Origin of the sequence: Pantoea agglomerans NBRC 102470, from assembly GCF_001598475.1 — a bacterium.
In the GTDB taxonomy this organism is placed as follows: domain Bacteria; phylum Pseudomonadota; class Gammaproteobacteria; order Enterobacterales; family Enterobacteriaceae; genus Pantoea; species Pantoea agglomerans.
In genome coordinates this window covers 115,344-173,014 of the sequence record NZ_BCZA01000005.1, presented here as the reverse complement: position 1 = coordinate 173,014, position 57,671 = coordinate 115,344, and the positions used below count along the sequence as shown (strand labels likewise).

Annotated in this window: 52 protein-coding genes (2 of these 52 cut by a window edge); 41 read left to right on the top strand and 11 right to left on the bottom strand. The window is 55.1% G+C overall.

Features of this window, described 5'->3' with window-relative positions:
- The 15 genes from PAG01S_RS11295 to hisP all read left to right on the top strand — a co-directional run.
- Positions 1-658 carry the 3' portion of an AraC family transcriptional regulator gene (locus PAG01S_RS11295; protein ID WP_062758709.1) on the top strand. 122 nt of this gene lie to the left of the window's left edge, so the window shows 658 of its 780 coding nt (coding positions 123-780); its start codon lies off the left edge, out of view; the stop codon is at positions 656-658.
- A 55-nt stretch (positions 659-713) separates the two neighbouring features.
- Positions 714-1,847 (top strand): 4-phosphoerythronate dehydrogenase PdxB, encoded by a 1,134-nt coding sequence (gene pdxB, locus PAG01S_RS11290; RefSeq protein ID WP_062758863.1) that lies wholly within the window; start codon positions 714-716, stop codon positions 1,845-1,847.
- Between the two features lie 302 nt (positions 1,848-2,149).
- Positions 2,150-3,157 (top strand): aspartate-semialdehyde dehydrogenase, encoded by a 1,008-nt coding sequence (locus tag PAG01S_RS11285; protein WP_062758706.1) that lies wholly within the window; start codon positions 2,150-2,152, stop codon positions 3,155-3,157.
- Between the two features lie 2 nt (positions 3,158-3,159).
- A complete protein-coding gene (gene truA, locus PAG01S_RS11280; protein WP_008926481.1) occupies positions 3,160-3,963 on the top strand; it encodes a tRNA pseudouridine(38-40) synthase TruA in 804 nt (267 codons plus the stop codon).
- Between the two features lie 29 nt (positions 3,964-3,992).
- Positions 3,993-4,655, top strand: coding sequence for a DedA family protein (locus tag PAG01S_RS11275; protein WP_010257990.1), 663 nt, complete (start codon positions 3,993-3,995; stop codon positions 4,653-4,655).
- Positions 4,656-4,799: 144 nt separating this feature from the next.
- On the top strand, positions 4,800-5,714 hold the full coding sequence (gene accD / locus PAG01S_RS11270; protein ID WP_010257992.1) for an acetyl-CoA carboxylase, carboxyltransferase subunit beta: 915 nt from the start codon (positions 4,800-4,802) through the stop codon (positions 5,712-5,714).
- 94 nt (positions 5,715-5,808) lie between these two features.
- Positions 5,809-7,077: a bifunctional tetrahydrofolate synthase/dihydrofolate synthase gene (gene folC / locus PAG01S_RS11265; protein WP_062758703.1), complete on the top strand. Its 1,269-nt coding sequence runs from the start codon at positions 5,809-5,811 to the stop codon at positions 7,075-7,077.
- Complete coding sequence (dedD, locus tag PAG01S_RS11260) at positions 7,067-7,849, top strand: cell division protein DedD (protein ID WP_062758700.1); 783 nt, start codon at positions 7,067-7,069, stop codon at positions 7,847-7,849. The genes folC and dedD overlap by 11 nt, the downstream gene beginning before the upstream one ends.
- 265 nt (positions 7,850-8,114) lie before the next feature.
- Positions 8,115-8,600: a colicin V production protein gene (cvpA, locus tag PAG01S_RS11255; protein ID WP_003854265.1), complete on the top strand. Its 486-nt coding sequence runs from the start codon at positions 8,115-8,117 to the stop codon at positions 8,598-8,600.
- A 37-nt stretch (positions 8,601-8,637) separates the two neighbouring features.
- The gene (gene purF / locus PAG01S_RS11250) at positions 8,638-10,155 is read left to right on the top strand and encodes an amidophosphoribosyltransferase (protein ID WP_010258001.1); all 1,518 of its coding nucleotides are present in this window, start codon (positions 8,638-8,640) and stop codon (positions 10,153-10,155) included.
- A 112-nt stretch (positions 10,156-10,267) separates the two neighbouring features.
- On the top strand, positions 10,268-10,837 hold the full coding sequence (locus PAG01S_RS11245) for a UbiX family flavin prenyltransferase (protein WP_010258003.1): 570 nt from the start codon (positions 10,268-10,270) through the stop codon (positions 10,835-10,837).
- Between the two features lie 259 nt (positions 10,838-11,096).
- Positions 11,097-11,879 (top strand): lysine/arginine/ornithine ABC transporter substrate-binding protein ArgT, encoded by a 783-nt coding sequence (gene argT / locus PAG01S_RS11240; RefSeq protein ID WP_010258004.1) that lies wholly within the window; start codon positions 11,097-11,099, stop codon positions 11,877-11,879.
- A gap of 179 nt (positions 11,880-12,058) precedes the next feature.
- Positions 12,059-12,748 carry a histidine ABC transporter permease HisQ gene (locus tag PAG01S_RS11235; RefSeq protein WP_010258006.1) on the top strand — a complete coding sequence of 230 codons (690 nt, stop codon included), beginning with the start codon at positions 12,059-12,061 and terminating at the stop codon, positions 12,746-12,748.
- Positions 12,741-13,457, top strand: coding sequence for an ABC transporter permease (locus PAG01S_RS11230; RefSeq protein WP_010258010.1), 717 nt, complete (start codon positions 12,741-12,743; stop codon positions 13,455-13,457). Before PAG01S_RS11235 ends, PAG01S_RS11230 begins: the two co-directional genes overlap by 8 nt.
- 8 nt (positions 13,458-13,465) lie before the next feature.
- The gene (hisP, locus tag PAG01S_RS11225; RefSeq protein ID WP_010258014.1) at positions 13,466-14,239 is read left to right on the top strand and encodes a histidine ABC transporter ATP-binding protein HisP; all 774 of its coding nucleotides are present in this window, start codon (positions 13,466-13,468) and stop codon (positions 14,237-14,239) included.
- Between the two features lie 135 nt (positions 14,240-14,374).
- On the opposite strand, the gene PAG01S_RS11220 is transcribed toward hisP, so the two are convergent.
- On the bottom strand, positions 14,375-15,322 hold the full coding sequence (locus PAG01S_RS11220; RefSeq protein ID WP_060680642.1) for a sugar-binding transcriptional regulator: 948 nt from the start codon (positions 15,320-15,322) through the stop codon (positions 14,375-14,377).
- A 195-nt stretch (positions 15,323-15,517) separates the two neighbouring features.
- On the opposite strand from PAG01S_RS11220, the gene dalD reads away from it, so the two are divergent.
- The 3 genes from dalD to PAG01S_RS11205 are packed head-to-tail and all read left to right on the top strand — an operon-like array spanning position 15,518 to position 19,686.
- Positions 15,518-16,906 carry a D-arabinitol 4-dehydrogenase gene (dalD, locus tag PAG01S_RS11215; protein ID WP_010671449.1) on the top strand — a complete coding sequence of 463 codons (1,389 nt, stop codon included), beginning with the start codon at positions 15,518-15,520 and terminating at the stop codon, positions 16,904-16,906.
- A gap of 2 nt (positions 16,907-16,908) precedes the next feature.
- Positions 16,909-18,378, top strand: a complete 1,470-nt coding sequence (gene xylB, locus PAG01S_RS11210) for a xylulokinase (protein ID WP_033758495.1) — start codon at positions 16,909-16,911, stop codon at positions 18,376-18,378.
- Between the two features lie 27 nt (positions 18,379-18,405).
- A complete protein-coding gene (locus PAG01S_RS11205; RefSeq protein WP_062758697.1) occupies positions 18,406-19,686 on the top strand; it encodes an MFS transporter in 1,281 nt (426 codons plus the stop codon).
- 33 nt (positions 19,687-19,719) lie between these two features.
- On the opposite strand, the gene PAG01S_RS11200 is transcribed toward PAG01S_RS11205, so the two are convergent.
- Positions 19,720-20,616 (bottom strand): TIGR01777 family oxidoreductase, encoded by an 897-nt coding sequence (locus PAG01S_RS11200; RefSeq protein WP_061901250.1) that lies wholly within the window; start codon positions 20,614-20,616, stop codon positions 19,720-19,722.
- A gap of 182 nt (positions 20,617-20,798) precedes the next feature.
- Here PAG01S_RS11200 and yfcF point away from each other — a divergent pair, with 182 nt between their 5' ends.
- Positions 20,799-21,440 (top strand): glutathione transferase, encoded by a 642-nt coding sequence (gene yfcF, locus PAG01S_RS11195; RefSeq protein WP_010258032.1) that lies wholly within the window; start codon positions 20,799-20,801, stop codon positions 21,438-21,440.
- Positions 21,441-21,548: 108 nt separating this feature from the next.
- Complete coding sequence (gene yfcD / locus PAG01S_RS11190) at positions 21,549-22,073, top strand: NUDIX hydrolase YfcD (RefSeq protein ID WP_010258035.1); 525 nt, start codon at positions 21,549-21,551, stop codon at positions 22,071-22,073.
- Between the two features lie 109 nt (positions 22,074-22,182).
- Here the strand turns inward: yfcD and pta are convergent, their stop codons facing one another.
- Both pta and ackA read right to left on the bottom strand, forming a co-directional pair.
- A complete protein-coding gene (pta, locus tag PAG01S_RS11185) occupies positions 22,183-24,315 on the bottom strand; it encodes a phosphate acetyltransferase (protein ID WP_031292718.1) in 2,133 nt (710 codons plus the stop codon).
- A gap of 85 nt (positions 24,316-24,400) precedes the next feature.
- Positions 24,401-25,603: an acetate kinase gene (ackA, locus tag PAG01S_RS11180; RefSeq protein WP_010258040.1), complete on the bottom strand. Its 1,203-nt coding sequence runs from the start codon at positions 25,601-25,603 to the stop codon at positions 24,401-24,403.
- Between the two features lie 337 nt (positions 25,604-25,940).
- Here ackA and yfbV point away from each other — a divergent pair, with 337 nt between their 5' ends.
- The 3 genes from yfbV to PAG01S_RS11165 all read left to right on the top strand — a co-directional run bounded on the left by yfbV (position 25,941) and on the right by PAG01S_RS11165 (position 27,706).
- Positions 25,941-26,393 (top strand): terminus macrodomain insulation protein YfbV, encoded by a 453-nt coding sequence (gene yfbV, locus PAG01S_RS11175; RefSeq protein WP_010258042.1) that lies wholly within the window; start codon positions 25,941-25,943, stop codon positions 26,391-26,393.
- 145 nt (positions 26,394-26,538) lie between these two features.
- Complete coding sequence (locus PAG01S_RS11170; RefSeq protein ID WP_062758694.1) at positions 26,539-27,033, top strand: YfbU family protein; 495 nt, start codon at positions 26,539-26,541, stop codon at positions 27,031-27,033.
- 13 nt (positions 27,034-27,046) lie between these two features.
- Entirely contained in the window at positions 27,047-27,706 is a 660-nt protein-coding gene (locus PAG01S_RS11165; RefSeq protein ID WP_033767468.1) for a sugar phosphatase, read from the top strand.
- A gap of 29 nt (positions 27,707-27,735) precedes the next feature.
- Here the strand turns inward: PAG01S_RS11165 and yfbR are convergent, their stop codons facing one another.
- Complete coding sequence (yfbR, locus tag PAG01S_RS11160) at positions 27,736-28,335, bottom strand: 5'-deoxynucleotidase (protein WP_010258048.1); 600 nt, start codon at positions 28,333-28,335, stop codon at positions 27,736-27,738.
- Positions 28,336-28,410: 75 nt separating this feature from the next.
- Positions 28,411-29,628 (bottom strand): pyridoxal phosphate-dependent aminotransferase, encoded by a 1,218-nt coding sequence (locus tag PAG01S_RS11155; RefSeq protein ID WP_010258051.1) that lies wholly within the window; start codon positions 29,626-29,628, stop codon positions 28,411-28,413.
- A gap of 960 nt (positions 29,629-30,588) precedes the next feature.
- On the opposite strand from PAG01S_RS11155, the gene lrhA reads away from it, so the two are divergent.
- The 15 genes from lrhA (at position 30,589) to PAG01S_RS11080 (ending at position 47,895) form a co-directional block, all read left to right on the top strand.
- A complete protein-coding gene (gene lrhA, locus PAG01S_RS11150; protein WP_010258055.1) occupies positions 30,589-31,512 on the top strand; it encodes a transcriptional regulator LrhA in 924 nt (307 codons plus the stop codon).
- Between the two features lie 638 nt (positions 31,513-32,150).
- The gene (locus tag PAG01S_RS11145; RefSeq protein WP_010258058.1) at positions 32,151-32,594 is read left to right on the top strand and encodes an NADH-quinone oxidoreductase subunit A; all 444 of its coding nucleotides are present in this window, start codon (positions 32,151-32,153) and stop codon (positions 32,592-32,594) included.
- A gap of 15 nt (positions 32,595-32,609) precedes the next feature.
- The gene (locus tag PAG01S_RS11140; RefSeq protein ID WP_003854245.1) at positions 32,610-33,287 is read left to right on the top strand and encodes a NuoB/complex I 20 kDa subunit family protein; all 678 of its coding nucleotides are present in this window, start codon (positions 32,610-32,612) and stop codon (positions 33,285-33,287) included.
- Between the two features lie 113 nt (positions 33,288-33,400).
- A complete protein-coding gene (gene nuoC, locus PAG01S_RS11135) occupies positions 33,401-35,200 on the top strand; it encodes an NADH-quinone oxidoreductase subunit C/D (RefSeq protein WP_010258063.1) in 1,800 nt (599 codons plus the stop codon).
- A gap of 2 nt (positions 35,201-35,202) precedes the next feature.
- A complete protein-coding gene (gene nuoE, locus PAG01S_RS11130) occupies positions 35,203-35,718 on the top strand; it encodes an NADH-quinone oxidoreductase subunit NuoE (protein WP_010258066.1) in 516 nt (171 codons plus the stop codon).
- A gap of 2 nt (positions 35,719-35,720) precedes the next feature.
- On the top strand, positions 35,721-37,061 hold the full coding sequence (gene nuoF, locus PAG01S_RS11125; RefSeq protein WP_029519446.1) for an NADH-quinone oxidoreductase subunit NuoF: 1,341 nt from the start codon (positions 35,721-35,723) through the stop codon (positions 37,059-37,061).
- Between the two features lie 112 nt (positions 37,062-37,173).
- Positions 37,174-39,897, top strand: coding sequence for an NADH-quinone oxidoreductase subunit NuoG (gene nuoG / locus PAG01S_RS11120; RefSeq protein ID WP_022625073.1), 2,724 nt, complete (start codon positions 37,174-37,176; stop codon positions 39,895-39,897).
- Positions 39,894-40,871 carry an NADH-quinone oxidoreductase subunit NuoH gene (gene nuoH / locus PAG01S_RS11115; RefSeq protein WP_003854240.1) on the top strand — a complete coding sequence of 326 codons (978 nt, stop codon included), beginning with the start codon at positions 39,894-39,896 and terminating at the stop codon, positions 40,869-40,871. The genes nuoG and nuoH overlap by 4 nt, the downstream gene beginning before the upstream one ends.
- Positions 40,872-40,882: 11 nt before the next feature.
- Positions 40,883-41,425: an NADH-quinone oxidoreductase subunit NuoI gene (nuoI, locus tag PAG01S_RS11110; protein WP_003854239.1), complete on the top strand. Its 543-nt coding sequence runs from the start codon at positions 40,883-40,885 to the stop codon at positions 41,423-41,425.
- Positions 41,426-41,435: 10 nt separating this feature from the next.
- The gene (gene nuoJ, locus PAG01S_RS11105) at positions 41,436-41,987 is read left to right on the top strand and encodes an NADH-quinone oxidoreductase subunit J (RefSeq protein ID WP_010258075.1); all 552 of its coding nucleotides are present in this window, start codon (positions 41,436-41,438) and stop codon (positions 41,985-41,987) included.
- Entirely contained in the window at positions 41,984-42,286 is a 303-nt protein-coding gene (gene nuoK / locus PAG01S_RS11100) for an NADH-quinone oxidoreductase subunit NuoK (protein ID WP_003854236.1), read from the top strand. Before nuoJ ends, nuoK begins: the two co-directional genes overlap by 4 nt.
- A complete protein-coding gene (gene nuoL / locus PAG01S_RS11095) occupies positions 42,283-44,118 on the top strand; it encodes an NADH-quinone oxidoreductase subunit L (protein WP_010258078.1) in 1,836 nt (611 codons plus the stop codon). Before nuoK ends, nuoL begins: the two co-directional genes overlap by 4 nt.
- Positions 44,119-44,328: 210 nt before the next feature.
- Entirely contained in the window at positions 44,329-45,849 is a 1,521-nt protein-coding gene (nuoM, locus tag PAG01S_RS11090) for an NADH-quinone oxidoreductase subunit M (protein WP_010258081.1), read from the top strand.
- 6 nt (positions 45,850-45,855) lie between these two features.
- Positions 45,856-47,313: an NADH-quinone oxidoreductase subunit NuoN gene (nuoN, locus tag PAG01S_RS11085; RefSeq protein WP_010258083.1), complete on the top strand. Its 1,458-nt coding sequence runs from the start codon at positions 45,856-45,858 to the stop codon at positions 47,311-47,313.
- A gap of 123 nt (positions 47,314-47,436) precedes the next feature.
- Entirely contained in the window at positions 47,437-47,895 is a 459-nt protein-coding gene (locus PAG01S_RS11080; protein WP_010671456.1) for a GNAT family N-acetyltransferase, read from the top strand.
- 33 nt (positions 47,896-47,928) lie between these two features.
- Here the strand turns inward: PAG01S_RS11080 and PAG01S_RS11075 are convergent, their stop codons facing one another.
- Positions 47,929-49,587, bottom strand: coding sequence for a glucan biosynthesis protein D (locus PAG01S_RS11075; RefSeq protein ID WP_062758692.1), 1,659 nt, complete (start codon positions 49,585-49,587; stop codon positions 47,929-47,931).
- A 335-nt stretch (positions 49,588-49,922) separates the two neighbouring features.
- On the opposite strand from PAG01S_RS11075, the gene elaB reads away from it, so the two are divergent.
- Together elaB and PAG01S_RS11065 are read left to right on the top strand one after the other, a co-directional pair.
- Positions 49,923-50,234: a stress response protein ElaB gene (gene elaB, locus PAG01S_RS11070; protein WP_010258091.1), complete on the top strand. Its 312-nt coding sequence runs from the start codon at positions 49,923-49,925 to the stop codon at positions 50,232-50,234.
- A 239-nt stretch (positions 50,235-50,473) separates the two neighbouring features.
- Positions 50,474-51,670, top strand: coding sequence for a nicotinamide mononucleotide deamidase-related protein YfaY (locus tag PAG01S_RS11065; RefSeq protein WP_022625069.1), 1,197 nt, complete (start codon positions 50,474-50,476; stop codon positions 51,668-51,670).
- Positions 51,671-52,007: 337 nt separating this feature from the next.
- Here the strand turns inward: PAG01S_RS11065 and yfaE are convergent, their stop codons facing one another.
- The 4 genes from yfaE to ubiG form a co-directional block, all read right to left on the bottom strand.
- Positions 52,008-52,268: a class I ribonucleotide reductase maintenance protein YfaE gene (gene yfaE, locus PAG01S_RS11060; RefSeq protein WP_010258095.1), complete on the bottom strand. Its 261-nt coding sequence runs from the start codon at positions 52,266-52,268 to the stop codon at positions 52,008-52,010.
- Positions 52,269-52,270: 2 nt separating this feature from the next.
- Positions 52,271-53,401, bottom strand: coding sequence for a class Ia ribonucleoside-diphosphate reductase subunit beta (nrdB, locus tag PAG01S_RS11055; RefSeq protein ID WP_010258096.1), 1,131 nt, complete (start codon positions 53,399-53,401; stop codon positions 52,271-52,273).
- Positions 53,402-53,473: 72 nt separating this feature from the next.
- Positions 53,474-55,759: a class 1a ribonucleoside-diphosphate reductase subunit alpha gene (gene nrdA / locus PAG01S_RS11050; RefSeq protein WP_010258098.1), complete on the bottom strand. Its 2,286-nt coding sequence runs from the start codon at positions 55,757-55,759 to the stop codon at positions 53,474-53,476.
- A 526-nt stretch (positions 55,760-56,285) separates the two neighbouring features.
- Positions 56,286-57,011: a bifunctional 2-polyprenyl-6-hydroxyphenol methylase/3-demethylubiquinol 3-O-methyltransferase UbiG gene (gene ubiG / locus PAG01S_RS11045; protein WP_010671459.1), complete on the bottom strand. Its 726-nt coding sequence runs from the start codon at positions 57,009-57,011 to the stop codon at positions 56,286-56,288.
- Positions 57,012-57,188: 177 nt separating this feature from the next.
- Between ubiG and gyrA the strand changes: the two genes are divergently transcribed.
- Positions 57,189-57,671, top strand: partial view of a DNA topoisomerase (ATP-hydrolyzing) subunit A gene (gene gyrA / locus PAG01S_RS11040; protein WP_062758689.1) — the 5' end (the start) only. 2,190 nt of this gene lie beyond the right edge of the window; the window shows 483 of its 2,673 coding nt (coding positions 1-483); the start codon lies at positions 57,189-57,191; its stop codon lies off the right edge, out of view.

Below are 57,671 nucleotides of genomic sequence, written 5' to 3'. Positions count from 1 at the left end.
CATTATGGTGAAAAGCCACGTACTGGAGATGCAGGTCGAGGGTGAGCGATTGCTGACACCGGCAGATATTCCGGTCTGGATCCCACCGGGTCAGCTTCACAGTAGCTATAACCATCGTCAGGCACAGTTCCGTACTTTTAATCTGGCGGCTCCGTTATGCGCCGATCTGCCCCGGCGCGCCTGCCTGCTGCTGGTCGATCCCATTGCACATGCCATTATGGATGAGTTTGCTGAGCAGCAAATCGAGCAACCCGAAACGGATGCGCAGTGGCGGCTGTGCGAGGTGCTGCGCGATCGCCTGCAGCTGGCGCAGGTACAGGAGAGTTATCTGCCCACCTCTGACGATAAATTTCTGGCGCCGGTGTTACATGCGCTGGAAGCGCATCCGGGCGATAACACCACGCTGGCAGGCTGGGCGGCGCGGGTCTTTACCACCGAACGGACGCTGGCGCGGCGCTGCCAGCAGCAGCTTCATATGACCTTTGGCGAGTGGCGGCAGCGGCTGCGGTTTCTGCGCGCCATTGTGCTGCTGGAGCAGGGGGAAAGCGTGCAGAGCATCGCCCATGAGCTGGGGTACGGTTCAGCTTCGGCGCTGATTGTGATGTTCCAGCAACAGGCGGGAACCACGCCCGAACGCTACCGTGCGCGGTTAGGCTAACGCGTCGCTTTGTGCCAGAATAATTGCTTGATATGTAACTGACAGGAAAGCCGTGGTGAAAATTCTGGTCGATGAAAATATGCCTTATGCCCGTGAGCTATTCAGCCGTACCGGCGACGTGGTCGCGGTGCCGGGGCGTCCGCTGCCGGTGGCTGAACTGGCCGATGCCGATGGCCTGATGGTGCGCTCAGTCACCCAGGTTAATGAGGCCCTGCTGGCAGGAAAGCCGGTGAAATTTGTCGGAACCGCCACGGCGGGCACCGATCATATCGACGAGACCTGGCTGCAGCAGGCGGGCATTGCGTTCTCTGCCGCACCCGGCTGTAACGCCATTGCGGTGGTGGAGTATGTTTTTTCTGCGCTGCTGCTGCTGGCGGAACGCGATGGTTTCCAGCTGCGTGACCGCACTGTCGGCATCGTTGGCGTCGGTAACGTCGGTGGGCGACTGCAAAAGCGTCTTGAGGCCTGGGGCATCAAAACCCTGCTGTGCGATCCGCCGCGCGCCGATCGCGGTGACGAGGGGGATTTCCTGTCGCTGGAGGCTGTGACAGAGCAGGCTGATATTCTGACGTTCCATACGCCGCTGTTTAAAGAGGGCCCGTATAAAAGCTGGCATCTGGCGGATGCGGCGCTGCTGATGGCGCTAAAGCCTAATACTATTCTGATCAACGCCTGTCGCGGCCCGGTGGTGGACAACAGCGCGCTGCTGGAGGTGCTGAAAATGCGGCACGATCTTAGCGTCGTGCTGGATGTCTGGGAGCCGGAGCCGGATCTGTCGCTGGCGCTGCTGGATAAGGTCGATATCGCCACGCCGCACATCGCGGGCTACACGCTGGAAGGCAAAGCGCGCGGCACCACCCAGGTGTTTGAAGCCTGGTGCGACTTTATTGGTCAGCCGCAGCAGGTGCCGCTCAGTACCTTACTGCCGGTGCCGGAATTCAGTGAAATCACCCTGAATGGCCCGCTGGATCAGCCAACGCTGAAACGCCTGGCGCATCTGGTGTATGATGTGCGCCGCGATGATGCCCCCCTGCGTAAAGTGGCGGCGAAACCCGGCGAGTTTGATCGCCTGCGCAAGCAGTATCAGGAGCGCCGCGAGTGGTCATCGCTGCAGGTGAACTGCGATGACGCCACAACCGCTGAGCTGCTGAACCAGCTGGGCTTTAACGCAATCATCTCCCCGGAATAGCGGGCGCTGCAGGTCAGGCGCCCTGGCGCGGTTTCCGCACTGAATTAATCAGTGAACGGAAGGCGGGCGCTGCTGGCATGTCTGCATGACGGCGGGTTCTGGGGGGATATACCCAATGGATTTCGGGTTGCATTGAGGCGGCAAGAGAACGAATCCCGATGAGCTTACTCAGGTAAGTGATTCGGGTGAGTGAACGCAGCCAACAAAGATGCAACGTGAAAGACGACGGGGATAAATCTGAATCCCTGGGCGGTGAATATCACCGCCTTCTGTTTTTATGTCATTGTCTGGAGTAAACCAACATGTCTGACGGCTGGAATATTGCGCTACTTGGCGCGACAGGCGCAGTAGGGAACGCTGTACTGGAACTGCTGGCGGAACGCCAGTTCCCGGTTGGTGAATTATATTTGCTGGCCAGCGAAAACAGCGCGGGCGAAATCAAACGTTTCGAAGGCCGCTCGGTGCGGGTCGAAAATGCGGAGACGTTCGACTGGTCACAGGCGCAGCTGGCCTTTTTCGTGGCGGGACGTGACGCCTCGGCGCGCTTTGCCGAGGAAGCGGCCAATGCCGGTTGTCTGGTAATCGACAGCAGCGAGCTGTTTGCGCTGGAACCCGATGTGCCGCTGGTGGTGCCGGATGTGAATCCGCAGGTGCTGGCAGATTATCGCAATCGCAACATCATCAGCGTGGCGGATAACCTGGTAAGCCAGCTGCTGACCGCAATTAAACCGCTGGTGGATGCGGCCGGATTGAGTCGTTTACAGGTGACTAACCTGATCTCAGTCTCCAGCTACGGCAAATTGGCTGTCGATGCGCTGGCCGGGGAAAGTGCCCGCCTGCTGAACGGTCTTCCGGCCGATGAACACCATTTTGGTCGTCAGCTGGCGTTTAACCTGATGCCACAACAGGCCGACGCAGAAGGCAGCGTGGAGAGTGAGCGTCGCCTGATTGATCAGGTGCGTAAGGTATTGCAGGACGAAGGCTTACCGATTGCGGTCAGCAGCGTACAGGCTCCGGTGTTCTACGGTAATGCGCAGATTGTGCATATCGAAAACCTGCGCCCGCTCTCTGCTGAAGAAGCGCGTGCCGAACTGGCGCTGGCGTCAGATATTCGTCTGAGCGAAGAGGATGAAGTGCCGACGCCGGTCACGGATGCCTCAGGCAACGGCGAACTGAGCATCGGCGCTGTGCGCAACGACTACGGTATCCCGGAGCTGCTGCAGTTCTGGTCAGTAGCGGACAACATTCGTTTTGGCGGCGCGCTGATGGCGGTGAAAACCGCTGAGAAACTGGTTCAGGAGTATCTGTAACCATGTCCGATGGTCAGACGCAAAAACTGGCGCTCGGCATCGAGTATGACGGCAGCCGTTACTACGGCTGGCAGCGTCAGAATGAAGTCCGCAGCGTGCAGGAGAAGGTTGAGCGCGCGCTGTCGAAAGTCGCCGATCATCCGGTCAGTATTTTTTGTGCTGGCCGCACCGATGCTGGCGTACACGGGACGGGGCAGGTGGTCCATTTCGAGACCACCTCGCAGCGGCCTGATGGCGCCTGGACGCTGGGCGTCAACGCCAATCTGCCGCCGGATATTGCGGTGCGCTGGGTGAAAGCGGTGCCGGATGAATTTCATGCCCGCTTCAGCGCCACGGCCCGACGCTATCGCTACCTGATCTACAATCAGCGTCTGCGTCCGGCGGTGCTGGCGCAGGGCGTGACGCACTTTTACCATCCTCTGGATGCAGAGAAAATGCAGCGAGCCGGGCAATGTTTGTTAGGCGAGAATGATTTCACCTCATTCCGAGCCGTGCAGTGCCAGTCGCGTACACCGTGGCGCAACGTGATTCACCTCAACGTGACGCGTCAGGGCCCCTACGTGATTGTGGATATCAAAGCCAACGCCTTTGTGCATCACATGGTGCGCAATATCGTGGGCAGCCTGATGGAGATAGGCTGCGGCAATAAGCCGGAGTCATGGATGGCAACGCTGCTGGCGGCGAAGGATCGGACATTAGCCGCAGCCACAGCCCGGGCAGAGGGGTTGTATCTGGTGGCGGTGGATTACCCATCCCACTTTGCGTTACCACAGCCGTCGATGGGACCGTTGTTCCTCGCGGATTAATTCACTTTCAGGACTTAAAAGGGCGCGCCATGGAGTTTCTCCATTTTCTGGTTGATTTTATTCTGCACATTGATGTGCATCTTGCCGAACTGGTTGCACAGTACGGTATCTGGATTTACGCTATTTTGTTCCTGATTTTGTTCTGCGAAACCGGTCTGGTGGTGACGCCCTTCCTGCCGGGTGACTCGTTGCTGTTTGTGGCGGGCGCACTGGCGGCGTTGCCGGGTAACGATCTTAATGTGCATGTGATGGTGGCATTATTAGTGGTGGCCGCGGTTCTGGGCGACGCAGTGAACTACACCATTGGCCGCCTGTTTGGCGAACGGTTGTTCAGTAACCCGAACTCGAAGATTTTCCGTCGCAGCCATCTGGATAAAACCCATGCGTTTTATGCCCGTCATGGTGGAAAAACCATTATCCTGGCGCGCTTCGTGCCGATCGTGCGAACCTTTGCGCCGTTTGTTGCCGGTATGGGCCATATGTCCTATCGCCACTTCGCGCTGTTCAACGTAACGGGTGCGCTGCTCTGGGTGCTGCTGTTCTCCTATGCCGGCTACCTGTTTGGCGATCTGCCGGTGGTGCAGGAAAACCTGAAGCTGCTGATTGTGGGCATTATCCTGGTCTCGATTCTGCCAGGTGTGATTGAAGTCTGGCGTCATCGCCGTCAGGCTAAGCAGCAGAAGCAGCCGTAAGGCTGCGCTCAGGGGTAAGACCAGATTTTTATCCACAGTCTGAACAGGTTGTGGTTTAATGAGCGACATTTACCGTCTGCTGAAGCGGTTTTCAGCAGTATCAAGACGACTGGACCAGGTCAGTTTTAAACAGAAAGGTCATCAATGAGCTGGATTGAACGCATTCTTAATAAAAGCACCGGAACGCCTGTGCGCAAAGCCAGTATCCCGGAAGGGGTCTGGACCAAGTGTGACAGCTGTGGTCAGGTGCTCTACCGCGCCGAGCTGGAGCGTAATCTTGAGGTCTGCCCGAAGTGTGACCATCACATGCGGATGCACGCCCGTGAGCGCCTAGGCAGTGTCCTCGATCAGGGCACGATGGTTGAGCTGGGTAGTGAACTTGAACCTAAAGATCTGCTCAAGTTCCGTGACTCCAAAAAGTACAAAGATCGTCTGATCGCGGCCCAGAAAGACACCGGTGAGAAAGATGCGCTGGTGGTCATGAAAGGTCAGCTGCACGGCATGCCGGTTGTTGCGGCGGCCTTTGAATTTGCCTTTATGGGCGGTTCAATGGGCTCTGTGGTCGGTGCGCGTTTTGTACGTGCGGTTGAGCAGGCGTTAGAAGATAACTGCCCGCTGATCTGCTTCTCCGCCAGCGGCGGGGCGCGTATGCAGGAAGCGCTGCAGTCGCTGATGCAGATGGCGAAAACCAGTGCGGCACTGGCAAAAATGCGTGAGCGCGGTCTGCCTTATATTTCCGTGCTGACTGACCCGACTATGGGTGGTGTTTCGGCCAGTTTTGCCATGCTGGGCGACCTCAATATCGCGGAACCTAAAGCACTGATCGGCTTTGCCGGCCCACGCGTTATTGAGCAGACCGTGCGTGAAAAACTGCCGCCGGGCTTCCAGCGCAGTGAGTTCCTGATTGAAAAGGGCGCGATTGATATGATCATTCGCCGTCCGGAAATGCGCTACAAACTGGCAAGCCTGCTGGCAAAAATGATGAACCTGCCGGCACCGCTGCATGACGGTGAACAGTCCGCTCCGGCGACGACTGAATCGGAAAGCAACGAGGCCTGACAGGAGATAGAGAGGTGCGTCCAAAGCACCTCTTACCAATGCACCGTATACCGCAGCAGCAGCCTGCCAGGTATAAATAAGCAAAACGGGACATATGGACAATCTTCACCTTCCCCAAGCCACGTCGCCTTTGGCCACGTGGCTTTATTATCTTGAGCACCTGCATACTCAGGCCATTGAACTGGGTCTGGACCGTATTCGTCAGGTAGCGCTTCGTCTCGACCTGCTGAAACCCGCTCCTTTTGTCTTTACCGTGGCCGGTACCAATGGCAAAGGCACCACCTGTCGCACCCTGGAAACGCTGCTGATCGCCGCGGGCTACCGCGTTGGCGTGTACAGCTCACCGCATCTGGTGCGCTATACCGAGCGCGTTCGGGTTCAGGGAGAGGAGCTGAGTGAAGCGCAGCACTGCGCCAGTTTTGCGGAGATTGAAGCCGGACGTGCAGATATTTCGCTGACCTATTTTGAATTTGGCACGCTCTCTGCGTTGAATCTGTTCCGCCAGGCGCAGCTGGATGTCGTGATCCTCGAAGTCGGCCTAGGCGGACGGCTGGATGCGACAAACATTGTGGATGCCGATGTCGCGGTGGTCACCAGCATTGCACTCGATCACACCGACTGGCTTGGCCCGGATCGCGAAAGCATTGGGCGTGAAAAAGCCGGTGTGTTCCGGGCGGGGAAACCTGCGGTAGTGGGTGAACCGGATATGCCGCAGAGTATTGCCGTGGTCGCACAGGAAAAAGGTGCGCAGCTGTTGCAGCGCAACCGTGACTGGTCGTGGCATGCGCAGGCAGAAAGCTGGTCACTGCGTGATGCGACGGGTGAGCTGAACGATCTGCCGCTGCCGCAGGTGCCGCTGCCTAACGCGGCGACCGCGCTGGTGGCGCTGCGGGTCTCCGGGCTTGAGGTCAGTGAGGCGCAGATTCGCGCCAGCCTGCCGCTGGCGATGCTGCCAGGCCGTTTTCAGACCCTCAGCGAATCACCGCGCGTTATTCTGGATGTCGCCCATAACCCGCATGCGGCAGCGTATCTGGCGTCGCGGCTGGCGTCACTGCCGAAACGCGGCAAAGTGCACGCCGTGGTGGGCATGCTGCATGATAAAGATATCGCCGGAACGCTGGCGGCGCTGGCACCGGTGGTCGATGCCTGGTACTGCGCGCCCCTCGAGGGTCCGCGCGGCGCCAGTGCTGAGCAACTGCTGAACAACCTGTCGCAGGGCGAGGCTTTTAGTTCGGTTGAGCTCGCCTGGCAGCAGGCACGCCAGCGGGCAGCGCCGCAGGACATTGTGCTGGTCTGTGGTTCATTCCACACCGTTGCACAGGTCATGGAATCGATTGAAACGGAGAAAGGACGTGGCAAGTAAGTTTCAGAACCGTTTAGTCGGCACCGTTATTCTGGTCGCCGTTGGCGTGATTGTGCTGCCAGGGCTGCTGGATGGTCAGAAAAAGCATTACAAAGAGGAGTTCGCCGCCATTCCGCTGGTGCCGAAACCTGACGATCAGCAGGACAGCGAAATGGTGCCGCCGGTAACCCAGTCGCTGCCGGCACAGCCGCCGGAAGGCGCGGGCAATGCGGTCAGCAGCAGCAATGGCAACGGTAAAACCAACGCTACGGCAGAGCAGGGTCGGACTCAACCGGAAGACGAGAGCGATCCGGTAGTGGTCTCGCCGCCGCCGGTCCATCAGTCTGTGCCCGCACAGACGGTGACGAAGCCGAAGGTCGTTGAGCAGCAGAAACCGAAAGTAACAGAGCAGCCTAAGCAGAAGCCGGTCGAACAGCAGAAGCCAAAAGTCGTGGAGCAGCCTAAACCTAAACCGGTTGAACAGCCTAAAGTGGTCGAACAGCCGAAGCAGGAAGAGGCGCCAAAATCAGCAGAGACGACAGCGCCGGCAGGGCAGGCTTATGTGGTGCAGTTAGGTGCGCTGAAAAACGCCAGCAAAGTGAATGAGATTGTCGCGCAGCTGCGGCTGTCGGGCTATCGCGCCTTTACCGTTCCTTCAACGCCGGTACAGGGTCAGATCACCCGCATTTACGTTGGGCCTGATGCGTCGAAAGCCAAAATGCAGAGTGCGGTTGGCGAGCTGAAAAGTATCTCAGGACTGGGCGGTGTCGTGAAACCCTACAGCGCCCGCTAAAACGGGCGATTGGCGCTGCCGATAGCAGTAACAGGCAGCGTCTTTTACCCCTCAGACAGCGCGTTTAATGCGCGCTGCCGCGAAAAAAATTGACGATTTTCAACGGCCTGTCCGGCTGAGAATCACCCGGGCGATAGCGTTTTTTTTCATCGCCTTTTTTATGGATGCAGAAAAAGAAAACCGCTACGCAAACGTTTTCTTTTTCTGTTAGAATGCGCCCCGAACTGGATGCAGGGGTGCAATTGCACTGGCGCTGGAAGAGTTCATGATCTGGATTGATTACGTCATTATTGCGGTAGTTGGTTTTTCGGCTCTGGTCAGCCTGGTCCGTGGGTTTGTCCGTGAAGCCTTATCTCTTGTTACCTGGGGATGCGCGTTTTTTGTCGCCAGTCATTACTACGCCTACCTTGCAGTCTGGTTTACAGGGTTTGACGACGAACTGGTTCGTAACGGTATCGCCATCGGTGTGCTGTTTGTGGCGACCCTGATTGTGGGGGCCATTGTGAACTACGTTATCGGCACGCTGGTGGAAAAAACCGGCCTGTCGGGAACCGACCGGGTGTTGGGCGTCTGTTTCGGGGCATTGCGTGGTGTGCTGATCGTAGCCGCTTTGCTGTTCTTCCTCGATACATTCACTGGGTTTTCCAAAAGTCCGGACTGGCAACAGTCTCAACTCATTCCCGAGTTCAGTTATATAATCAGGTGGTTTTTTGATTACCTGAAAAGCACGTCGAGTTTTTTACCCCGGTGATGTGACCGGGAGTGCGGCTTAATGAGGAAATGACAACATGTGCGGTATTGTCGGTATCACCGGTTTCATGCCGGTCAACCAGTCGATCTATGACGCGTTAACGGTGCTCCAGCACCGCGGGCAGGATGCCGCAGGCATTTGTACTATCGATGCGCTGAAATGTTTTCGCCTGCGAAAGGCAAACGGCCTGGTCAGCGACGTTTTCGAAGCACGCCACATGCAGCGTCTGCAGGGCAATATGGGGATCGGTCACGCGCGTTATCCAACCGCGGGAAGCTCCAGTGCCTCTGAAGCGCAGCCATTCTATGTAAACTCCCCGTATGGCATCACCCTGGCGCACAACGGTAACCTGACCAACGCCCATGTGCTGCGTAAGCACCTGTTTGAAAAGGGCCGCCGTCACGTTAATACCACCTCAGATTCTGAAATCCTGCTGAACATCTTTGCGCAGGAGTTAGATCGTTTCCAAAACGATCCGCTGACAGCCGACAACATCTTTGCTGCGGTTGCTGCCGTGCATCAGCAGGTGCGCGGAGCCTATGCGGTAGTGTCGATGATTATCGGCCACGGCATGGTCGCCTTCCGTGATCCTAACGGTATCCGTCCGCTGGTGCTGGGCAAGCGCGTTATCGCTGATGGCCGCACCGAATATATGGTCGCCTCCGAGAGCGTGGCGCTGGATACGCTGGGCTTTGAGTTCATCCGTGACGTTGCACCGGGTGAAGCGGTTTATGTGACTGAGGCGGGCCAGCTGTCTACCCGCCAGTGCGCTGAAAATCCGAAAAGCAATCCTTGCCTGTTCGAGTATGTCTATTTTGCGCGTCCCGACTCCTTCCTCGACAAAATCTCGGTCTACAGCGCCCGTGTTCGTATGGGCACCAAGCTGGGTGAGAAAATTGCGCGCGAGTGGGAAGATCTCGATATCGACGTTGTGATTCCGATTCCTGAAACCTCCACCGATATCGCGCTGGAAATTGCACGTATTCTCGACAAACCCTATCGCCAGGGCTTCGTGAAGAACCGGTACGTTGGCCGTACTTTTATCATGCCGGGCCAGCAGTTACGCCGCAGCGCGGTGCGCCGCAAGCTCAACGCTAACCGCGCCGAATTCCGTGATAAAAATGTGCTGCTGGTGGATGACTCTATTGTTCGCGGTACCACCTCAGAGCAGATTATCGAGATGGCGCGTGAAGCGGGCGCAAAAAGGGTTTATCTGGCGTCAGCGGCGCCGGAAATTCGTTTCCCGAACGTCTACGGTATCGATATGCCCAGCGCCACGGAACTGATTGCGCATGGCCGTGAAGTGGAAGAGATTCGCCAGCTGATTAAAGCCGATGCGCTGATCTTCCAGGATCTGGACGATCTGATCGAAGCGGTTCGCGAAGAGAATCCGGACATTGCACAATTTGAGTGCTCGGTGTTCAACGGCATTTACGTGACGAAAGATGTCGATCAGCAATATCTGGAGTATCTCGAGTCGCTGCGTAATGATGATGCCAAAGCGCTTCAGCGGCAGAACGAAGTCGAAAACCTCGAGCTGCACAACGAAGGCTGATACCTTCAGCAGGCGGGCAGCATAAAACAGGGCGGGAGCAATCCCGCCCTGTTTGTTTTCAGAAACCCGCAGGCCGCGTATGATGGCCCATTGGCTGAAATAAGGTTGGAATATGAAACGACTCATCATTGGCATCTCTGGCGCAAGCGGGGTGATCTATGGCGTGCGCATGCTGCAGGTGTTGCAGCAGGTGGAAGAAGTAGAAACGCATCTGGTTATGAGTCAGGCGGCGCGTCAGACGCTGGGACTGGAGAGCGATTATTCGCTGCGTGACGTGCAGGCGCTGGCCGATGTGGTGCATGACGTGCGCGATATTGCAGCAAATATCTCATCTGGATCGTTTAAAACGCTGGGCATGGCGATTTTACCCTGCTCAATGAAAACGCTCTCTGGCATCGTCCACAGTTACAGTGACTCGTTGCTGACCCGTGCGGCTGACGTGGTGTTAAAAGAGCAGCGTAAGCTGGTGCTGTGCGTGCGCGAAACCCCGCTGCATGTTGGGCATCTGCGAATGATGACCACCGCCGCAGAGCTGGGTGCCATTATCATGCCACCCGTGCCGGCATTTTATCATCGGCCTGAAACGATCGATCAGCTGATCGATCAGACCGTTAACCGGGTTATCGACCAGTTTGATATCGAATTATCGGAAGATCTCTTCACGCGCTGGCAGGGTGCATAAAGTTCCGCTGGCGCACTTATTTAGTGCATAAGCGCGCCTCGGATCACTCTTCGTGCATTTGACGCACCAAAAGTTAACAACGTCGCTTTTTCTCTTTTACTTCACTGCTATATTCCCCTCACAAACACAGCGTTTTCGCCTGTCTGACATCACGCTAACAGCGTGGTTAACTTGCAGAACTGGCATGAAACATGCAAATTACTTTGCGCAAACACATCACGAACCACATAACAAAAAGCACTTCACTTGAGGGTAATCTATGAAAAAGCGTGTTCTGGCTCTTTCCCTGATGCTGGGCTTATCCAGTGCTGCCAGCGTTTTCGCGGCGGTTCCGGGTTCAATCCGTATCGGCACAGATCCAACTTACCCACCGTTTGAGTCGAAAAACGCGCAAGGCAAGTTAGTGGGCTTCGATATCGACCTCGCTAACGAAATCTGTAAACGTATTCATACCCAATGTACCTATGTTGAGAGCGACTTTGATGCGCTGATCCCTTCGCTGAAAGCGAAGAAAATTGATGCCATCATCTCCTCACTTTCCATCACAGCGAAACGTCAGGAAGAGATCGCCTTCTCGGAAAAACTCTACGCCGCTAACGCGCGTTTAGTCGCGCCGAAGGGATCGAAAATTGAGCCGACCATTGAGTCCCTGAAAGGCAAAAACATCGGTCTGCTGCAGGGCACCACCCAGGAAACTTACGCCAATCAGAACTGGCGGCCAAAAGGGGTGAACGTCACACCTTATGCAAACCAGGATCTGGTCTATCAGGATCTGAATGCCGGTCGTATTGATGCTGCCTTCCAGGATGAAGTGCAGGCCAGCGAAGGGTTCCTGAAGCAGCCGGTCGGTAAAAATTACGCCTTCGCCGGTCCGGCCGTGAAAGATGACAAGATTTTTGGCGTCGGTACCGGCATGGGACTGCGTAAAGATGACAGCGAACTGAAAGCCGCCATCGACAAAGCCTTTGCTGACATGCGTAAAGATGGCACCTACGACAAGATTGCGAAGAAATACTTCGATTTCAACGTGTACGGCGACTAACCATCCTGTCGCTTTACCCTCTGTGTCCGTTTTGCCGGGTCTGAGCCGGTTCTGCCAGGTGCAGAATCGGGTTCTTTTCCGCTAATGGCGGATGGCATCTGCAACAGAGAAGTAAAGCTAAACTGCCCGTCTCGCTTGCGGGCAGCGTTTCGTTTTCACCCCACGACAGGACCCTTTCGATGCTGTATGGCTATTCTGATGTAATTCTTCGGGGCACGCTGGTGACGCTGGAGCTGGCGCTCACTTCGGTCGTGCTGGCAGTGCTGCTGGGCCTGATTGGCGCAGGCGCGAAACTGTCGCGCAGCCGGCCACTGGCGATGATTTTTGAAGGCTACACCACGCTGATTCGTGGCGTGCCAGACCTTGTACTGATGCTGCTGATCTTCTACGGTCTGCAGATTGTCCTCAACCAGATAACCGATGCGCTGGGTATGGCGCAGTTTGATATCGACCCGATGGTCGCCGGTATCATCACGCTCGGCTTTATCTATGGTGCCTACTTCACCGAAACGTTCCGCGGCGCCTTTATGGCCGTGCCTCAGGGGCAGATTGAAGCAGCAACCGCGTTTGGCTTTACCGGCGCGCAGGTGTTCCGCCGCATTCTGTTTCCGGCCATGATGCGCTACGCGCTGCCAGGCATCGGCAACAACTGGCAGGTGATTCTGAAAGCCACCGCGCTGGTCTCGCTGCTGGGGCTGGAAGATGTGGTGAAGGCGACGCAGCTGGCAGGAAAAAGTACCTGGCAGCCGTTCTACTTCGCCATTGTGGCCGGTGTGATTTATCTGGTATTTACCACGCTGTCAAACGGTGTGCTGTGGTGGCTCAACCGGCGCTATACGGTAGGTGTAAAGAGGGCGAGTTATGATTGATATTATTCAGGAATACTGGAAATCGCTGCTCTGGACTGACGGTTATCGTTTTACCGGTGTAGCTATCACCCTGTGGCTGCTGATCCTCTCGGTCACCATTGGCGGATGTCTGGCAATCCTGCTGGCGATAGCGCGGGTTTCCCCTAACCGGTTTATCAGCTTTCCGGTCTGGCTCTTCACCTACGTCTTTCGCGGCACGCCGCTCTATGTGCAGCTGCTGGTGTTCTACTCCGGCATGTACACGCTGGAGATTGTGAAAGGCACTGAACTGCTGAATGCCTTTTTCCGCAGTGGTCTGAACTGTACCCTGCTCGCCTTTACCCTCAACACCTGCGCCTACACCACGGAAATTTTTGCCGGTGCGATTCGCTCGGTGCCACACGGTGAAATTGAGGCGGCACGGGCGTACGGCTTCTCTACTTTTAAACTCTATCGCTGCATTATCCTGCCATCGGCGCTGCGTACGGCACTGCCGGCCTACAGCAACGAAGTGATTCTGATGCTGCACTCCACGGCGCTGGCCTTCACCGCCACCGTGCCGGATCTGCTGAAAATCGCGCGGGATATTAACTCGGCGACCTATCAGCCGTTTACCGCCTTTGGTCTGGCGGCTGTGTTGTACCTGATTATCTCTTACGTGTTGATCAGCCTGTTCCGCCTGGCGGAACGTCGCTGGCTGGCCCACGTGAAACCCTCTTCATCGCATTGAGTAGAACTATGGCTGACAATAAATTAAGCGTCACCGAATTGCATAAGCGTTACGGTGAACATGAAGTGCTGAAAGGGGTCTCGTTAACTGCTAAAGCGGGCGATGTGATCAGTATCATTGGATCGTCCGGCTCAGGGAAAAGTACCTTTTTACGCTGCATCAACTTCCTCGAAAAACCGAGTGAAGGCAGCATCATGGTGAATAACCAACAAATCACCTTAGTCCGTGACAAAGATGGTCAGCTCAAAGTGGCTGACAAAGAGCAGCTGCGCGCGTTACGTACCAGCCTGACCATGGTGTTCCAGCATTTTAATCTGTGGAGTCACATGACCGTGCTGGAAAACGTGATGGAAGCCCCGATTCAGGTGCTGGGGCTGAGTAAAGCGGCGGCGCGTGAGCGTGCCATCAAATACCTCGATAAAGTCGGGATTGATGCGCGAGCGCAGGCAAAATATCCGGTTCACCTCTCCGGTGGTCAGCAGCAGCGTGTGTCGATTGCGCGCGCGCTGGCGATGGAGCCAGAGGTGTTGCTGTTTGACGAACCCACTTCGGCGCTTGATCCGGAGCTGGTCGGGGAAGTACTGCGCATCATGCAGAAGCTGGCTGAGGAGGGCAAAACCATGGTGGTCGTGACCCACGAGATGGAGTTTGCCCGTCACGTCTCCAGCCATGTCATTTTCCTGCATCAGGGTAAAATCGAAGAGCAGGGACCGCCTGCGGAACTGTTCGGCAGTCCGAAAAGCCCACGTTTACAGCAGTTCCTCAAGGGATCGCTGAAGTAACGGTTAGATGTTAGTTAAGGCGAGGGAATCAGGGCACCGGCGTAACGTGCCCTGCGCAGAATAAGTGCGAGCCGCGTTTGAGATTTTGCGTCATCTCTGCGTTCTGCCCTCGCACTCTGCATCCATGCTGAGATATCACTTTTGCAGTAGCTTCAGCGCCGTATCCTCATCGGTCACCAGTCCCGATACCCAGCCGCCCTGTAATGCGGCACGGATTGCTGGATACTTGCGCTCGCTACCCGCAAAGCCAATAATTTTACGCTGAGTCCGGCTTTCCAGTCGCACGCTGGTCAGTAGCTCATCCGTTTCGCCCCATACCCGCTCACCCTGCTGATTGAAAAAGTGACCGAGCATTTCGCCCACCACGCCGCGCCCATTTAGCGCCTCGACCTGCGCATCTGTGATGAATCCCTCGGCATTCAAAGGACAGCCCGGCATCACTTCGCCAATACCCACAAAAGCCACGTCCGCCTGTAATGCGCGATCAATGACGCGCTGGTAAACCTTATGCTGAACCCACATCGCTTTATCCTCTGGGGTGTCGGCGTATAAGGGGGCGGGGATAAAGAAATACTTACCTTGCATCTTTTCGGCCATCTTCAACGGTACGTCATAGCGAGTACCGGAATCATCCCGCGCGATGGCACCAATCATGGAAACGCAATGATGCTGCGGGCGATCAACCCAGGGTAGCGCATCGATCATTGAGCGCAGGGTTTTACCGGAACCAATACCGAACACCTGAGGCGTTTCCTCATTGATGAATTGTGTCATCACCGCCGAGCCTTCAACTGCCAGCATTTGTTGAATAGCCTCATCATTCAGACTGGCCGATGGCACAACGCGGCACAAATCCAGACCAAACTTCGCCTGTACCTCACGCGCCAGCTGCAGACAGTGTGTGACGGGATGATCAATTTTTACGTTCACCATGCCCATTTCACGTGCACTGGATACCAGCCGCTGCGCTACCTGTCGTGACAATCCCAATGCCTGCGCAATCTCCTGCTGTGTCACGCCTGCGACGTAATACATCCATGCGGCACGTGCGGCCAGCTCCTGCTTTTTTTCTTCTCTGCTCATCACGATGTTCCGTCGAATTTGAGGGGACATCTTAACGCCGTGCGGGTCGAAAAGCACTAACTGAGCAAAAGCCCGGGATGGGAGCAAAAATATTATTTGTGACTCAGCTCGCAGAAGGATCTTCGTAATAGGCACTATGCTACAGGTCATCGGGCAAATGCCCTTAGGTGTGGCAAATGTTTAAATGAGGCGATTATGAACAACCAATCAGTGTGGATGCACATCGGCGCGGGATCTTTTCATCGGGCACATCAGGCGTGGTATCTGCATAAACTGCGTGAGCAGGGTGATGAAAGCTGGAGCATCGCGCTCGGCAATATCCGTAATGACGCAGTGCCGCTGCTCAATCAGCTCGCGGCGCAGCAGGGAGAATATGTGCTGGAAACCGTGACGCCTGAAGGTAAGCGCGACTACGAAACCATCACTTCGCTGCGCAAAATTTTGCCCTGGGATAGTGATATCAGTGCGTTGATCGAGCAGGGGGCCAGTGCGGAAACGCGTGTGATTAGCTTTACCGTGACCGAAGCGGGTTACTACCTGACGCCCGCGTTTACCCTGGATCTCAATCAGGCAGATGTGAAGGCCGATCTGGGTGGCGATATCCGCACCCTCTACGGTGCACTCAGCCATATTCTGACACAGCGTGTTGCGCAAGGCGGTCCGCCGGTTACGCTGCTGAACTGCGACAATCTGCGGCACAATGGTGAGCGTTTCCGTGACGCCTTCCTGGCGTTTCTTACGGCCAAAGGCGATACCGCGCTGGCCGACTGGGTGCGCACGCAAACCCGTTCACCGAATACCATGGTTGATCGCATTACACCCCGTCCTACTCCGGAGGTGGCAGAACGCGTGCAGGCGGCGACCGGCAAACAGGATGGCGCAGCAGTAATGGCCGAATCTTTTATTCAGTGGGTCATTGAGGATGATTTTATTGCCGGGCGCCCGGCGCTGGAAAAGGTCGGTGTTGAACTGGTGGAATCGGTACTGCCGTGGGAAGAGGCGAAAATTCGCATCCTCAATGCGACACATGCTGCGATTGCCTGGGCGGGCACACTGATTGGTCTGAACTATATCGATGAGAGCACCAGCCATCCGGCGATTTATCAACTGGCTCACGACTATGTGACCCAGGATGTCATTCCTTCTCTGTCTCCCAGCCCGCTTGATTTAGCGGATTATCGTGACGTGGTGCTGGCCCGCTTCAGTAATCCTTACATTAAAGATACCAATCAGCGCGTCGGTGCCGATGGTTTATCCAAAATTCCCGGCATGGTTACGCCAACCCTGCAACAGTGCTACCAGCGCGGTGCGCAGCCCACCGCAACGGCGGTGATTCCGGCACTGTTCTTCCTGTTTATGCAGCGATGGGCCGATGACAATTTACCCTATTGCTATCAGGACGGTGCGCTACAGGTCGATACGCTACGTAAGCAGTTCGCCAGCGCCGATCCGCTCCATGCATACCTGAGTGATAGCGCGCTGTTTGCGGAACTGGCATCTGATAAGGCGTTTCATGAGTTAGTCACCCGCCGTGTTGCGAGTTTGCAGCAGTGGCTGAAACAGCCTGAACTGGCGGCGGTGTAATTATGTATCTCGGCATTGATATTGGTACCTCAGAGCTTAAAGCGCTGATCATTAATACGCACGGTGAGATTGTGGCGGCTCAGCACGCCACGCTGAGCGTGCAGCGTCCCCATCCCCACTGGGCTGAACAGGATCCTGAATGCTGGTGGCAAGCCTGCAGCGAGGTTCTGGCGGGATTACGTCATCAGTTTCCTCTGGCATGGGCCGCGATTCGCGCTATCGGATTATCGGGACAGATGCACGGGGCCGTGTTGCTGGATGCCGGGGGGAAGGTGCTGCGTCCGTGTATCCTCTGGAACGACACGCGCAGTGCACCGCAGTGTGAAAGGCTACGGAAGAGCAATCCCCGGATAATGGAAATTAGCGGCAATATGATTATGCCCGGCTTCACTTTGCCGAAACTGCACTGGGTCGCGGAAAATGAGCCAGAAATTTTCAGCCGCATCGATAAGGTCCTGCTGCCGAAAGATTACCTGCGCTGGCGTCTTACCGGGCGCTTTGTCAGTGAGCCTTCGGATGCTGCCGGAACGCTGTGGCTCGATGTCTCCCGGCGTGACTGGTCGGAAGAACTGCTGGCCATCACCGGACTGAAGCGTGCCCAAATGCCTGAACTGGTAGAAGGCAGTGCCATAAGTGGACGCCTGCAGCCGACGCTGGCGAGCGAGTGGGGTTTATCTACTGCGGTTACTGTCGCGGGAGGCGGCGGTGACAATGCCGCATCGGCAGTCGGTGTGGGGGCGGTGAATCCCGGTGATGCGTTTATCTCATTGGGTACCTCCGGTGTGATTTTTGTCGTAAACGACCGCTTACGGGCTGACCCTCAATGCGGGGTGCACGCCTTTTGCCATGCGTTACCGGGCCGCTGGCACCAGATGAGTGTGATGCTTAGCGCCGCCAGTTGTCTGCGCTGGTTGTGCAATCTGCTGTCGGTCAGTGAAAGCCAGCTGATGGAGGAGATGGTCCAGCTCAGTGATGAGCAAGTGCGTAGCGCCCCGGTTTTCCTGCCCTATCTGTCTGGTGAACGCACACCACATAACGATCCTGACGCATCCGGTTCTTTCTTCAATCTGCGCCATGAAACCCCGCGCGCCTTGCTGGGCTATGCGGTGGTTGAAGGCGTGGCATTTGGGCTGGCTGATGGGTTGAGTGTGCTCGGCGATGCCAGGCATCACATTCAGCAGTGCAGCCTGACCGGTGGTGGCGCACGTAGCACATTGTGGGCTCAATTGATTGCCGATGTGCTGCAACTGCCCATTGTTACCCATCCCGCCAGCGCATCTGGCGCGCTGGGTGCGGCACGTTTAGCGTGGCTGGCTGATGGCGGCCTTGAGCATGAGGTGTGTCTGAAGCCGGCTGTGCAGGCACGCTACCAACCGGACGAGACGCGCGGTGCCGTGCTGCAAAAGCGGCTATGTCTGTTCCGGGAACTCTACATCCAGCAACAACAGGTGCGCAGTTTGCTGCCTGCATAACGACTAACCAGACAGAAGGTAATTGTGATGCAATCGAACGAATACTGGTTTGGCTTACCGAAAAAGATGTTCTGGGGTTTCCTCGCTATCGCAATCTTTATGGCGGGTGATGGCTTTGAAATGGCGTTTCTGTCGCGCCATATCACCGATATGGGCTTTACGCCCGCGCAGTCTGCAGTCGTATTCACCTTCTATGGCTTAGCGGCAGCCCTGGCGGCCTGGGCATCTGGCGTGGTAGCCGAGTTGATCACACCGCAGCGCGCGATGATGATTGGCTTTGTGTTATGGATCGTGATGCATACGCTGTTTATGTCGCTGGGGCTTGGCCTGCGCAACTATCCGCTGATGGTGCTGTTCTACGGCATTCGCGGGCTGGCTTATCCGCTGTTTATCTACTCTTTCATGATGATGCTGGTGCAGGTCTTACCGCGCGAAAAACTGGCGGCGGCGACCGGCTGGTTCTGGGCGATGTATTCTGTCGGCATCGGGGTGATTGGCAGCTATCTGCCAAGTCTCACCATTCCGATGCTGGGGGAAACGGGGACGCTGTGGCTGGCTATTATCTGGGTGGCCAGTGGTGGGATCCTCGCATACTTCAGCCTGCGCAAGGTACCGGTGGATCGCTCTCGTGTGAATTTGCCGATGCGTGACAAGATGACAGAGATGGCGCGTGCCGTGACCATCCTGTTCACCAATCAGAATGTGTTTTATGCCTGCCTGATTCGCATCATCAACACGCTGTCGCTGTTTGGTTTCGCCATTATCATGCCACTGCTGTTTGTCGATCGTCTCGGCTTTACCATCTCTGAATGGCTACAAATCTGGGCGGTGTTCTTCTTTGTCACTATATTTACGAATATCTTCTGGGGCCTCACGGGAGAGAAGCTGGGCTGGATCCGTCAGGTGCGCTGGTTTGGTTGCCTGGGGATGGCCATCTCCAGTCTGACCTTTTATTATCTGCCGCTGTATGCGGGTCATAACTTCTGGGTCGCATTAATCCCTGCGGTAATGCTGGGCATTTTTGTCGCCGCGTTTGTACCGATGACCGCTGTATTTCCCACGCTGGAACCGCATCACAAAGGCGCTGCGGTCTCTATTTACAACCTCTCCGCAGGACTCAGTAACTTTGTGGCACCGGCTATCGCCTCAGTCATGCTGCCGTTCTTCGACATAGTCGGTGTGGTATGGGCCTATACCGGGCTATACGTGTTCGCTGGCGTGCTGACCTTTATAATTCGTGTGCCACAACCGGGGCATACGCGTGAAGAGAAGGTAGTGAAGTCGCGTGTAGCAGAGCAGCGTAACTAACGAAACATACGGCGGCCCAGGGCCGCCGTATGTTTATCCTGCGACATCCTGCAACGCTTCCTGCAAATCGTACCAGCGGAAGCCAAAGCCTGAGGCCTCCAGCCGCTTTGGCAGCACATGCTGTCCTCCCAGCACCAGTACCGACGATTCGCCCATCATCAGTTTAATGGCGCTGGCAGGCGTGCGCATAAAGGCCGGACGATGCATAACCTGGCCCAGGGTAGCGGCAAACTGCTCGTTACGCACCGCGTAGGGAGCGACCATATTGAACGGACCCCGCAGATCGTCATGCTCCAGCAGCCAGATAATGGCGTTTAGCATGTCATCAATGTGAATCCACGGCATGTACTGTTTACCACTGCCAATCGGCCCGCCGATGCCGAGTTTAAAGGGCAGCTTCATTTTGCTGAGTGCGCCGCCCTCAGACGCCAGCACCACGCCGGTTCGCAGCAGGCAGACGCGGGTGCGTTCGCTTTCAGCCGCGAGCGCCAGCTGCTCCCAGCGGGCGCAGAGCTGATGAGTAAACTCATCCTGACCCTGATCCTCTTCAGTCAGCACCAGATCGCCGGTGTTGCCATAAAAGCCGGTTGCCGAACCTGAGATCAACACGGACGGTGGCGTGGCGCTGGCGTTGATCAGTGAGACAATCTGCTCGGTTATCTGCCAGCGGCTTTCACACAGCTGCTGTTTATGCGGCTCCGTCCAGCGTTTGTCGGCAATAGGTTCTCCCGCCAGATTAATGACCGCATCGATCGTATCCAGGTTCGACTGTTGCGCCAGCCCTGACCAGAGCGCGACCTCTTCGCCCAGTTTTTCACGCGCGCTGACCACGTCACGCGTCACCACACTGATCTGATGCCCCAGCTGTTGCAGGCGCGGAATCAGGTGACGGCCAATCAGTCCCGTGCCACCGGTAATAAGAATGTGCATGTTGCGGCTCCCTTGATGTTTTTGTTATTTGCACCTTTCAGCATAGAAGAGTCGAGCCACTCTATCGTGAGTCGCGTCGCGCTTTCTTATTCCGGAGGCAGAGATCGGATCAGCTCAGCGTTGCCTTCCCAAATAAAAATCGGTAAACATGATGCAACCCTGACAGCCAATTGAGGTAACCGATGAATTATCCGTCCATCACCCTGTGGTCAGATTCATCATTTTTCAGTCCTTACGCCATGTCGGCCTATGTTGCTCTTACCGAAAAAGGGATCCCTTTCCAGCTGAAGCGCGTCGATTTGTCGCAGAATCAGCAATACGCCGCGGCTTACCGCGAGCTGTCGCTGACCTGCCGGGTCCCGACCCTGCAGATTGATGCGTTCCTGTTAAGCGAATCCTCGGCGATTACCGAATATCTTGAAGAGCGCTTTCCGGCGCCCGAATTTGAGCGCCTCTATCCCCGCGACCGCGAGAAGCGTGCCCGCGCCAGAGAGATCCAGGCCTGGCTGCGCAGTGACTTCCTGTGGATACGTCAGGAGCGTCCCACAGAAGTGCTGTTTGCCGGTGAGCGCTTTGCGCCGCTGACCGCATCAGCGCAGCAGGCGGTGGATAAACTGGTTATGGCCGTCGATCGCCTGCTGCCGGACGGACAACAGAACCTGTTTGGCGAGTGGTCAATTGCGGATACCGATCTGGCGGTGATGCTTAACCGACTGGTATTGCATGGCGATCCTTTGCCCGCGCGTCTGCGGGATTATGCTGAGTTTCAGTGGCAGCGAGCCTCAGTACAGCTGTGGTTAGCAGAAAGTGGTAAAAATCGGTAACAGCCAGGGCTTGCTCAGGCTGCCGGAAGTGATTACCTTACGCCACATAAAAATAAAGACGTGGCAAACTGCGTACCCAAGTGTACGCCAAACAGGAAAGGGTTACGGATGGTGGATCAAACTGCGGGTGACGGCATCGAGTGGGTCGATATCGTAAACGAAGAGAATGAAGTTGTTGCTCAGGCAACACGTGCGCAGATGCGCGCTGAGTGCCTGCGTCACCGCGCTACCTATATTGTGGTTCATGACGGTATGGGCAAGATTCTGGTGCAGCGTCGCACTGAGATAAAAGATTTTATGCCGGGCAAACTGGACGCAACCGCAGGCGGCGTGGTGCAGAGCGGTGAAGATATGCTGGAGTCTGCGCGACGTGAAGCGGAAGAGGAGTTAGGGATTGCCGCGGTGCCGTTTGCTGAGCATGGCAAATTCTACTTCGAAGATCAGCACTGTCGCGTCTGGGGCGGACTGTTCAGTTGTGTGTCACACGGGCCATTCGCCATGCAGGAATCGGAAGTCGATGAGATTATCTGGATGACGCCCGATGAGATCACCGCACGTTGTGATGAGTTCACTGACGATTCGCTTAAAGCGCTCTCTCTGTGGATGAGCCGCAACGGCGATAACCGGGCCTGAAAACGGGCGCTTTAACGCGTCTCAGCGATCCGCATTAAAGCCTCCGGCTCTGTTACCGGCGAAAAAAAGGCATGCCCTGGGGCATGCCTTTTGCGTTCTTACCTGACGCTTAGCCTTGTTCAGCCTGCTGAGACTGAATAGCGGTTAAGGCGATGGTATAGACGATGTCATCAACCAGCGCACCGCGCGACAGGTCGTTAACCGGCTTACGCATACCCTGCAGCATCGGCCCGATTGAGATCAGATCGGCTGAACGCTGTACCGCTTTATACGTGGTGTTACCGGTGTTCAGATCCGGGAAGATAAAGACGGTGGCGCGACCGGCAACCTGTGAATCTGGCGCTTTCGACTTCGCCACATCTTCCATAATCGCGGCGTCATACTGCAGCGGACCATCAATGACCAGATCAGGACGTTTTTCCTGCGCGATACGCGTTGCTTCACGCACTTTTTCAACGTCGCTGCCTGCACCTGACGTGCCGGTAGAGTAGGAGATCATCGCAACACGTGGATCGATACCAAAGGCTTTAGCAGAGTCGGCTGACTGAATAGCGATTTCAGCCAGTTGCTCAGCGGTGGGATCCGGGTTAATCGCGCAGTCACCGTAAACCAGCACCTGCTCCGGCAGCAGCATAAAGAACACCGATGAAACCAGTGAGCTGTTAGGCGCAGTTTTGATCAGCTGCAGAGGCGGACGAATGGTGTTGGCGGTGGTGTGAACCGCACCTGAAACCAGGCCATCTACTTCGCCGCTCTCCAGCATCATGGTGCCCAGCACCACGTTATCTTCCAGTTGTTCCTGGGCGACCACTTCGGTCATCCCTTTGCTCTTACGCAGCTCAACCAGACGCGGCACGTAGTTTTCACGCACCTGTTCCGGATCAACAATCTCAACCCCTTTGCCCAGTTCGACACCCTGAGCCGCAGCAACACGCTGAATCTCATCCGGGTTGCCTAACAGTACGCAGGTGGCGATACCGCGTTCAGCACAGATAGCGGCCGCTTTAACCGTACGCGGCTCGTCACCCTCTGGCAGCACGACGCGTTTGCCCGCTTTACGCGCCAGCTCAGTCAGCTGATAGCGGAAGGCCGGTGGCGACAGGCGACGGCTGCGCTCTGACGTGGCGGTCAGTGACTCAATCCAGTCAGCATTAATGTAGCTGGCAACATATTCCTGCACTTTCTCGATGCGCTGCGTATCGTCAGCGGGCACTTCAAGATTAAAGCTCTGCAGGCTCAGAGAGGTCTGCCAGGTATTGGTTTTCACCATGAACACCGGCAGGCCGGTCTGGAAGGCACGGTCACAGAGGCGCGCGATGCGATCGTCAATCTCGTAGTTACCGGTCAGCAGGATAGCGCCAATCTCAATGCCGTTCATGGCGGCCAGACAGGCGGCGACCAATACATCCGGGCGGTCTGCGGAAGTCACCAGCAGTGAGCCTGGACGGAAATGCTCCAGCATGTGCGGGATACTACGGGCGCAGAAGGTGACCGATTTAACCCGGCGGGTCTGAATCTCACCTTCGTTGATGATGCGCGCATCCAGGTGGCGGCACATATCGATTGCGCGGGTGGCGATCAGATCAAAGCTCCACGGCACGCAGCCCAGCACCGGCAGCGGGCTGTCTGAGAACAGCTGCTTAGGATCGATATTGGCGATGCTGGCTTTTGACGAGTCATCAAAAATTTCTGACAGGTCAGGGCGGGTACGCCCCTGATCATCGACCGGCGCGTTGAGTTTATTGATGATCACGCCAGTGATATTTTTATTCTTCTGACCGCCGAAGCTGCTCTGCGTCAGTTCAATGCGCTCTTTCAGCTGTGCCGGAGAGTCATTGCCCAGCGCCATCACGAAGACGATTTCCGCATTCAGGGTTTTCGCGATTTCATAGTTCAGCGCGTTGGCGAACTGATGCTTACGGGTAGGGACCAGACCTTCAACCAGCACCACTTCCGCATTCTGCGTGTTGGCATGGTAACGGGAGATGATCTCTTCCATCAGCACATCCTGCTGGTTCGATCCCAGCAGTGATTCAACACGTGACATCTGCAGCGGTTCAGCGGCAGGAATCGAAGAGTTCTTACGGATAATAGTGGTGGTTTGATCCGGCGTATCGCCGCCGGTACGCGGCTGAGCAATCGGCTTAAAGACGCTAAGTCGAACGCCTTTGCGTTCCATGGCGCGGATAACGCCGAGGCTGACGCTGGTCAGGCCGACGCTGGTGCCGGTCGGAATGAGCATAATTGTACGTGACACGTTTGAACCTCTCAGTAATGGCAGGGTGTCAAAAACAACTCCGTCAGCCTGAGCTGACGGAGAGAAGTGTTTACGCAGTCAGACGCGCGGCGTCCTGGGCGATGACCAGCTCTTCGTTGGTCGGGATCACCAGCGCCGGGCGGGTGCCTTCTTTATTGATGTAACCAGACTTGCCGAAACGGGCCGCCAGGTTGCGATCGTGATCGACGTCAAAGCCCAGCAGCGCCAGTTTTTTCAGTGAGAGTTCACGAACCATCGCGGCGTTTTCACCGATGCCGCCAGTAAATACCACGGCGTCCAGGCGACCATCCATCAGCGCAGTGTAGCTGCCGATATATTTCGCCAGGCGATGACAGAAGACATCCATTGCGCGCTTCGCATCTTCTTTGGTGGTGTAGTTATCTTCCACGTAGCGGCAGTCGCTGGTGACTTCAGTCAGACCTAACAGGCCAGACTCTTTGGTCAGCAGTTTATTGATGGCATCGACGCTCATACCCAGCGTATCGTGCAGGAAGAAGATAATTGCCGGGTCGATGTCGCCACTGCGGGTACCCATCACCAGGCCTTCCAGTGGGGTCAGGCCCATTGAGGTGTCCACACACTCGCCGTTGCGAATGGCAGAGACAGAACCGCCGTTACCGAGGTGGCAGGTAATAATATTCAGTGACTCAAGCGGCTTGTTGAGCATTTTGGCCGCTTCGTGGGTCACATAGAAGTGGCTGGTGCCATGCGCGCCATAGCGACGAACGCCATGTTCTTTATACAATTTGTACGGCAGCGCATAGAGATAAGACTCTTCCGGCATTGTCTGATGGAAAGCGGTGTCAAATACCGCGACATTCTTATCTGACAGGTGAGGGAAGTTTTTCATCGCTTCATCAATACCGATCAGATGAGCCGGATTGTGCAGCGGTGCAAAAGAAGAGGCGTCTTTGATGCCCTGTACCACTTCTTCAGTGATGATGACTGACTGAGTCAGCTTCTCGCCGCCATGAACGATACGATGGCCGATTGCAGCAATTTGTGCCGAAAGCTCAGGTTTTTGTGCCAGAATGGTTTTAACGATAAAGTTCAGCGCTTCACTATGCGCTGCGCCAGCACCCAGAGGCGCTTCCTGTTTTTCGCCTTCCAGCTTCCATTTGATGCGGGCTTCAGGAAGGTGGAAACATTCCGCCAGGCCAGACAGGAATTCTTCACCGCTGGCAGGGTTGAGGATGGCAAACTTAAGGGAAGAGCTGCCACAGTTCAGAACCAGAACTAACTTACTCGACATGGAAGTACCTATTTTTTGAGAGTGGCTAAATAAAACGCAATCAGACTAACAGCGTAGCCCATGAAAGCTGGTAGATTAATGACAAACATCATGCGGTAGACAGAATTCTGCATTTCCGCAAAAAATTTCGGCAATCTTACGCGAAAATTTGAAGATTGCCTCGTCTGAACCTGGCTCAGGTCTCTTCCCAAAAGCGCAATCCGCTTCCGGAAAGGGGGTAAAACGGCGTCAGAATAGCTGGAGTCACCTTTAAAGACAAAAATAATTGAAGGATGTCACGTAAAGTTGTGTAGTTATAACTATTTTTTAATTTTTACAGCATTAGTTGAGGTGAGCCATGGCGAATGAATCTGGCAGTACCAATTGGTTTCGGATGTTTCAGCGCGGCCAACACTATATGAAGACCTGGCCGGCTGATAAGCGCCTGGCACCCATGTTCCCGGAAAACCGTGTTTCATCGGCAACGCGTTTTGCTATTCGCTTTATGCCCCCTTTGGCGATTTTTACGCTGACCTGGCAGATCGCGATGGGCGGTCAGTTAGGCCCGGCCGTGGCGACCGCGCTGTTTGCCTGTACCCTGCCGATGCAGGGATTATGGTGGCTGGGAAAGCGTTCTGTGACGCCGCTGCCGCCGACGCTGCTTAACTGGTTTCATGAAGTTCGTGCCCGGCTGGAAGAAGCGGGGCAGGCGACAGCGCCAGTAGAAGGCAAGCCGACCTATCAGGCGCTGGCCGATCTGCTAAAGCGGGCGTTCAAACAACTCGACCGCACTTTCCTCGACGATCTCTGACCTATCCCGGGCTGGCGGTAAAATATTTACCGCTAACCTGCGGCCAAATCAAAGAATGGTGATACGGCGATTTCCGTGTCGCTAACGCTGTGCAATGATTTCTCCATTGTCGATTAACTGAGCGGTCTCTGACCGGGAGTAAATGATGGAAATGACCCATGCGCAGCGTTTGATTCTCACTAATCAGTACAAAATGATGGCCATGCTTGAGCCGGAAAATGCGGAACGTTTTCGTCGTTACCAGACCATCATCGAACGCGGTTATGCGCTGCAGATGCGGGAGCTGGACAAAGAGTTTGGCGAACTCAGCGAAGCGATCTGCCGGACGGTAATCGACATTATGGAAATGCATCACGCTCTCCACGTCTCCTGGTCGAACCTTAAAGAGAAAGGTGAGCTTGAAGAGCGGCGTCTGGCCTTTCTGGGCTTCGATGCGGCAACGGAAGCGCGCCTGCTGGGTTATGTCCGTTTTATGGTCAATACAGAAGGGCGTTATACCCACTTCGATTCCGGCACCCATGGTTTTAATGCGCAGACCCCGATGTGGGAAAAGTATCAACGGATGTTAGCTTTGTGGCAGACTTGTCCGCGCCAGTACCATTTAAGTGCAAAAGAAATTGCGCAAGTGATTAATGCCTGATGAGGAGTAGCGCGTGACCTACAGAGGTTTTCTATTTGATTTAGACGGCACGCTGGTGGATTCACTGCCAGCGGTTGAACGAGCCTGGAGCCAGTGGGGTGCCCGTCATGGCATCGAGGCTGATGAGATCCTGGATTTCATTCATGGCAAACAGGCGATCACCTCTCTGCGTCATTTCATGGCAGGCCAGTCGGAAGAGGCTATTCAGGCGGAGTTTGTTGCGCTGGAGCAGGCTGAAGCGGCGGACACCGACGGTGTGCAGGCGCTGCCAGGGGCCAACGCGTTGCTGAACCGGCTGAACGAACTGCAGATTCCCTGGGCGATTGTCACTTCCGGTTCAGTGCCGGTCGCACATGCACGTCATAAAGCCGCAGGCTTACCGAAGCCTGCCGTGTTTATTACCGCTGAACAGGTGGCTAAGGGCAAACCGGAGCCCGATCCCTACCTGCTTGGCGCGGAGAAGCTGGGATTAGCGGCGACATCGTGCGTGGTTGCAGAAGATGCACCTGCCGGAATCTTATCCGGCCTGAATGCTGGCTGTGCGGTGATTGCCATCAATGCGCCGGCGGAGACACCCCGGCTGGATGAGGTAGCGCTTCAGCTCGACTCACTGGCGTCACTGGTGATAACCCGCGAGTCTGACGGCAGCTTTACCTTCCGTCAGCAGGCTTAAGGGCTGGCCCGGCGGCCAGACCGCCGGGCTTAGAGTGGCGTATCCTGCGAGATTTCATCCAGTGACAGGCTGAAGCTCGGAATAAACACCTCAACGAAGTAATCCATCTCCGGTGAACGCCGAAGTGCCAGGGTCTTTTCCAGCCGCGCTTTGGCCAGTAAAAATTCGTTGTTCCCGGCAGACAACTCCTCAAGACATTTTACATATGCACAGAGCGCATCCGCCTGTTTCACAACCGCCTGCTCCTCTTCGCTGTGCAGATGCTCATCGATCAGCGGGCGATAGATCGCCTGAAACTCTTCAGGCAGCATCTCAATCAGCTTCTGCTGAGCAATCTTCTCGATTTTCTTATATTCGTGGGCGATCTGCGCGTTGTAATATTTTACCGGAGTCGGTAAATCGCCGGTGAGTACTTCGCTGGCATCGTGGTAAAGCGCCAGCATGGCAATGTGATCGGCATTAAGCGACCCGTTGAATTTAAGGTTTTTGATCACGGCCAGGGCATGCGCCACCATAGCGACCTGCAGACTGTGTTCGGAGACATTTTCGGTGCGCACATTGCGCATCAGCGGCCAGCGATTGATCAGCTTAAGACGGGAGAGATGAGCAAAGAAGTGGCTTTGTGTCATGAGCGTTCCTGTTGGCTGGCGGGGGAGAGACAGGCTCTGGCTCTCCCCAAATAGCGTCAGTATACGCGGGCCCGATTATTGACGATAGCCTTGCAGGAAGCGGCCAAATTTATTGATCGCCATCTCAAGATCATCCACACGAGGCAGCGTAACAATGCGCAGGTGATCGGGCCAAGGCCAGTTAAAGGCACTGCCCTGAACCAGCAGCACCTTCTCCTGTAACAGAAAATCCAGCACCATCTTCTGATCGTCGAAAATGTTGAATTTTTTGGCATCGATTTTCGGGAACATATAAAGCGCGCCCTGCGGCTTCACACAGCTGACGCCTGGGATATCATTAATCAACTCCCAGGCGCGCTGCCGCTGCTCGTAGAGACGACCACCCGGCATGATAAATTCGCTAATGCTCTGGTAGCCGCCCAGCGCCGTCTGAATCGCATGCTGCGCCGGTACGTTGGCACACAGGCGCATCGAGGCGAGCATCTCCAGTCCTTCTATATAGCCTTTAGCATGTTTCTTTGGCCCGTTCAGTACCATCCAGCCCTGACGGAAACCGGCAACGCGATAGGTTTTAGAAAGGCCATTAAAGGTAACAGTCAGCAGATCGGGTGCCAGCGCTGCGATGCAGTGATGCTGTGCATCGTCATAGAGGATCTTGTCGTAGATCTCATCGGCGAAAATAATCAGGTTATGCTGACGCGCAATTTCAACCACCTCTAACAGCAGCTCTTTGCTGTAGACCGCGCCAGTGGGGTTATTCGGGTTGATAATCACGATGCCGCGGGTACGAGGCGTTATCTTGCTGCGGATATCATCGAGGTCAGGGAACCAGCCTGCTGATTCGTCACAGAGATAGTGCACTGCTTTACCGCTGGAGAGGGAAACCGCAGCCGTCCATAACGGATAGTCGGGGGCCGGCACCAGCATTTCGTCGCCGCTGTTCAGTAACGCCTGCATCGCCTGCACGATGAGTTCTGAAACACCGTTGCCAATGTAGATATCTTCTACGGTGACATCGCGCATGTCGCGCGCCTGGTAGTGCTGCATGATCGCTTTACGGGCGGAATAGAGACCCTTGGAGTCACAATAGCCCTGAGAGCTGGGAAGGTTACGAATAACATCGACCAGTATCTCATCCGGTGCTTCAAAACCAAACGGCGCCGGATTGCCAATGTTCAGCTTCAGTACTTTGTTACCTTCTTCTTCGAGGCGCTTAGCCTCTTTCAGTACCGGGCCACGGATGTCATAGCAGACGTTATCGAGTTTTCCGGATTTATCAATTTGAAAAGTCATTGTTACCGCCTTAATGGGCAGAATCCTTTTGGCTGCCACAGAAATCCAACCAGCACAATGTACTCTCCTGACAGTCACAAAAGAAGGGTGCCGCCCCGTTTTGGCGGGTTCAACAACTTTTTGCCCGGTGCGCAGCGTAAAAAATATTTGTTGTCGCGTAAACTGGTTAATAAAACCATAAATTGGCATTAATGCAGGATTTTAACTTGTCCAAAGCGCTGCTGAACCGACATATGGCTTTAGCATCATGAACGCTATCTGGAAGTTATTGAAATGGAACTTTTCTTTGCACCTGAAATATACACTTAGAGAAATAGTTAAAGGATATTTTATAAATGTTCAAATTATGGACGATTTTAGAGCGTGCCTGAAGATTACGCCTTAACGCTGCTTAAGAGTGGCGTGTTTAAGGCCTTGTGTTCGCCGGAAAAGTGCCAAAAGCAGAGCTTCATATGGCACCTTTATTGCAGGATTGTGAGCCGTACTTAACACTTCCTCACTAAATTTCAGAACGCTGAAGGCTTAAAAAGTGATCAATAATGTGGCATAAGGGTCTGGAAATGCCTTTAGCACAAAATTTACAGCGCTTTTCACAAAATCATTTCCATTTTGAAGTCAAAAATGATTAAGTATAATTTATTATTTAGTGCACTTTGCCGCTTCGCTTTGATAGCCCGTAAAGTGCGCTTTCTATCCCACACGATTCTTTCTGATGGGAATAAGACAACTACGCAGCTTCCTGCATTTGCGCACCCAGCGCCATCGGTTCAGAAGTTGTATCTGTCTTGAATAGCACTATGACCCTTCAGAGGAGTCAACAGTGCAGGATCCACATAAACTTTTTTTGTGTCAGTCTTCACACAGGACTGTCATTGAGCACCATTACTGCTTATCACTTTGATAAGCTTGTGATAACACCAGGGTAGTAGTTCGTAAAAATCTTATAAGTGAAGAAAAAACATGACTAATGCAAATCGTCCGATACTGAATCTCGACCTCGATCTGCTGAGAACCTTCGTTGCCGTTGCGGATTTGAATACCTTTGCAGCAGCCGCTGCAGCGGTCTGCAGAACCCAGTCAGCAGTCAGTCAGCAGATGCAACGTCTGGAACAATTGGTAGGTAAAGAGCTGTTTGCCAGACATGGACGTAATAAGCTTCTGACGGAGCACGGTATCCAGCTTTTAGGCTATGCGAGAAAAATTCTTCGTTTTAACGACGAAGCCTGCACATCTCTGATGTACAGCAACATTCAGGGCGTGCTGACTATTGGCGCCTCTGATGACACCTCTGACACTATTCTGCCGTTCCTGCTAAACCGGGTGACCTCGGTTTATCCGAAACTGGCAATCGATGTGCGGGTTAAACGTAATCCGTTTATGATGGAAATGCTCAATCAGGGTGAAGTGGACCTGGTTGTGACCACTTCCAGCCCGGGCAATTTTACCTATCAGGTACTGCGTACTTCACCTACCTTGTGGTACTGCGCAGCGGATTATATCTTCCAGCGTGGCGAAGCCATTCCACTGGTATTGCTGGATGAGCCAAGTCCTTATCGTGATATGGCTATCGATCATCTCAACGAAGCGGGCATCCCGTGGCGTATCTCTTATGTCGCTTCCACACTGGCTGCAGTACGCGCAGCGGTGAAAGCGGGACTGGGCGTGACGGCACGTCCGGTCGAGATGATGAGCCCGGAACTGCGTGTTATGGGTGCAGCTGAAGGACTGCCGGTACTGCCGGATACGCAATATCTGCTGTGCCGTAATCCTGACAGCGATAATGAACTGGCGCTGGCTATCTTCAATGCCATGCAGTCCACCAATGATCCTTATAACCTGAGCAATAATCCCGACGGTTCACTGTTGCTGGATGACGAAGAGTAATTTCGCTAACGTGTTGTACTCAATACCTGCGTGATTGCCTTAATAAACGCTTATAAATAAGCCTCTCCTTCCCTGAAAAGAACGAGAGGCTTTTTTGTGCCTGACCCTCGTCCGATATTCCTTACTGCTCATCTGCCTCTCCTGACCCGACTAAAAAAGTTTCACCACCTGCTTAATTGAAACATCCAGACCAAAAAACCGAACGCTTTGTTCCGAATCACCGTTTCAGGTGGGGAAAATTAACGCATAAAGGGCAAAAGTGTGTTCTGGATCAAAAAAATAGCCCTGGAAAGGGGAGGGAAAATTCAGTGATACCTGTCAAAATATGTTTGTTAAATGCACGATCCATGCATGTGAATACCCGCTACACTAAAATTAACCCTACAGACTGAAGCGATTTAGCTGGAAAGCGGGGCATCATTTGTTAATAATATGATGCAGGTGTGAAATAATGTTTGGATACTTTTGTCAAAGTTGACAAAAGGTTATAGAAAGGAGTAAAAAACCCCATAAAATAGCTGCTTATTACGTAATAACAGCGACATTTGAAAGGTTTTTATCCTTCCCTTGAATCGATGTGGTCAGTTTGCTGCGGGAAACGCGTGCAGGATGCCAGCGCCACTTTTGATGAGTAAGCAATGAGTATGTCAACTACCACCGAAATCATCGCTCAGCACTGGGCGTTTATCGTATTTATCGTTATTGCCTTTGGCCTGTGTGCTTTCATGCTGACCGGAGGATGGCTGCTTGGCGGCAGAGCGCGCGCCCGCTACAAAGATACGCCATTCGAATCGGGCATTGAATCCGTTGGTGATACCCATATCCGCCTGTCGGCGAAATTTTATCTGGTTGCGATGTTTTTCGTCATCTTCGACGTCGAAGCCCTCTTTTTATACGCATGGGCGACTTCAATCCGTGAAAGCGGTTGGATCGGCTTTGTGGAAGCCGCAATTTTCATTTTGGTGCTCCTGGCGGGTCTGGTCTATCTGGTACGCATTGGCGCACTGGACTGGGCTCCAGCTCGCCGTCGCGTGGTGGTCAAAACCACTACGGTCAGCCACACCAATCCTCATAAGCAGTAAAAGAGAGGCAATAAGATGGACTATACGCTCACCCGCATAGACCCGAACGGTGGTGAGAACGACCGTTATCCTCTGCAAAAGCAGGAAATCGTCAGCGATCCGCTGGAGCAGCACGTTCATCGCAGCGTTTATATGGGCAAACTCGAAAATGCCCTGCATGACATGGTGAACTGGGGGCGTAAAAACTCCCTCTGGCCTTATAACTTTGGCCTGTCCTGTTGTTACGTTGAGATGACAACATCGTTCACCGCGGTCCACGACGTGGCACGTTTTGGCGCCGAAGTTATGCGCGCTTCGCCACGTCAGGCCGATTTCATGGTCATTGCCGGTACGCCGTTCACCAAAATGGCCCCGGTTATTCAGCGTTTGTACGATCAGATGCTGGAACCCAAATGGGTGATTTCCATGGGTGCCTGCGCCAACTCTGGCGGCATGTATGACATCTATTCCGTGGTGCAGGGTGTCGATAAATTCCTGCCGGTCGATGTTTATATTCCTGGCTGTCCGCCACGTCCTGAAGCGTATATGCAGGCACTGCTGCTGTTGCAGGAGTCGATCGGCAAAGAGCGCCGTCCGCTCTCATGGGTGGTTGGCGATCAGGGCGTTTATCGCGCCAACATGCCATCTGAGCGTGAAAGAAAACGCGGCGAGCGCATTGCAGTCACAAACCTGCGCAGCCCGGACGAAGTTTAAAACCGTATGGATGGAAAACAGCGCCTGCAGCAGAACATCACAATTTAATGCATGGCCCCATCCTGACGCCTTCATTTGAGTGCCTGAGACCAGGCCGGAATGGTGAGTAACGTATGACAGATTTGACCACGCAAGATCTCGCTCAGCCTTCATGGCAAACCCGTGATCACCTTGATGACCCGGTGATCGGCGAGTTGCGTAACCGTTTTGGGCCGGATGCCTTCACTGTTCAGCCAACCCGTACCGGTATTCCGGTGGTGTGGGTGAAGCGTGAACAGATACTGGAAATTATCGAGTTCCTGCGTAAATTACCCAAGCCTTACGTCATGCTGTATGACCTGCATGGCGTGGATGAGCGTTTACGTACCCACCGTGCAGGCCTGCCTGCGGCGGATTTTTCCGTTTTCTACCACCTGCTGTCGATTGAACGCAACCGCGACATCATGCTCAAGGTGGCACTCTCTGAAAACGATATGCATCTGCCGACCATCACCCGCCTTTTCCCGAATGCCAACTGGTATGAGCGTGAAACCTGGGAGATGTTTGGTATCACCTTTGATGGTCACCCGCATCTGACGCGCATCATGATGCCGTCGACCTGGGAAGGCCATCCGCTGCGTAAAGATTACCCGGCGCGCGCCACCGAATTCGATCCGTTTACGCTGACCAAGCAGAAAGAAGATCTGGAGATGGAAGCGCTGACCTTTAAGCCTGAAGACTGGGGCATGAAGCGCAGCACCACCAACGAAGACTTCATGTTCCTGAACCTCGGGCCTAACCACCCGTCGGCGCACGGGGCATTCCGCATCATTCTGCAGCTGGATGGTGAAGAGATTGTCGACTGCGTGCCTGACATCGGCTATCACCACCGTGGTGCCGAAAAGATGGGCGAGCGTCAGTCGTGGCACAGCTACATTCCTTACACTGACCGCATCGAGTACCTCGGCGGCTGCGTAAACGAAATGCCGTACGTACTGGCGGTGGAGAAACTGGCCGGTATCGTGGTGCCCGATCGCGTTAATGTGATCCGCGTGATGCTCTCTGAGCTGTTCCGCATCAACAGCCACCTGCTTTATATCTCCACCTTTATTCAGGACGTCGGGGCCATGACGCCGGTGTTCTTTGCCTTTACCGACCGTCAGAAAATCTATGACGTGGTTGAGGCGATTACCGGTTTCCGTATGCACCCGGCGTGGTTCCGCATCGGTGGTGTCGCGCATGACCTGCCGCGAGGCTGGGAACGTCTGCTGCGTGACTTCCTCGACTGGATGCCAAAACGTCTTAAAGAGTATGACAAAGCGGCACTGCGCAACAGCGTACTGATTGGCCGTTCCAAAGGCGTTGCCGCTTACAACATGGAAGAGGCGCTGGCGTGGGGCACTACCGGTGCTGGTCTGCGTGCTACCGGTCTCGACTTTGACGTACGTAAATGGCGTCCCTACTCCGGCTACGAAAACTTCGATTTTGAAATCCCGGTCGGCGACGGCATCAGCGATGCTTACAGCCGCGTCATGCTGAAAATGGAAGAGATGTGGCAGTCGCTGCGCATTCTTGAGCAATGTCTCAACAACATGCCAGAGGGTCCGTTTAAAGCGGATCATCCGCTGACCACGCCGCCACCGAAAGAGCGCACGTTGCAGCATATTGAAACGCTGATCACGCACTTCCTGCAGGTTTCGTGGGGGCCTGTGATGCCAGCCAATGAGTCGTTCCAGATGATTGAAGCGACGAAAGGGATCAACAGCTACTACCTGACCAGCGATGGCAGCACCATGAGCTACCGCACCCGCGTGCGTACGCCGAGCTTCCCGCATCTGCAGCAGATTCCTTCAGTAATCCGTGGCAGCCTGGTATCCGACCTGATCGTATATCTGGGTAGTATCGATTTTGTTATGTCAGACGTGGACCGCTAATTATGCACGATCAACACATTGCCATTAAAACGATCGACCCTAACGAGGTCTTCGTGCTGAGCGCGGAAGAGCATCACGCCATTGAGCACGAAAAACACCACTACGAAGATGCGCGTGCAGCCTCGATTGAAGCGCTGAAGATCGTGCAGAAACAGCGCGGATGGGTGCCGGACGGCGCCATCAATGCGATTGCCGAGGTACTGGGTATCCCGGCGAGTGATGTTGAAGGTGTGGCGACATTTTACAGCCAGATCTTCCGTCAGCCGGTTGGCCGTCATGTGATCCGTTACTGTGACAGCGTGGTCTGTCATATCACCGGTTATCAGGGCATCCAGTCAGCACTGGAACAGCAACTGAATATCAAACCGGGTCAGACCACTGCCGATGGCCGCTTTACACTGCTGCCAACCTGCTGTCTGGGTAACTGCGATAAGGGGCCAACGATGATGGTGGATGAAGACACGCATGTGCATCTGACGCCGGAAGGCATCCCTGGTTTGCTGGAGCAGTATCAATGACAATTAAACAGATCATTCGCACTGCAGAAACCCATCCGCTGACCTGGCGGATGCGTGACGACAAGCAACCTGTCTGGCTTGACGAATATCGCAGTAAAAACGGCTATGCCGGTGCGGAAAAAGCGCTGAAAAGCATGTCGCAGGATGAAATCGTTGCGGCAGTAAAAGATTCAGGCCTGAAAGGGCGCGGCGGTGCGGGCTTCTCCACCGGGCTGAAGTGGAGCCTGATGCCGAAAGATGAGTCGATGAATATCCGTTACCTGCTGTGTAACGCCGATGAGATGGAGCCGGGCACCTATAAAGACCGCCTGCTGATGGAGCAGATGCCTCACCAGCTGGTGGAAGGCATGCTGATCAGCGCCTTTGCGCTGAAGGCTTACCGTGGCTATATCTTCTTACGTGGCGAATACATTGAAGCCGCGGTGCATCTGCGTCGTGCGATTGCTGAAGCGACGGAAGCGGGCTATATCGGTAAAAATATTCTCGGTACCGGCTTCGACTTTGAGTTGATCGTCCACACCGGCGCAGGTCGTTATATCTGCGGCGAAGAGACGGCACTGATTAACTCACTGGAAGGCCGTCGTGCAAATCCGCGTTCGAAACCGCCATTCCCGGCGAGTGCGGGCGCGTGGGGCAAACCGACCTGCGTGAACAACGTGGAAACCCTCTCCAACGTTCCGGCGATTCTGGCCAACGGCGTGGAGTGGTACAAAAACATCTCTAAAAGCGAAGATGCCGGTACCAAAATGATGGGCTTCTCCGGACGGGTTAAAAATCCCGGCGTCTGGGAGCTGCCATTTGGTATCACCGCACGTGAAATCCTTGAAGATTATGCGGGCGGTATGCGTGACGGACTGAAGTTCAAAGCCTGGCAGCCCGGCGGGGCAGGGACTGACTTCCTGACCGACCAGCACCTGGATCTGCCCATGGAGTTTGCCAGCATCGGCAAAGCGGGCAGTCGTCTGGGTACGGCGCTGGCGATGGCGGTCGATCACGAGATCAACATGGTCTCGCTGGTGCGTAACCTGGAAGAGTTCTTTGCCCGTGAGTCGTGCGGCTGGTGTACACCGTGTCGCGATGGCCTGCCGTGGAGCGTAAAAATTCTGCGTGCGCTGGAGCAGAAGCAGGGTCAGCCAGGCGATATCGAAACCTTACTGCAACTCTGCCGTCAGCTTGGCCCGGGTAAAACCTTCTGTGCGCATGCGCCGGGTGCGGTTGAGCCCCTGCAGAGTGCGATTAAATATTTCCGTGAAGAGTTTGAAGCCGGCATGGCACCGCAGGTGTTTGGCAATACCCGCGCCATTGGCGGGATCCAGCCAAACCTGCTGAAAGCGCGCTGGTAATTCGCCGAAGAACACGGAACAGGCCTGGTGCCGCCGCCCCGACAATGTCGTGCGTCGGGGCAAGAATATGATTAACGCTCGTCTCTGACGAGCCTTACGGAAGCATGTCACTATGGCTACAATTCATGTAGACGGTAAAGAGTATGATGTGAACGGAGCGGACAACCTGCTACAGGCATGTCTCTCTCTGGGCCTTGATATTCCTTACTTTTGCTGGCATCCGGCGCTGGGAAGCGTTGGGGCCTGCCGCCAGTGTGCGGTAAAGCAATTCCAGAATGCCGAAGATACCCGCGGCCGTCTTGTCATGTCCTGCATGACGCCGGCCTCTGACGGCACATTCATCTCCATCGATGATGGCGAAGCGAAAGAGTTCCGCGAAAGCGTGGTGGAGTGGCTGATGACCAACCACCCGCACGACTGTCCGGTGTGTGAAGAGGGCGGTAACTGTCACCTGCAGGATATGACAGTAATGACCGGCCACAGCTTCCGCCGCTATCGCTTCACCAAACGTACCCACCGTAATCAGGATCTCGGCCCGTTCATCTCCCATGAGATGAACCGCTGTATCGCCTGTTACCGCTGCGTGCGTTACTACAAAGATTATGCCGATGGCAAGGATCTGGGTGTCTACGGCGCACACGACAACGTCTACTTCGGTCGTCCGGAAGATGGCACGCTGGAGAGCGAATTCTCTGGTAACCTGGTTGAAATCTGCCCGACCGGCGTCTTCACCGATAAAACGCACTCCGAACGCTATAACCGTAAATGGGATATGCAGTTTGCGCCGAGCATCTGCCAGCAGTGCAGTGTGGGCTGTAACACCAGCCCGGGTGAGCGTTATGGTGAGTTACGCCGTATCGAAAACCGTTATAACGGCACCGTAAACCACTATTTCCTGTGTGACCGTGGCCGCTTTGGCTATGGCTACGTGAACCGTAAAGATCGCCCACGCCAGCCGATGCTGCTGCGCGGCAACGACTGGGTGACGCTGAACGCAGAGCAGGCGGTCAATGCCGGTGCAGATTTGCTGCGTCAGGCGAAAAAAGTGATCGGTATCGGCTCGCCGCGCGCCAGCATTGAAAGTAACTTCGCGCTGCGTGAACTGGTCGGTGCAGAGAACTTCTCTACCGGCATGCCAGCGGGCGAGCAGGCCCGGCTTGAACTGATGCTGAAAATTCTGCGTGAGGGCGGTATCTATACGCCATCGCTGCGTGAAATTGAAAGCTACGATGCGGTGCTGGTGCTGGGCGAAGATCTGACCCAGGTTGGCGCACGCGTGGCGCTGTCAGTGCGTCAGGCCGTGAAAGGCAAAGCGCGCGACATGGCTGCCGCTCAGAAAGTAGCAGACTGGCAGATCGCCGCGATCCTGAACATCGGTCAGAATGCGAAACATCCGCTGTTTATCACTAACGTCGATGAAACCCGTCTGGATGATATCGCGGCATGGAGCTATCGCGCACCGGTTGAAGATCAGGCGCGTCTCGGTTTCGCTATCGCCAGTGCGCTGGATGAAACCGCTCCGGCGGTGACCGATTTCGACAGCAAACTGAACGGCAAAATGGATGTCATCGTGCAGGCGCTGGCCGGAGCGAAAAAACCGTTAATTATTTCCGGGACCCATTCCGGCAGCAGCGCGATGATCGAAGCGGCTGCCAACGTGGCCAAAGCGCTCAAAGCGCGCGGTGCCGACGTCGGGATTACGCTGCTGGCGGGACACGCCAACAGCGTGGGTCTTGGCCTGATGGGCGGCAATCCTCTGGAAAGCGCGCTGGAGCAGCTGAGCAACGGTGAAGCCGATGCGCTGGTGGTACTGGAAAATGACCTCTATCGCCATGCACCGAAAGCGCTGGTGGATGCGGCGCTGGCCCAGACCACTAACGTGATTGTGGTTGATCATCAGCGCACCGCGACGCTGGAGAAAGCGGGTCTGGTGTTATCAACCGCCAGCTTCGCCGAAAGTGATGGCACCTCGATTAACCATGAAGGCCGCGCACAGCGTTTCTTCCAGGTTTACGATCCTTCTTACTATGACAACAACGTAGTGATGCTGGAGAGCTGGCGCTGGCTGCATTCGCTGCACAGCACGCTGGAAAGCCGTCACGTTGACTGGACGCAGCTGGACCACGTGATCGATGCGGTGGTGAGTCATCTGCCACAGCTGGCCGGAATCAAGGATGCGGCACCGGATGCCAGCTTCCGTATTCGTGGACAGAAACTGTCGCGTTCACCGCACCGTGCCAGTGGCCGTACCGCGGCGCGCGCCAATATCAGCGTGCACGAACCGCGTCAGCCGCAGGATCAGGACACGATGTTCGCCTTCTCAATGGAAGGGAACAACCAGCCAGGCGCACCGCGTTCGCAGATTCCGTTTGCCTGGGCACCGGGCTGGAACTCACCGCAGGCGTGGAACAAGTTCCAGGTTGAAGTGGGCGGCAAACTGCGTAATGGCGATCCGGGTGTACGGCTGTTTGAAGCCAGCGCAGCCAGTCTGCCCTGGTTCAGCAACGTTCCGGCGGCATTCGTCAGTGAAGCGCAGTGGCGCGTGGCCCCTCTCTACCAGCTGTTTGGTAGTGAAGAGATGTCACAACGTTCACCGGTCTTCCAGCAGCGTATGGCACCGCCTGCACTGGTGATTAACCCGGAAGATGCAGCGAAGCTGGGCGTCAACAATGGCGCGGCGGTTGAGTTCATCTGTGCCGGTGAGACAGTGCGTCTGCCGGTCCGTTTCTCGGCGTCACTGCAGGCGGGACAGATTGGTCTGCCGCTGGGCATGCCGGGCGTTCCGCCATTCCTGGCGAACGGTAAAATCGACACTCTGCAGGAGGCGGCGCAATGAGCTGGTTAACACCGGACGTTATCGACATTCTGCTGGCCATTGTTAAAGCCATCGTGATTCTGCTGGTGGTTGTGGCCTGCGGCGCGTTCATGAGCTTCGCCGAGCGTCGGCTGCTCGGCCTGTTCCAGAACCGTTACGGACCAAACCGCGTAGGCTGGGGCGGCTCGCTCCAGCTGGTAGCGGACATGATCAAAATGTTCTTTAAAGAGGACTGGGTCCCGCCGTTTACCGACCGCTTTATCTTTACCCTTGCGCCGGTTATCGCCTTTGTTTCACTGCTGCTGGCCTTTGCTATCGTGCCGGTTTCGCCAACCTGGATGGTGACAGACCTGAATATCGGTCTGCTGTTCTTCCTGATGATGGCGGGCCTTGCGGTCTACGCGGTGCTGTTTGCCGGCTGGTCGAGTAATAACAAATACTCGCTGCTGGGTGCGATGCGCGCCTCGGCGCAGACCCTGAGCTACGAAGTGTTCCTGGGTCTGTCGCTGATGGGTGTGGTGGCGCAGGCGGGCTCGTTCAATATGAACGATATCGTCAATAGCCAGACGCACCTGTGGAACATCATTCCGCAGTTCTTCGGTTTCGTGACCTTCTGTATTGCTGGCGTAGCGGTGTGTCACCGTCATCCGTTTGACCAGCCAGAAGCGGAGCAGGAACTGGCGGACGGTTATCACATCGAATATGCCGGTATGAAGTTCGGCCTGTTCTTTGTCGGCGAATATGTGGCGATCACCACCGTTTCAGCGCTGATTGTGACGCTGTTCTTTGGTGGCTGGCATGGCCCATTCCTGCCGCCGTTCATCTGGTTCGCCCTGAAAACGGCGTTCTTTATGATGATGTTCATCCTGATTCGTGCTGCGCTTCCGCGCCCACGCTACGACCAGGTGCTGTCATTCGGCTGGAAAGTGTGTCTGCCGTTGACGCTGTTGAACCTGCTGGCGACTGCCGCAGTGATTCTCTACACAGCGCCGTAAGGGGTTAACAAATGACTTTGAAAGATATTGTCGTAGGCTTTGGCACGACAGTTCGCAGTATCTGGCTGATCGGGCTGCACGCCTTCGCCAAACGTGAAACTCAGATGTATCCGGAAGAGCCGGTTTATCTGCCACCACGCTATCGTGGCCGTATCGTGTTAACCCGCGATCCGGATGGTCAGGAGCGTTGCGTCGCCTGTAACCTGTGTGCGGTTGCCTGCCCGGTTGGCTGTATCTCGCTGCAGAAAGCTGAAACCAAAGATGGCCGCTGGTACCCGGAGTTCTTCCGTATCAACTTCTCACGCTGCATCTTCTGCGGCATGTGTGAGGAAGCCTGTCCGACCACTGCGATTCAGCTGACCCCCGATTTCGAACTGGGTGAGTTTAAGCGTCAGGATCTGGTGTATGAGAAGGACGATCTGCTGATTTCGGGGCCGGGTAAATATCCGGAGTACAACTTCTACCGCATGGCAGGTATGGCGATTGACGGTAAAGATAAGGGCGAAGCAGAAAACGAAGCGAAGCCTATCGACGTCAAAGGCTTATTACCTTAAGGAGCAAGGCATGGAATTTGCGTTTTATCTTTGCGGGCTGGTGGCGGTGCTGACGACGTTGCGCGTCATTACTCACACTAATCCGGTACATGCGTTGCTGTACCTGATCGTTTCGCTGTTATCGATCGCGGGCGTCTTCTTCTCTATGGGAGCCTATTTTGCCGGTGCGCTGGAGATCATCGTCTACGCCGGTGCCATTATGGTGCTGTTCGTCTTCGTGGTCATGATGCTGAACTTAGGCAAGCAGACCGAGAAGCAGGAGCGTGAGTGGCTCAGCCCGTCACTGTGGATTGGTCCGGGTATCGTCTCGTTGCTGCTGCTGGTCGTAATGGTCTACGCCATTCTGACCGCCAACGATCAGGGCATCGATGGCACCATCATCGACGCCAAAGCGGTCGGCATCAGCCTGTTTGGTCCTTACGTACTGGCGGTTGAACTGGCCTCAATGCTGCTGCTGGCGGGTCTGGTCGTGGCGTTCCATATCGGTCGCGAAGAGCGTCAGGGCGAAGTCCTGAGTAACCGTAATGCTGACGCCGCTCAGGTGAAAAAGGAGAACGCATGATCCCGTTACAACATGGATTGATTCTTGCTGCCGTGCTGTTTGTCCTTGGACTGACGTCGCTGGTAATACGCCGCAATCTGCTGTTTATGCTGATCGGCCTTGAAATCATGATCAACGCCGCCGCCTTAGCCCTGGTGGTTGCCGGGAGCTATTGGGGTCAGGCCGATGGACAGGTGATGTATATCCTGGCGATCAGCCTGGCGGCAGCGGAAGCCAGTATTGGTCTGGCACTGCTGCTTCAGCTCTATCGTCGTCGTCAGACGCTGAACATTGATACTGTGAGCGAGATGCGCGGATGAATCTTCTCTATTTAACTGTCTTGTTTCCGCTGATCGGCTTTCTGCTGTTAGCATTTTCGCGCGGTCGCTGGTCAGAGAACCTGTCGGCCACGATTGGTATGGGATCGGTGGGTCTGGCGGCCCTGACCACGGCGATGGTCGGTTTTGACTTCTTCGCCAACGGCCAGCAAGCCTACACGCAGGCGCTCTGGACCTGGATGCATGTCGGCAACTTCGACATGAAGGTGAACCTGACGCTGGATGGCCTGTCGTTGACCATGCTGTCTGTCGTGACCGGTGTCGGTTTCTTCATTCACATGTTCGCCTCCTGGTACATGCGTGGAGAAGAGGGCTACTCCCGCTTCTTCGCCTATACCAACCTGTTTATCGCCAGCATGGTTGTTCTGGTGCTGGCCGATAACCTGATGCTGATGTATCTGGGCTGGGAAGGGGTAGGCCTCTGCTCTTATCTGCTGATCGGTTTCTACTACAGCAATCCGGAAAACGGCAAAGCGGCGATGAAAGCGTTCATCATTACCCGCGTGGGCGACGTCTTCCTGGCATTTGGTCTGTTCATCCTCTACAACGAGCTGGGCACGCTGAACTTCCGCGAGATGATGGAGCTGGCTCCTGCGCACTTTGCCGCAGATAACCATATGCTGCAGTGGGCAACGCTGATGCTGCTGGGTGGCGCGGTCGGTAAATCGGCACAGCTGCCGTTACAGACCTGGCTGGCAGATGCGATGGCCGGTCCGACACCGGTTTCGGCACTGATCCACGCCGCGACCATGGTGACAGCAGGTGTCTACCTTATTGCCCGTAGCCACGGTCTCTTCCTGCTGACGCCGGAAGTGCTGCATCTGGTCGGGATTATCGGGGCGATTACCCTGGTGCTGGCAGGCTTTGCCGCGCTGGTACAGACCGACATCAAACGTGTTCTCGCTTACTCCACCATGAGTCAGATTGGCTACATGTTCCTGGCGCTGGGTGTTCAGGCGTGGGATGCGGCGATTTTCCATCTGATGACGCACGCCTTCTTTAAAGCGTTGCTGTTCCTCTCTTCGGGTTCAGTGATTCTGGCCTGCCATCACGAGCAGAACATTTTCAAAATGGGTGGCCTGCGTAAGAGCATTCCACTGGTTTACACCTGCTTCCTGGTGGGCGGCGCGGCGCTGGCGGCACTGCCGCTGATTACGGCGGGCTTCTACAGTAAAGATGAGATCCTGTTTGGCGCACTGGCTAACGGTCACATCAACCTGATGGTTGCGGGTCTGGTGGGGGCGTTCCTGACCTCTATCTATACCTTCCGTATGATCTTCATCGTGTTCCACGGCGAAGAGAAAATTCATGCGCACGCCGGTAAGGGTATTACCCATCATCTGCCGCTGATTGTGCTGCTGCTGCTCTCCACCTTTATTGGTGCGCTGATCACGCCGCCGCTGGCAGGTGTACTGCCAGCCAATGAGTTCGGTGAAGCGGGCAAAGTGGGACTTGAAATCACCTCGGGCGTTGTAGCGATTGTCGGCATTCTGATCGCTGCCGCGCTGTGGCTGGGCAAACGTGAGCTGGTTACCCGTATCGCAAACAGTGCACCAGGCCGTTTCTTCGGCACCTGGTGGTTTGCGGCCTGGGGCTTCGACTGGCTCTACGATAAAGTGTTCGTCAAACCTTATCTGGGTATTGCGTGGCTGCTGAAGCGCGACCCACTGAATGGCCTGATGAACCTGCCTGCGCTGCTGTCACGTATTGCCAACAAAGGCCTGGTAGTCAGTGAGAATGGCTACCTGCGCTGGTACGTTGCGTCAATGAGCGTGGGCGCCGTGCTGGTGCTGGCTCTGCTGCTGGTGATTTAAAGATTGATGAGCGGGGCAGGTTAGCTAATCTGCCCATTGAGAATGTCAAAAATTGTCCTGAGCAAGGGCGTTATCGTCGCGGCCAGTTTGGTTACCGCCAGCGCACAGCAACCGGAGCATACCGAGGTATGTGAGGATTGCGAGCACTGCCGGGAGCCAAAATGGCAAGTAAGATAGCCCGAACTAAGACAAAGAAAAGGGAAGTGTGCCGTGTTATTACCTTGGCTAATTATCATACCCTTCGTCGGTGGTCTGATCTGCTGGCTCACTGAGCGCCTCGGCGCGAAGGTGCCACGCTGGATCGCACTGATCACTATGGGGCTGACGTTGGCGCTTTCACTGCAACTCTGGTTGCAGGGAGGCTATTCACTGACGCAGGCAGCGGGCATTCCGCAGTGGCAGTCAAGTTTCTCCGTTCCGTGGATCCCACGCTTCGGCATCAGCTTCCATTTAGCCATTGATGGCCTGTCGCTGCTGATGGTGGTGCTGACCGGCCTGCTCGGTCTGATGGCGGTGCTCTGTTCATGGAATGAGATTTCAAAGTATCAGGGCTTCTTCCACCTGAACCTGATGTGGATCCTGGGCGGCGTGATCGGTGTGTTCCTCTCCATCGACCTGTTCCTGTTCTTCTTCTTCTGGGAAATGATGCTGGTGCCGATGTACTTCCTCATCGCGCTCTGGGGTCATAAAGCATCGGACGGCAAAACCCGTATTTCCGCCGCGACCAAATTCTTCATCTACACCCAGGCCTCAGGTCTGGTGATGCTGATTGCGATTCTGGGCCTGGTGTTTGTCCACTACAATGCGACTGGCGTCTGGACATTCAACTATGAACAGCTGCTGCAGACGCCAATGTCGAGCGGTGTTGAATATCTGCTGATGCTGGGCTTCTTTATCGCCTTTGCGGTGAAGATGCCGGTGGTACCGTTGCACGGCTGGCTGCCGGATGCGCACAGTCAGGCACCAACGGCTGGTTCTGTCGACCTGGCGGGTATCCTGCTGAAAACCGCAGCTTACGGTTTACTGCGTTTCAGTCTGCCGCTGTTCCCGAATGCGTCAGCCGAGTTTGCGCCAATCGCCATGTGGTTAGGCATCATCGGTATCTTCTACGGTGCCTGGATGGCCTTCTCGCAGACTGATATCAAACGTCTGATTGCTTACACCTCGATTTCGCACATGGGCTTTGTGCTGATTGCCATCTATACCGGCAGCCAGCTGGCGCTGCAGGGCGCGGTGATTCAGATGATTGCGCACGGTCTCTCCGCTGCAGCACTCTTCATTCTGTGTGGTCAGCTGTATGAGCGTCTGCATACTCGTGATATGCGTCAGATGGGTGGCCTGTGGTCGCGCATCAAATGGATTCCGGGTCTGTCGCTGTTCTTTGCCGTTGCCAACCTCGGTATGCCAGGCACCGGTAACTTCGTCGGCGAATTTATGATTCTGACCGGCAGCTTCCAGGTGGTGCCGATGATTATCATCATCGCGACCTTTGGTCTGGTGTTTGCCTCGATTTACTCGCTGGTGATGATGCAGCGCGCTTACTACGGCGAAGCGAAATCGAAAGATCCGCTGCCAGGCATGTCACCGCGTGAGTTTATGACCATCGGTGTTCTGGTGGTGCTGCTGGTGCTGCTGGGCGTCTATCCACAGCCGATTCTGGATACTTCGCACGCTGCCATGAGCAATATTCAGCAGTGGTTTACCGCTTCAATTTCAACTACAAGGCCGTAATTCGCCATGACAATAACTCCTCACCAATTGATTGCGTTGCTACCGCTGTTAATCGTCGGATTGACGGTGGTGGTTGTGATGCTGTCCATTGCCTGGCGACGCAACCACTTCGTTAACGCCACGCTAACGGTAGTTGGCCTGAACCTGGCGCTGCTCTCGCTGTACTTTGTCGGTCAGGTCGGGGCGATGGATGTCACGCCGCTGCTGCGCGTCGATGGCTATTCGATGTTCTATACCGCGCTGGTCATGCTGGCGAGTCTGGCGACCTGTACCTTTGCCTATCCATGGCTGGCGGGCTTCCCGGACAACAAAGATGAGTTCTACCTGCTGGTGCTGATTGCGGCACTTGGTGGCATCGTGCTGGCCAGTGCTAACCATCTGGCTTCGCTGTTCATCGGTATTGAACTGCTGTCGCTGCCGCTGTTTGGTCTGATTGGCTACGCCTTCCGCCAGAAACGTTCACTGGAAGCCGCACTGAAGTACACCATTCTTTCGGCGGCGGCCTCGTCGTTCCTGCTGTTTGGTATTGCGCTGATCTACGCCGACTCCGGTAACCTGAGCTTTGTGGCACTGGGCCAGAGCCTGACTGACAGCATGATCCACGAGCCACTGCTGCTGGTGGGTCTGGGTATGATGATTATCGGTCTGGGCTTTAAGCTCTCACTGGTTCCGTTCCACCTCTGGACCCCCGATGTTTATCAGGGTGCGCCTGCGCCGGTTTCAACCTTCCTGGCCACCGCCAGCAAGATTGCTATCTTCGGTGTCATCATGCGTCTGTTTATGTACGCGCCGGTGACCGACAGCGAAGCGGTGCGCACAGTGCTGGCCATGATCGCCTTCGTGTCGATTCTGTTCGGTAACCTGATGGCGATTTCGCAGAGCAACATCAAGCGTCTGCTGGGTTACTCCTCTATCGCCCACCTCGGTTATCTGCTGGTGGCACTGATTGCGGTGAAAGATCATCAGCTGTCGCTGGAAACATCTGGCGTATACCTGGCCGGTTATCTGTTCAGCAGCCTGGGTGCCTTTGGTGTGGTGAGTCTGATGTCCAGCCCGTATCGTGGCCCGGATGCTGACTCGCTCTACTCCTATCGCGGCCTGTTCTGGCATCGTCCTATTCTGTCAGCGGTGATGACGGTGATGATGCTGTCACTGGCGGGTATCCCGATGACGCTGGGCTTTATCGGTAAATTCTACGTTATCGCTTCAGGCGTCAGTGCGCACCTGTGGTGGCTGACCGGTGCTGTAGTCGCGGGTAGTGCGATTGGCCTCTACTACTATCTGCGCGTGACGGTGAGTCTCTACCTCAGCCCGCCAGAACTGCATACCCGTGATACCCCGGCTAACTGGGCATTTACGGCCGGTGGTGTGGTAGTACTGATTTCTGCCATTCTGGTGCTGCTGTTAGGGGTTTACCCGCAGCCGCTGATCAGACTGGTGCAGATGGCTCAGCCGCTGATGTAAGCGCGTTGCTGCGACTGACGAATCAGGCCTCCGGGCCTGATTTTTTTTGCCTGTAAGATAGTGTCACCAGCAGGTGCTGGCGACACCGCGCTGATGTAGAGTGTGTGGTTTAAAGGAGAGACCATGGACATTAACTGGCAGGATAAACACCATAGCGAATTGACCCCCTCACAGCTCTATGCACTGCTGGCGTTGCGCAGTGCCGTGTTTGTGGTGGAACAGCAGTGCGCTTACCTTGATGTGGATGGCAAAGATTTGCACGCGGAAAACCGGCATCTGCTGGGAATGGCGGATGATCAGCTGGTGGCCTATGCGCGACTGCTCTCCCCGGAGGATGAGACCAGCCCGGTGAAAATCGGACGGGTGATTGTTTCAGATCGGGTTCGTGGTGCGCGGCTGGGGAACCGTCTGATGGAGCAGGCAATCAACAGTTGTCAGCAACACTGGCCGGGCCGCGATCTGTTTCTCTCCGCGCAGGCGCATCTGGAAAGTTTCTATGGGCAGCATGGCTTTGTCGCGGTGGGGGAGAACTACCTGGAAGATGGGATCCCTCACGTCGATATGCTGAAGAACGCGCCATAAAAAAAGGCGAGGCCTGAGCCTCGCCTGTTTACATCAACCCACCGTCATCTGGCGGTCGTCGACATATTTACGCTGATCCGGCGCAGGCGGGAAATATTGATAGAGCCAGGTTTCACTCAGCGTCTCATCTTTGCTGCGCAGGAACAGACGCATCTCTACCGGCTCGGTGGAATCGCTGTTCGGATACCAGTCAAACAGGATGCGATAGCCCTTAAGCGGATCGACATACAGAATCTCAACCTGCTTCACGCTACCGGATGAAACGGTAATCACCGGCTCAATCCCTTTCGGCGCAGCAGCCTGCAGATCGCCACCAATAAAATCGATGGCGAAGCGGCGGCACCAGGTTTCCGGGAAGTGTTCGCCAGGTGCCCACCCTTCCGGGAAACCACCGATACCGGTACGGGTTGCATCCACGCGCGCCAGACCGCTACGCACCGGCGGCAGACCACTCCAGTAAAGCTTGTAGGAGAAGTTCAGCTCGCTGCCCGCTTTGATTGGCTCAGCCGGTTGCCAGAAGCAGACCACGTTATCCAGCGTTTCACCCGTAGTCGGGATCTCCATCAGGTTGATCGCGCCTTTGCCCCACTTACCGACCGGCTCAACCCACAGGCTGGGACGTTTGTCATACCAGCCAATCACATCCTGATAATCTTTGAAGTCGTGATTAAGCTGCAGCAGGCCAAACCCACGTGGATTCTCATCTTCATAGGCGTTGAACTGCAGACGCTGAGGATTATTCAGCGGACGGGCAATCCATTCACCTTTACCGGTCCACATCGCCAGGCGATCGGAGTCATGGATCTGCGGATGGTAAGTGTTGCACATGCGGCGTTCGTTGGTGCCGCAGCTGAACATACTGGTCATTGGCGAGATGCCAATCTGACGGATCTCTTTACGGGCAAACAGGTGGTTTTCCACCTCCATCACCACGCGTTTCTCTTCGCAATGGATGATGAATTTGTAAGCACCGGTGACGCTGGCACCATCCAGCAGGGCGTAGCAGGTAAAGGTGGTATCTTCCGCTTTTGGCGTTTCAAACCAGAAGGCGGTGAAATCGGGAAACTCTTCCTGGCCATTGCTGAAGGTGTTGATCGCTACGCCACGCGCCGAGAGGCCGTACTGGAAAGTATCGTCAACGGCACGGAAGTAGCTTGCGCCAAGGAAGGAGACGATGTCGCGACGGGCCAGTTCCGGTTTTTTAAAGGCGCGGAACCCGGCGAAGCCGAGGTCAGTTTTGCCCTCCAGCTGCTTCGTATCAACTTTGGCGTCGTTGTAGTTGAACAATTCGGGACGGAAGTGAATTTCGCGCGCTTCGCGACTCTCGCCGTCGACAGAGAACATGCGGATGCGCCGCTTGAAGCCCATACCGACATGGAAGAACTGAACGTCCAGTTGACGATCGGGCAGGTTGTTCCAGAGTGAGTGGTTGGCGTCATACTGAATTTCGTTGTACGCCTGCGGGGTCAATGTGGCCAGCGTCTCCGGCAGCGCGCCCGGTGCTCCGCCCCAGGGTTTTTTCGCCAGTGCAGCCGCGTTTTTCTTCAATACGTCGAAATCGAAGCGTACGGCGGTTCCGTCAGCAATGCCATCTTCTGCCCATGCGGATTGCGCAAACAGCGTTGACAGGCCGGTCATGCCGCTGACGGCGGAGAAGGCCATTGACGCTTTCATAAACATTCTTCGATTCATGCCAGAGATTATTCCTTAGCTGTTCGAGGGTGTCGTGACTGTCGTGCAAAATGCACTTTCATGGCCCGATAATCACAGGCAACAGAGGGGTACGACAGTAGGGTTACTGGAAAATTCAGTCACAACAAAATTTATCAGATTAATCAAAGAAGCGAAGCGAAATTCCGCGGTTGCCGCTGCGTCTTACACTTCTTTGCGTAGCGAAACGGCGCACAGCCTGCACTAAGCAAGATTAACAGATGAAAAATCAGGTGATTCCTGGAGCAGGAAATCAGCAGAGCGCCAGATTATGACTATAGTTAATGAACTGCTTTGCAATTCACACGGAGGAAACGATGGTAAATCAGACAAATCAATTCGAAACGGGCCTCGATGACGATATTGCGTTACTGACCGAAACGCTGGAAGAAGTTCTTAAGGCATCAGGTGATCCGGCCGATCAGAAGTACATTGAGCTTAAGAGCAAAGCCGAACAGGCGCTGAACGATGTGAAATCCCGTGTCAGCCAGGCGTCCGATAGCTACTACTATCGCGCTAAACAAGCGGCTTACCGTGCAGACGATTACGTGCACGAAAAACCGTGGCAGGGTGTCGGTATCGGTGCAACAGCCGGTCTGGTACTTGGTCTGCTGCTGGCGCGTCGCTAATCGCGATTCGCTGACTCAGTTGTAGCAGACAACAGTAGTAAAAAAGCGGCGGGGCAATCCCGCCGTTTTTATTGGTTTTTAACTCCCTGAACACCTTCACCACCCTTGATCCTGCTTCACCCTCGCTATCTTTATGTGCAACGTGCCTGAGACGCAATGGTCACAATCCCTGGTGATGCCGATTGTGTCTGGCGGGAGGAGTTCGTACAGTAAAGCAAACGTGAAAAGGAGAACTCAACGTGATTAGAGTAGAGATGCTGTCGACCGGGGATGAGGTGCTGCATGGCCAAATCGTCGATACCAACGCAGCCTGGCTGGCGGATATGTTGTTCCAGCAAGGGTTGCCTATGACCAGCCGTACCACGGTAGGAGATTCACTCGAATCGCTAATCGCCACGCTACAGGCGCGCAGCCATGAGGCAGATGTGCTGATTGTGAATGGCGGTCTGGGGCCGACCAGTGACGATCTCAGTGCGCTGGCAGCCGCCAGAGCCTGTGGCGTTGAGCTTGAGGTGCAGCAGGAGTGGCTGGAACAGATGGAAGCCTGGTTCGCCAGCCGGGGACGCGTGATGGCGGCCAGCAATCGCAAGCAGGCGGAAATCCCGGCCAATGCGGAACTGATTGATAATCCGGTCGGTACCGCCTGTGGCTTTGCCCTGCAACTCAATCGCTGCTGGATGTTCTTCACGCCTGGTGTGCCGTCTGAATTTAAAGTGATGGTGGAGCAGCAGATCATCCCCCGTCTGAAAGCGAAATTTTCGCCGCCCGAGCCACCGATTTGTCTGCGGCTGACCACCTTTGGTCGCGGTGAAAGCGATATTGCCGCCGAACTGGAGCCGCTGGCGCTGCCGGAAGGCGTGGTCATGGGATATCGCTCGTCCATGCCGATCATTGAGATCAAGCTCACCGGCCCGGCCAGTCAGCGGGTGGCGATGGAGCAGGTGTGGCAGCAGGTGCGTCTGCAACTGGCGGAGTGCACCATTTTCGAAGGCACCGAAGGCTTACCGGCGCTGCTGGCACGTGAGCTGGAGCAGCGCGGTGAGCAGCTGGCAATCAGTGAGCAATACACCGCCGGACTGCTCTACTGGCAGTTGGCTGGCGCCAGCGTGCCGCTGCGTGGCGCTGACATCTTTCCACCCCGGCAGGAGACGCTGGAGCAGCAGGTGATCCGCACCCGCGAACTTGCTGCACAGCAGCAGGCTGCGCTGGCGCTCTCTGTTGGCAGCCTGGAGCAGGAAGAGATTTCGGTGGCGCTGCATACACCGGATGGCAGTTTTGGTCAGCGCGTGAAGTTCAGTACCGGTCGCCATAATCTGGAGACGCGGCAGAAGGTGGTGGCAATGATGGCGATGAACATGCTGCGCCGCTGGTTACACGGCAGCGAAGTGAGCACCGGTCACGGCTGGATTGATGTGGTTGAAACTGTCAGACAGTAATATCAGTGAAAATAAAACGGGCGCCTGAGGCGCCCGTTTTTGTATGTGACTGCGAATTAACCCCCATACAGCGTCATTCTCGCAGCAATAAATTAGCTCAAAGCGCAGGGAACACGGGCAGAGGAGGAAAGCGTCCCGCGCTTGGGACAAAAACGCCGGGAGCGTTTTTGAACAACGCAACGCGTTGGCCCGGCTACGGGCGCACCTCAGGGATGAGGTGCGTAATCGCGCGGGCCGAGCTGTCAGGGATGACGCTTTTTGCGTCTTTCCGATCTGACCGTGTTCCCTAAGCTGACTCGATCTCACAGCAAATCAAGCCAGACTTATTCCACCTCAGTTATAACTCCAGCTCAATCTCGCCTTTGGCTTTGCAGCAGCAGGGCAGGATCTCATCCTGCTGCACAAAGGCCAGCGGCCGCTGTGGGTAATGCACTTCGCCTTTCAGCAGCCGCATCCGGCAGGAGCCGCAATAACCTTCGCGGCACTGAAACTCCACGCAGAGATTGTTGGCTTCCAGCAGCGTCAGCAGATTGGTATGCTCGTCTGTGCATTCCAGCCGGGTGCCGGAACTGCGCAGAATAACAACGTCGCGACTCATAATTAAAGCTGGAAGTCGTCGAAGTCGTTAGCGCCTACTTCAGAATCGATCTGACCCACCAGATAGGAGCTCACTTCCACTTCCTGCGGCGCAACCTGAACGTTGTCAGAGACCAGCCAGGAGTTAATCCATGGGATTGGGTTTGAGCGCGTCTGGAACGGCAAATCAAGGCCAACAGCCTGCATACGGATATTGGTGATGTACTCAATGTACTGGCAGAGAATATCTTTGTTCAGGCCGATCATTGAGCCGCCGCTGAACAGATATTCTGCCCACTCTTTCTCCTGCAGCGCTGCTTTCTTAAACAGCTCGAAGCACTCTTCACGGCACTCTGCCGCAATCTCTTTCATCTCCGGATCGTCTTCACCGCTGCGCAGCAGATTCAGCATGTGCTGGGTGCCGGTCAGGTGCAGCGCTTCATCGCGGGCAATCAGCTTGATGATTTTGGCATTGCCTTCCATCAGCTCGCGCTCGGCGAACGCGAATGAACAGGCGAAGCTGACATAGAAACGGATCGCTTCCAGCGCATTGACGCTCATCAGGCAGATATAGAGCTGCTTCTTCAGGGCGCGCAGGCTGACGACAACCGGTTTGCCGTTGACCTGATGCGTGCCTTCACCCAGCTGATGCCAGTAGTTGGTCATCTCAATCAGATCGTCGTAATAGCGTGAGATATCCTGAGCACGCGCCAGAATCTGCTCATTGGTGACGATATCGTCAAACACCACTGCCGGATCGTTAACGATATTACGGATGATGTGGGTGTAAGAACGGGAGTGAATCGTCTCTGAGAACGCCCAGGTTTCAATCCAGGTTTCCAGTTCAGGAATCGAGATCAGCGGCAGCAGCGCGACGTTCGGGCTGCGGCCCTGAATCGAATCCAGCAGCGTCTGATACTTCAGGTTGCTGATAAAGATATGTTTTTCATGATCCGGCAGCGCCTGGTAATCGATGCGATCGCGTGAAACGTCGACCTCTTCCGGACGCCAGAAGAAGGAGAGCTGCTTTTCGATCAGCTTTTCAAAGATGTCATATTTTTGCTGGTCGAAGCGCGCCACGTTTACGGACTGACCGAAAAACATCGGCTCTTTCAGCTGATCATTTTTGTTCTGTGAGAAAGTGGAGTAAGCCATAAAAGTTGTCCAAAAGTAGACGAAGCCAGGCCTCGTGAAATGAATGAGGCGGGAGATTCTCCCGCCTGACCATTAGATCTTACAGGCGCCGCTCTCGCAGCCATCATCCTGGATGGAAGGTGCCAGGTCATCCTGCGCATCTTCAGCACCGTCACGGGTGTTTTGATAGTAGAGCGTTTTCACGCCGAACTTATACGCCGTCAGCAGATCTTTCAGCAGCTGTTTCATCGGCACTTTACCGTTGGTGAAGCGCGACGGATCGTAGTTGGTGTTGGACGAAATCGCCTGGTCGATGAATTTCTGCATCAGACCCACCAGTTGCAGGTAGCCATCGTTGTTCGGCATTTCCCACAGCAGTTCGTACTGATCTTTCAGACGCTCATACTCCGGTACGACCTGACGCAGGATGCCATCTTTCGACGCTTTGATGCTGATGTGACCGCGCGGAGGCTCAATACCGTTGGTGGCATTGGAGATCTGCGACGAGGTTTCAGACGGCATCAGCGCAGACAGAGTCGAGTTGCGCAGGCCGTGCGTTTTAATCTCTTCACGCAGGCTTTCCCAGTCGAGATGCAGCGGTTCGTTGCTGATCGCGTCCAGATCTTTCTTGTAGGTGTCGATAGGCAGAATGCCCTGCGCATAGGTGGTTTCATTGAACCACGGGCAGGCACCTTGCTCTTTCGCCAGCTCATTTGAGGCTTTCAGCAGGTAATACTGAATCGCTTCAAAGGTTTTGTGCGTCAGGCCATTGGCGCTGCCATCGGAGTAGCGCACACCATGCTTCGCCAGATAGTAGGCGTAGTTGATGACGCCGATACCCAGAGTACGACGACCCATCGCGCCACGCTGGGCAGCCGGGATCGGGTAGTCCTGATAGTCGAGCAGCGCATCAAGCGCGCGTACTGCCAGGGTAGCCAGCTCTTCCAGATCGTCGAGGCTTTCGATGGCGCCGAGGTTGAACGCAGAGAGCGTACACAGGGCAATCTCACCGTTTTCGTCGTTAACATCTTCCAGCGGTTTGGTCGGCAGGGCGATTTCCAGGCAGAGGTTAGACTGGCGAACCGGCGCAATGCTCGGGTCAAACGGGCTGTGGGTGTTGCAGTGATCGACGTTCTGAATGTAGATACGGCCAGTAGAGGCGCGTTCCTGCATCATCAGTGAGAAGAGATCGACCGCTTTAACACGCTGCTTGCGGATGCTCTGATCCTGCTCATATTTGGTATAGAGGCGCTCAAACTCATCCTGATTGGCGAAGAATGCGTCATACAGGCCAGGCACATCAGACGGGCTGAACAGGGTGATATCTTCGCCTTTCAGCAGGCGCTGATACATCAGCTTGTTGAGCTGTACACCATAGTCCATGTGACGCACGCGGTTGCCTTCAACACCACGGTTGTTCTTCAGCACCAGCAGGCTTTCGATTTCCAGATGCCACATCGGGTAGAACAGGGTGGCTGCGCCGCCACGAACGCCGCCCTGAGAACAGGACTTCACAGCGGTCTGGAAATGCTTGTAGAACGGGATACAGCCGGTATGGAACGCTTCACCGCCGCGAATCGGGCTGCCCAGCGCACGGATACGACCGGCGTTGATACCGATGCCGGCACGCTGAGAGACATATTTCACAATTGCGCTGGAGGTGGCGTTGATGGAGTCCAGGCTGTCGCCGCACTCGATCAGCACACAGGAGCTGAACTGACGTGTTGGGGTGCGTACGCCAGACATGATTGGCGTCGGCAGGGAGATTTTAAACGTCGAGATCGCATCATAGAAACGCTTGATGTAATCCATACGCGTGTCGCGCGGGTAGCCGGAGAAGAGGCAGGCGGCGACCAGAATGTAGAGGAACTGCGCGCTTTCGTAGATTTCACCCGAAACGCGGTTCTGCACCAGATATTTGCCTTCCAGCTGCTTCACAGCGGCATAGGAGAAGTTCATGTCACGCCAGTGGTCGAGGAACTCGTCCATCTGCGCAAACTCTTCCTGGCTGTAATCTTCCAGCAGGTGACGATCATATTTGCCCATGTCGACCATCTTAACGACCTGGTCATAGAGCTTTGGCGGCTCAAACTGACCATACGCTTTTTTGCGCAGGTGGAAGATCGCCAGGCGGGCAGCCAGGTACTGATAGTCAGGGGCATCGCGGGAGATGAGGTCTGCTGCGGCCTTGATGATGGTCTCATGAATGTCAGAGGTTCTGATGCCATCATAGAACTGAATGTGAGAGCGCAGCTCAACCTGTGAAACTGAGACGTTGTTCAGCCCTTCAGCTGCCCAGTCCAGCACACGGTGAATTTTGTCGAGATCAATGCGCTCCTGGCGGCCATCGCGTTTAGTAACGAGCAGACTCTGGTTCATGTCGCGTTTTTACCTTTGCGTGAGTATCCAAAAATTAAAAGAAATCCCGGTTTATACACAGCCTATTCATTGTGAATAATGTGTGGATAAACACTACATCTAGGGGGTGATGGGAAAAGCCATAACTACATGGGGGCATATTTTAGTATTTTACGGCCGCTTAACAAGAGCAAAAAATGATGGCTGGAGGGGTTGTAATTCTTGCGAAATTTCTTAGCCCACGCCTTGTAAGGCCTGGCATCATGTCAACCAGATCACACTTTTTTTTCTTATTATGATCGGGCGCGTGTTTCTTATTCAATCCTCAGGATTCAGCAGGAAAAGGGATGAAAAATGGCTAAAAGCCGCTAGCGGGTTGCTGGTCAGCAGAGAATCGGATGCGGTAACGCTGAAGAGGATGGAACCGGGCTGATGTAACCTATTGGCAGACATCAGAATGCCTCTGGCGCGGTGAGTGCTGTGACCGGCACAGGGAGAACGGGCGCAGAAGAGGAGATGCCCGCCCTGATTCAGGCGGGCGGGTCACTCAGACGGCGCGGTGGGTGTGCACCATATAATTCACGTCAGTGCCGGGAGCCAGTTTGAATCGGTTAGTCACCGGGTTGTAATGCAGGCCAATGATGTGGCGTTCACGCAGGGCCGTTTCATCGACCCAGCCCAGCAGTTCGGAAGGACGGATAAATTTCTTCACGTCGTGAGTGCCGCGCGGCAGCATGCGCAACACATATTCCGCACCAAATATCGCCAGCAGCCAGGCTTTTGGATTGCGGTTCAGCGTAGAGAAGAAGACTTCGCCGCCGGGTTTGACCAGCTTCGCACAGGCGTGAACCACTGAGCGCGGATCCGGCACGTGCTCCAGCATCTCCATGCAGGTCACCACATCATATTTTCCGGCGTGCTGCTCCGCATGCTCTTCGACGGTCTGCTGCACGTAGTCCAGCGTCACTCCGCTCTCCAGAGCATGCAGGCGCGCCACGGCCAGCGGTTCCGCGCCCATGTCCAGGCCCGTGACCACGGCACCTTCACGCGCCATGCTTTCGGCTAAGATGCCGCCGCCGCATCCGACGTCGAGCACGGTTTTACCGAACAAGCCGTTGCTGTGCTGCGCGATATAGCCCAGGCGCAGCGGGTTAATGCGGTGCAACGGTTTAAATTCACCCTCCAGATCCCACCAGCGCGAGGCAACGGCCTCAAACTTGGCAATTTCCTGCGCATCGACGTTCTGCTGATGATTCTGCGGTTGTGCATTCATTGAATCGTAACTCCTGACAAAATGTGCCCACAGTATAAACGCTTAACCGCAGATGGCACACCTTTCAGGCGCAAGGAAAAGCGGGTGAAATCGGTGGTTAGCGTTCACCAGAGCATTGCAGTGTGATATACTTTCGCACCTTTAAAATCCGGGATTAAGTAGAGGGATAGCGGCTCCATGAGCGACCTTGCGAGAGAAATTACACCGGTCAATATCGAAGAAGAATTAAAAAATTCTTACCTCGGTTACGCCATGTCGGTCATCGTTGGCCGAGCTTTACCCGATGTGCGTGATGGCCTGAAGCCGGTTCATCGTCGCGTACTTTTTGCGATGAGTGTACTGGGTAACGACTGGAACAAACCCTATAAAAAATCTGCCCGCGTCGTCGGTGACGTTATCGGTAAATATCACCCGCATGGTGATTCCGCCGTTTACGACACCATTGTACGTATGGCCCAGCCTTTCTCCCTGCGTTACATGCTGGTGGACGGACAAGGCAACTTCGGTTCCATCGACGGCGACTCCGCCGCGGCGATGCGTTATACCGAAATTCGCATGTCGAAAATCGCCCACGACCTGTTAGCTGACCTGGAAAAAGATACCGTCGATTTCGTACCGAACTACGACGGCACTGAGCAGATCCCTGAAGTTCTGCCGACC

Coding starts and splice junctions, on each gene's coding strand:
- PAG01S_RS11285 (WP_062758706.1), top strand. CDS start 2,150: ATGTCTGACGGCTGGAATATTGCGCTACTTGGCGCGACAGGCGCAGTA.
- truA (WP_008926481.1), top strand. CDS start 3,160: ATGTCCGATGGTCAGACGCAAAAACTGGCGCTCGGCATCGAGTATGAC.
- PAG01S_RS11275 (WP_010257990.1), top strand. CDS start 3,993: ATGGAGTTTCTCCATTTTCTGGTTGATTTTATTCTGCACATTGATGTG.
- accD (WP_010257992.1), top strand. CDS start 4,800: ATGAGCTGGATTGAACGCATTCTTAATAAAAGCACCGGAACGCCTGTG.
- folC (WP_062758703.1), top strand. CDS start 5,809: ATGGACAATCTTCACCTTCCCCAAGCCACGTCGCCTTTGGCCACGTGG.
- cvpA (WP_003854265.1), top strand. CDS start 8,115: ATGATCTGGATTGATTACGTCATTATTGCGGTAGTTGGTTTTTCGGCT.
- purF (WP_010258001.1), top strand. CDS start 8,638: ATGTGCGGTATTGTCGGTATCACCGGTTTCATGCCGGTCAACCAGTCG.
- PAG01S_RS11245 (WP_010258003.1), top strand. CDS start 10,268: ATGAAACGACTCATCATTGGCATCTCTGGCGCAAGCGGGGTGATCTAT.
- argT (WP_010258004.1), top strand. CDS start 11,097: ATGAAAAAGCGTGTTCTGGCTCTTTCCCTGATGCTGGGCTTATCCAGT.
- PAG01S_RS11235 (WP_010258006.1), top strand. CDS start 12,059: ATGCTGTATGGCTATTCTGATGTAATTCTTCGGGGCACGCTGGTGACG.
- PAG01S_RS11230 (WP_010258010.1), top strand. CDS start 12,741: ATGATTGATATTATTCAGGAATACTGGAAATCGCTGCTCTGGACTGAC.
- hisP (WP_010258014.1), top strand. CDS start 13,466: ATGGCTGACAATAAATTAAGCGTCACCGAATTGCATAAGCGTTACGGT.
- PAG01S_RS11220 (WP_060680642.1), bottom strand. CDS start 15,322: ATGAGCAGAGAAGAAAAAAAGCAGGAGCTGGCCGCACGTGCCGCATGG.
- dalD (WP_010671449.1), top strand. CDS start 15,518: ATGAACAACCAATCAGTGTGGATGCACATCGGCGCGGGATCTTTTCAT.
- xylB (WP_033758495.1), top strand. CDS start 16,909: ATGTATCTCGGCATTGATATTGGTACCTCAGAGCTTAAAGCGCTGATC.
- PAG01S_RS11205 (WP_062758697.1), top strand. CDS start 18,406: ATGCAATCGAACGAATACTGGTTTGGCTTACCGAAAAAGATGTTCTGG.
- PAG01S_RS11200 (WP_061901250.1), bottom strand. CDS start 20,616: ATGCACATTCTTATTACCGGTGGCACGGGACTGATTGGCCGTCACCTG.
- yfcF (WP_010258032.1), top strand. CDS start 20,799: ATGAATTATCCGTCCATCACCCTGTGGTCAGATTCATCATTTTTCAGT.
- yfcD (WP_010258035.1), top strand. CDS start 21,549: ATGGTGGATCAAACTGCGGGTGACGGCATCGAGTGGGTCGATATCGTA.
- pta (WP_031292718.1), bottom strand. CDS start 24,315: ATGCTCATTCCGACCGGCACCAGCGTCGGCCTGACCAGCGTCAGCCTC.
- ackA (WP_010258040.1), bottom strand. CDS start 25,603: ATGTCGAGTAAGTTAGTTCTGGTTCTGAACTGTGGCAGCTCTTCCCTT.
- yfbV (WP_010258042.1), top strand. CDS start 25,941: ATGGCGAATGAATCTGGCAGTACCAATTGGTTTCGGATGTTTCAGCGC.
- PAG01S_RS11170 (WP_062758694.1), top strand. CDS start 26,539: ATGGAAATGACCCATGCGCAGCGTTTGATTCTCACTAATCAGTACAAA.
- yfbR (WP_010258048.1), bottom strand. CDS start 28,335: ATGACACAAAGCCACTTCTTTGCTCATCTCTCCCGTCTTAAGCTGATC.
- PAG01S_RS11155 (WP_010258051.1), bottom strand. CDS start 29,628: ATGACTTTTCAAATTGATAAATCCGGAAAACTCGATAACGTCTGCTAT.
- lrhA (WP_010258055.1), top strand. CDS start 30,589: ATGACTAATGCAAATCGTCCGATACTGAATCTCGACCTCGATCTGCTG.
- PAG01S_RS11145 (WP_010258058.1), top strand. CDS start 32,151: ATGAGTATGTCAACTACCACCGAAATCATCGCTCAGCACTGGGCGTTT.
- PAG01S_RS11140 (WP_003854245.1), top strand. CDS start 32,610: ATGGACTATACGCTCACCCGCATAGACCCGAACGGTGGTGAGAACGAC.
- nuoC (WP_010258063.1), top strand. CDS start 33,401: ATGACAGATTTGACCACGCAAGATCTCGCTCAGCCTTCATGGCAAACC.
- nuoE (WP_010258066.1), top strand. CDS start 35,203: ATGCACGATCAACACATTGCCATTAAAACGATCGACCCTAACGAGGTC.
- nuoG (WP_022625073.1), top strand. CDS start 37,174: ATGGCTACAATTCATGTAGACGGTAAAGAGTATGATGTGAACGGAGCG.
- nuoH (WP_003854240.1), top strand. CDS start 39,894: ATGAGCTGGTTAACACCGGACGTTATCGACATTCTGCTGGCCATTGTT.
- nuoI (WP_003854239.1), top strand. CDS start 40,883: ATGACTTTGAAAGATATTGTCGTAGGCTTTGGCACGACAGTTCGCAGT.
- nuoJ (WP_010258075.1), top strand. CDS start 41,436: ATGGAATTTGCGTTTTATCTTTGCGGGCTGGTGGCGGTGCTGACGACG.
- nuoK (WP_003854236.1), top strand. CDS start 41,984: ATGATCCCGTTACAACATGGATTGATTCTTGCTGCCGTGCTGTTTGTC.
- nuoL (WP_010258078.1), top strand. CDS start 42,283: ATGAATCTTCTCTATTTAACTGTCTTGTTTCCGCTGATCGGCTTTCTG.
- nuoN (WP_010258083.1), top strand. CDS start 45,856: ATGACAATAACTCCTCACCAATTGATTGCGTTGCTACCGCTGTTAATC.
- PAG01S_RS11080 (WP_010671456.1), top strand. CDS start 47,437: ATGGACATTAACTGGCAGGATAAACACCATAGCGAATTGACCCCCTCA.
- PAG01S_RS11075 (WP_062758692.1), bottom strand. CDS start 49,587: ATGAATCGAAGAATGTTTATGAAAGCGTCAATGGCCTTCTCCGCCGTC.
- elaB (WP_010258091.1), top strand. CDS start 49,923: ATGGTAAATCAGACAAATCAATTCGAAACGGGCCTCGATGACGATATT.
- yfaE (WP_010258095.1), bottom strand. CDS start 52,268: ATGAGTCGCGACGTTGTTATTCTGCGCAGTTCCGGCACCCGGCTGGAA.
- nrdB (WP_010258096.1), bottom strand. CDS start 53,401: ATGGCTTACTCCACTTTCTCACAGAACAAAAATGATCAGCTGAAAGAG.
- nrdA (WP_010258098.1), bottom strand. CDS start 55,759: ATGAACCAGAGTCTGCTCGTTACTAAACGCGATGGCCGCCAGGAGCGC.
- ubiG (WP_010671459.1), bottom strand. CDS start 57,011: ATGAATGCACAACCGCAGAATCATCAGCAGAACGTCGATGCGCAGGAA.